The following is a 52,557-nucleotide window of genomic DNA, read 5'->3' on the forward strand; positions in this document are numbered from 1 at the left end:
GCGTCCGGTCCCAGCAGCGCCATCAGCGCTTCCTGAAAGTCTCCGGTCGAAACGCCGCGCAGGTAAAGCACCGGCAGAAGCGCATCGAGGCTCCTCGAGCGTCGGGCCCAGCGAGGCAGAATGTTCGAGGTAAAGCGGATCTTCCTGTCAGTCGGCACCTCGGCGCGGTCACGGACCTTGTGTCGCTTCACGGCGAGCGGCCCGATCCCGGTCTGGATCATCCGCTCCGGCCCGGTCCCGTGATGGACGAGGCGCTGACGGCCATCGGGCAGAAGATCATCGTTGAATTGGGCGACAAAGTTTGCAGCCTCGGCCTTCAGCGCGGCGGCCAGCATCTGGCGTGCGCCCTCACGGGCAATCTCGGTCAGCGGGTCAAGGATCGAACCAGGCTGGTGAAGCGGGGTGATCGTGGTATCGTCATTCATGGCGTATCGCTCCTTCGGGAGGTTCTGGCAGGCTTCGACACCCGCCACGATACGCCGCCTTCTCAGGCCCCATCACCCATTTTCAGCCATAGCCCGGTCGACGCGCGCTGAAGCCGTTGCTGATAACTCTTCGTAGCAATTATCGAAAGCCTTCGACAGCCTGTAGGTGAATAATTGCCAATCTGCGAGCCAGAGCACGGCGGGTATTTGCCCGATATCTGTAACAGTTTTGCCGATCCGGAACTGCCGCCTTACCGCCGATTGACTCTCCTTCTGATTGAACTTTGAAGCCCCTCGAGGTTGCGACCTCTTCAACGGACAGTGTGAGCGCGTCCCGTTGATACGATGCATAGAACGAGGGAAGACTTTCACAATGGCATTGAATTTGCCGGCTGCTCCTCAGGGCAAGCAAACTCTGACCGTCGAGTACGGCGACGCGACCCTGAAAACCTACACCTACCGTCCCGATGGCGAAATCAAGGGTATTCTGCTGGACCTCCATGGTGCGAGCCGGAACGCCGAAGGGGCTCGCGATGCTGCCATCGACATGGCGGATGACTACGGGCTTTATGTTGTCTCGCCGCTTTTCGACGAGGCGAACTTTTCCAGCGCAGATTACCAGCGTGGCGGTCTCACCGATAGCCGCGGCAACCTGCTGCCCGAAGATGAATGGACGATCTCGCTTGCGGATGACATCGCCGAGTGGGCGCATGCCAAGGTCGGCAACCCGTCCGGGATCGAGACGATCGCCTTTGGTCACTCTGGTGGCGGCCAGTTCATGAGCCGGCTTGCGGCCTACGGCCCGGATGAGATGTTCGACAAGATCATCGTCGCCAATCCCTCGACCCACGTGCGCGCGAGCCTGGACGAGGAAGTCGGCTACGGCTTCGATGGCTTTGGCACCGACTCCGAGGCAGAGGCGGCGCTGAGGGACTACCTCGCGGATCCGGTTACGATCTACCTGGGCTCCGAGGACAACGATCCTGATGCCGCGGACCTTGCCACGGGCTCGGCTGCGATGCGCCAGGGAGACACCCGCCTGGAGCGTGGAGAGTTTGTCTACGAGGAAGCAAAAGACCTCGCAGAGGAGAACGGCTGGGAGTTCAACTGGGAGCTCGTCGTTGCCGACGGTGTGTCGCATTCGGCCCGCCAGCTCTTCAACGCACAAAAATGGCAGGAAGCGTTCGACGGCTGGGCAGGCCAGGGCAGCAGCTCCGGGTCACAGTCCCAATCGCAGCCGGATCCGAACGACACTCCGACATCCCAGCCTCACTCGGGCGGCACGACCCATGACTTCAACTCGGTCGATGAATGGGACGGTGCGGTGATCAGTGACTATGAGGATGGCGATGTGTTCGACTTCCGCGACATCGACGCCCAGTCCGTCGAACAGGGTGACCAGGACTTCGATCTCTTGGGCTTTGTCGGCTCCGACGCCTTCACGCAGGACGGAGCCGAGATCCGGCTGCGCCATGCTGATGGTGACACTTACGTCTACCTGAACACGGACGATGATACCGGCTATGAGGCGAAGGGTGTGATCGAAGGCACCCAAGACCTGACCGCCGACAACTTCCTGCTGTAAGGATCGTTTGAACGACACGGCGGGGCTTCCGGGCCCCGCCGATCAGGGAGCAGGGCGCGTGGATGTGGTGCTGTAGACGCCCCCCCCCGCAATATGGAAGGACTGCCGTAGCAGCCCAAGACCGCCAGACAAGCGGCCTGTGCCTCGGGGGAAAATACGAGACAGGGGCTGTCTAGCGGCCTCGGCAAAAAAGATGCGTGGTTCTTGTCGATCCCTCGTGGCCGTGAGCATCACCGTGCGGATGGTCGAGACCGACCGCGAGGCGATCTTTTCCTAGGCTTCCAGAACACCCAATATAGCTGGAGGGGCTTGTAGGCGCAGAGTAGAATTGTCGCGAACTGGCAAAGTTGATTTGTCGCCCTTGCCCTGCTGCCGGAGCCTTGCGCCCAGGATGTGACACAAGGGTATCGGCATCGGACTTCTCCTGATGAGCGAACGCGAGCTTCAGCGAAGCGACATTTTAACTTGGTGACAACAGCGGTTGTGGAGCCCCGTACTAATCCCGTTGCGTGCCCATTTGATTTTCTGCTTGGTGCTTGCCGGCCGAAGGTGGTCATCGCCCACGATTAGATCAGTTCCCGTCCTGAGTTGCCGGCATAACCTTCAGGGTCAACTCGGCTGGATTTTACGTCTGCGTTACGCCTCCGTCGGGTTTCCATATCGCCGCTTTACGCCTTGGACCCCCATTCTCGTGCCATCTGAGCAAAGGGGGCATGAATGCTGTCCGACATTCTTTTCATTCTGGGTGGGCTTGCGGCGTTTCTGCTGGCTGGCCTTTCCGTGCGCGGCGGCGATCGGCTGTGAGGGCATGATGACAATCGAACTCGTGCTGGGCGGCGGCCTTGCGGTTGTGCTGCTGGTCTATTTCCTGATCGCGCTTCTGGCGCCGGAAAGGTTCTGAAATGGCTGGCGATCTGACGTTTTTCGCGCTGTTCCTGGCGGGACTGACTCTTATGGGGGCAATTCTTGGCCCCTGGATGGCCCGAGTATTCACCGGGCGGGTCAGCTTTCTTGCACCGGTCGAACACGCCCTTTACCGCGCGGCGGGCATATCGCCGGTGGGGCAGCGGTGGACGGCCTACGCGACTGCGGTGCTGGTGTTCAACGCCGCAGGCTTTGTGCTTCTTTACCTTATTCTGCGCCTGCAGGGCATCCTGCCCTTCAATCCGCAGGGCTTCGGTGCGATGGAGTCCAGCCAGGCCTTCAACACCGCCATCAGCTTCGTGACCAACACCAACTGGCAAAGCTATGGCGGGGAAACCACCCTCAGCCATTTCAGCCAGATGGCAGGGCTCACGGTGCAGAACTTTCTGTCGGCTGGAACCGGGATCGCGGTCGCTGTCGCAGTCGTACGCGGGCTTGCCGCGCGTTCTGCCGCGGACATCGGCAACTTCTGGGTCGATCTGACGCGGACGGTCCTCTACCTGTTGCTGCCAGGTGCCATCATCATTGCATTGCTGATGGTCTGGCAGGGGGTCCCGCAGACCTTGGCTGCGAACATGACCGCCACGACGCTGGAGGGTGGCCAGCAGGTCATTGCGCAAGGCCCGGTGGCGTCCCAGGTGGCGATCAAGATGCTGGGCACCAACGGCGGCGGCTTTTTCAACGTCAATGCCGCCCATCCCTACGAGAACCCGACGGCCCTGGCGAACCTGATCCAGATCTATGCGATCCTGGTGATCCCGGCGGCCTTCCCCTTCTTCTTCGGGCGCATGGTTGGCGACCGCCGTCAAGGCTGGGCGATCTTCGCGGCCATGAGCGCGCTGTTCGTGGCGGTGCTGCTCTGGGCCTATCTTGCCGAAGCGGCGGGCAATCCTCTGCATGCGAGCCTGGTCGAACCTGGCACCAGCATGGAAGGCAAGGAAACCCGTTTCGGCCTGGCGCAGACCGTGCTGTTTGCCGTGGCGACCACCGTGGCCTCCTGCGGCGCGGTCAACGCCATGCACGACAGCTTCTCCGCGCTTGGCGGCATGATCCCGCTGCTCAACATGCTGCTGGGCGAGATCATCTATGGCGGCGTCGGGGCGGGCTTCTATGGCATGGTGCTGTATGTCGTGCTGACGGTGTTCCTGGCCGGCCTGATGGTGGGGCGCACCCCCGAATGGCTGGGCAAGAAGATCGAAGCCAGGGAGATGAAGCTGGCCGCGCTGACGCTGCTGGTCATGCCGCTGGGCGTGCTGGTCCTGGCATCGGCATCCATCCTGACGGGCAACGCGGCCGGCTCGGTCCAGGATCAAGGGCCGCACGGGCTGACCGAACTGGTCTATGCCTACACCTCGGGAACGGCAAACAACGGCTCGGCCTTTGCGGGCTTCGGCGCCAACACCACCTGGCACAACACCATGATCGGCATAGCGATGATGCTGGGCCGCTGGGGATACGTCATTCCTGTCCTTGCCATTGCCGGCAGCCTTGCCGCCAAGGCCCGTGCCCCTGAGACGGCGGGCACCTTCCCCACGCACGGCCGGGCCTTCACCGTGCTGCTGGTGGTGACGATCCTCATCGTCGGCGCGCTGACCTTCCTTCCCGTCCTGGCTCTGGGTCCGATTGCCGAGCATGTCTCGGTCGCGGACGGCCAGGCTTTCTGAGGACCATCATGTCAAAACATCCACGATCCGAGATCGGCCTTCTCGCGCCCGAGATCCTCCGCCCGGCTGCCCATGCGGCCTTCGCCAAGCTTGATCCGCGCAGCCTGGCCCGCAATCCGGTCATCTTCGCCACGGCCCTCGTGGCGGCGGTGACATCCGTGCTGGTTGCGCTCCAATGGGGTCAGGCGGGCAGCGGGCTGTCGCTGCAGATTGCGCTGTGGCTTTGGGCCACCGTGCTGTTTGCCAACTTCGCCGAGGCCGTCGCCGAAGGCCGAGGTAAGGCCCGGGCCGATGCCTTTAGGGCGACCCGCACCCAGGCCCAGGCCAAGGCGCTGCTGGATCCGGCGCGCCGCGATTTGTTCGAATGGCAGGATGTCGACCTGCTTGAGGTCGGCGACACGCTTCTTGTCGAGGCGGGCGACATCGTGCCCACTGATGGTGAGGTGATCGATGGCCTGGCCTCGGTCGACGAAAGCGCCATCACGGGCGAGTCCGCGCCGGTGATCCGGGAGTCGGGCGGCGACAGGTCGTCGGTGACGGGCGGCACCAGGCTGGTCAGCGACTGGTTGGTGGTCCGCGTCACTGCCAGGCCCGGCGACACGTTCCTGGACCGCATGATCGCCCTGGTCGAAGGGGCCAAGCGCGCCAAGACTCCCAACGAGATTGCGCTGAACATCCTGCTGGCCGGGCTGTCGCTGGTCTTCCTGCTGGTCGTGGCGACGCTGCCGGTGTTCGCGGGATGGTCGTCGGGCACGGAAATCCCGGTTGTCTATCTGGCGGCGCTGTTCGTGACGCTGATCCCGACCACCATTGGGGGGCTGCTGTCGGCCATCGGCATTGCCGGCATGGACCGGTTGGTCAAGGCCAACGTCATCGCCAAGTCCGGCCGCGCGGTGGAAGCGGCAGGCGACATCGACGTCCTGCTGCTGGACAAGACCGGCACCATCACCTTCGGCAACCGCATGGCCGACGAATTCGTGCCGGTGCCGGGCGTGAGCGAGCGCGAGGTGGCCGAGGCCGCTTGGCTGGCCTCGCTTGCCGACGACACCCCTGAGGGCAAGTCGACTGTCGCCTTGGCGGTCCAGCAGCACGGCTTTGCCGAAGAAGGGCGTAGACAAGGCGCCGAGTTCGTGGCTTTCACGGCCCAAACGCGGATGTCGGGCGTCGATCTGGCGGACGGCACCTCGGTCCGCAAGGGTGCGGCGGACGCCATGACCCGTGCCTTTCCGCAAGGGGACGCCACCGCAGCCGAACCGATCGTCCGCCGCATTGCCATGGGCGGTGGCACGCCCCTCCTGGTGTCGCGGGGCGGACGGATGCTGGGGGCGATCCATCTGAAGGACATCGTCAAGCCCGGCATCCGCGAACGCTTCGCCGAATTGCGCCGCATGGGCATCCGCACGGTGATGATCACCGGGGACAATCCCCTCACCGCCGCCGCCATCGCGGCCGAGGCCGGGGTGGACGATTTCCTGGCCGAAGCCACGCCCGAGCGGAAGCTTGACTATATCCGCGCGGAACAGGCGCAGGGGCGGTTGGTCGCGATGTGCGGCGATGGATCGAACGACGCCCCGGCGCTTGCCCAGGCAGACGTAGGGGTGGCGATGAACTCGGGCACGCCCGCGGCCAAGGAGGCCGGCAACCTGGTCGACCTGGACAGCGACCCGACCAAGCTGATCGAGATCGTGATGGTCGGCAAGCAGATGCTGATCAGCCGCGGCGCCCTGACCACGTTCAGCATCGCCAATGACGTGGCCAAGTATTTTGCCATCCTGCCCGCGCTGTTCGTCGCGGCCTATCCGGGGCTGGCCGTGCTGGATGTGATGGGGCTTGGCACGCCGCAATCGGCCATCCTGTCGGCCATCATCTTCAACGCCCTGGTGATCGTGGCGCTGATCCCCCTGGCCCTGAAGGGCGTCAGCTACCGCCCCTCCTCGGCGGGGGCGCTGCTGTCGCGCAACCTTGTCGTCTACGGTCTGGGCGGCCTGATCGCCCCGTTCGTCGGCATCAAGCTGATCGACATCCTTGTCGATCTGGCCCATCTGGCATGAGGAAAGATCATGATTTCGCAACTCCGACCGGCACTGGTGATGCTTGGTGCCTTCACGGTCCTGCTGGGGCTTGGCTATCCGCTGGCAATGACGGGGATCGCCCAAGTGACGATGCCGCGGCAGGCCGGCGGCTCTCTGGTCGAGCGGGACGGCGCCATCGTCGGATCGGTCCTGATCGGCCAGGCCTTCACCCGTCCCGAATACCTGCACTCGCGGCCTTCGGCGACCGATCCGGCTTATAACGCGGGCTCGTCCACCGGCTCGAACCTGGGGCCGTCCTCGGCCGCGCTGCTGGCGCAGGTCCGGGAACGCGCCGCAGCGCAAGGTCCGGGGCCGGTTCCATCCGAGATGGCGACCGCCTCGGCCTCGGGGCTTGATCCGCATATTACGCTGGACGCGGCCCTGCGGCAGGTGGATCGCATCGCCGCGGCCAGGGGCGTCCCCCCGGCAGCCGTCGAGGACGCGATCCGCGGGGCGACGACCGGGCCAGCCTTCGGCCTTCTGGGCGAGCCGATCGTGAACGTCCTTGCCGCGAACCTCGCGCTTGACGCGCAGGAAGGCTAGAACGGCGCCCATGACCGACGACGCGCGCCCCGATCCCGAACAGTTCCTGGCCGAGGCCCATGCCGAGGCCGGAAGCGCGGCGGCAGGGCGCGGACGGCTGAAGATCTTTCTTGGCGCCTCGCCCGGCGTCGGCAAGACCTATGCCATGCTGGAGGAGGCTGCCGCCCGTGCCAGGGCCGGGACCGATGTCGTGGTGGCGCTGGCCGAGACCCATGGCCGGCAGGAAACCGCGGCGCTTCTGGCGCAGCTCGACCAGATCCCCCGCCGCGTCATCACCTACCGCGACCGCCAGCTGACCGAGATGGACCTTGACGCGCTGCTTGCGCGCCGCCCGCAGCTTGCGCTGATCGACGAGCTTGCCCATACCAACGTGCCCGGCGCCCGCCATCCGAAACGCTGGCAGGATGTCGAGGAAGTCCTGGCAGCCGGCATCGATGTCTACTCGACGTTGAACATCCAGCACATCGAAAGCCTGAACGACCTGGTGGCCCGCATCACCGGCGTCCGCGTGCAGGAAACCGTGCCCGACATGGTGCTGCAGATGGCTGACGAGATCAAGCTGATCGACCTGCCGCCCAAGGACCTGATCCAGCGGATGCGCGAGGGCAAGGTCTACATGCCCGCCGAGGCGGGCAGGGCGCTTGGCAACTTCTTTTCCAGGGCCAACCTGACGGCCTTGCGCGAACTGGCGCTGCGCACGGCGGCCAGCCGCGTGGATGCCGAGATGCTGGCCCTGAACCGGGGCAGCGGGCGGGCGGCATCGCAGGACCGGCTGATGGTCTGCCTGGACGACCCCGCGACCGCCAAGGGGCTGGTGCGCGCCGGCCGCCGCATGACCGACCGTGCCCGCATTCCCTGGGTGGTGGCCACGGTCGTGACACCGGCGGTCGAGGCGCGGGGCCCTTCGGCGGCGGGGGCCATGACCGACGCCTTGCAACTGGCCGAACGGCTGGGCGCCGCCACCCGCACCCTGCGGGCCGAGGGCGACGTGGCCGGTGCCTTTCTGGATGCCGCGCGGCAGCTGAACGTGACGCGGCTGATCCTGGGCCGCAGCGCGCCGGGCGGCTGGCTGGCCCGTCTGGCGGCCCTTGTCCATCCGCCGCTGACCCAGCAACTGCTGGCCGCCGCCAAGGGGTTCGAGGTCACCGTCCTGGACCCCGCCACCGATCGCCCCGCAACCCCCGGCGCGGCCCCCGCCCGCCCGCCACAACGGCAGGCGCACGACCGCGCCTGGTTCCGCGTTCTTGCGGAATCGGCCGTGGCCACCGCAGGGGCCACGCTGATCGCCTGGCCCTTGTGGCACATCCTGCCAGTTGCCTCGCTGGCTGTCGTCTATCTGGTCGGCGTGCTGGCCGTGGCGATGCGGCTGGGGACCGCCGGGGCGATCGCGGCCAGTATCCTCGGCTTCCTGGCCTACAACTACTTCTTCACCGAGCCCTTCTTCTCGCTGCGGGTGGCGGCCGATGAGTCGGTCGTGGCGCTGCTGGTCTTCACCGTTTCGGCCCTGTTCACCGGCAGCCTGGCAGGCCGGCTCAAGCGGCAAGTCGAGTTCATGCGCGCGACCCAGGTGCGGACCGAAACCCTTTACGACTTTGCCCGCAGGATCGCCTCGGCGACGACGACGGATGATGTGCTGTGGGCGGCGGCCGCCCATATCGCGCATACGCTGGAATGCCATTCGCTGATCCTGATGCCCAGGATGGACGGCGTGCTTGACCAGGTGCAGGGCTTTCCGGCGATCGAGGAAGATCTTGATCCCCATTCGCAGGCCGCGGCGCTGTGGGCCTATCAGAAGAACCAGCCTGCCGGGCGGGACACCGACACGCTGCCCGCGGCGGACTGGATGTTTCTTCCGCTGGCGACCCAAGGGGCGCCGATGGGTTCGATCGGGCTGCGCTTTCTGGATCCCGCCCGGCGGCTCGACCCCGAAACCCGCCGCCTGCTGGCCGCGGTCGAGGACCAGATCGCGGTGGCGGTCGAACGCATCGCCGTCGAAAGCGACCTTGAACGCGCAAGGCTGGTGTCCGAGACCGAGAAGCTGCGCGCGGCCTTGCTGAACAGCGTCAGCCATGACCTGCGCACGCCCTTGGTCACCGTGATCGGGGCGCTGTCGGCCGTCGCCGAGGGCGGCCTGACACCCGCGCAGAACCGCGACCTGGTGGCCGAGGCCCTGGACGAGGCGCGCCGGCTTGACCGCTTTGTCGGCAACCTGCTTGGCATGACCCGGCTTGGACATGGCGCGCTTGTGCCCCGACGCGACACGGTCGCGGTGGCCGAGCTGATCGGCCGGGCGCGTGCCGATCTGGCCCGCGTCCTTGCCCCCTTCCGCGTCGAGGTCGCGGTTGCGCCGGGCACGCCCCCCGTCCTGGCCGACCCGGTGCTGATGGGCCAGGCGCTTGCCAACCTGCTTGAGAACGCGACGAAATACGCGCCCGAGGGCAGCACCATCCGCATCGCGGCCCAGACGGTCGCGGGTGGCGTCGCGCTGATCGTCAGCGACGAAGGTCCGGGCATCCCCGACGCGGAACGCGGTCAGGTGTTCGACATCTTTCACCGCGCCGTGCAGGGCGACGGGCAACCCGCGGGCACCGGGCTTGGCCTTGCCATCGTCAAGGGCATGGTCGAGGCCAACGAAGGCAGCGTCGCCGCCATTGATCCGCCGGAAGGGCGCGGCGCGGCGATCCGCATGATCCTGCCCGCCGCAGCACCCGAGGACACCGATGCCTGACGCACCTTCGCCGCTCCGCCTGTTGGTGATCGAGGACGAGGCCCCGATCCGTCGCTTCCTGCGGATCGTGCTGGAAGGCGCGGGCCACGTCATGGACGAGGCCGCGCGCGGCCGCGAGGGGATCGAGCGCGCCGCGACCGGGGCGCCGTCGGCGGTGGTGCTGGATCTCGGTCTTCCCGACATGGACGGCAAGGCCGTGATCGCCGCCATCCGCGAATGGTCCGACGTGCCGATCGTGGTTGTCTCGGTCCGTTCGGCCGAAGCGGACATCGTTGCGGCGCTTGACGCGGGTGCCGACGATTACGTCACCAAGCCCTTCGCCCCGGCCGAGCTGCTTGCCCGCCTGCGCGCCCTTGTCCGCCGCCGGAGCGCCGGAGGGTCCCCGCTTGTCGTGACCAATGGCGATCTCGGCATCGACCTGGCTGCCCGGACGGTGACGATGGCCGGCCTGCCCGTGCGCCTGACTCGCAAGGAATTCGACGTGCTGGCACTGCTGGCGCGCAACGCGGGGCGGCTGCTGACGCATCGGGAATTGCTGCAGACCATCTGGGGACCGGCGCATCTGGGCGACAGTCACTACCTGCGCATTGCCGTGGGGCATCTGCGCGAAAAACTGGGCGATGACGCGGCGGCCCCGCGGATGATCTTCACCGAGCCCGGCATAGGCTACCGCTTTGCCTCTGCCGAGTGAAACCACTCGGATGCTTGTGGCAGCGGAGCCGGTCAGCCTCATGAACGAACCCCTGGAGGGTGTGGTCAGACGCGAGGGAGCAGCGCAATCCCACCTTGGAATCCGGGGTCAATTGACGGAATGTCAGAGAATGTAGAATAGGCCCAGGCTCACTCCAAAGAGGCCGCTAGCAATGAATACCAATCCCGGCGATGACGAGAGTACCGTGCTGGAGAGACAGTCAGCACCCGAGCTCGCAGCGGCTGCCGCTCACCTATCGGACCTGCCGACGCCCGGACAGCATGCCACAGGCAGTCTGGCCGGCTTGACCCTGGGGGCCATCGGTGTCGTTTACGGCGACATCGGCACATCGCCGATCTACGCCATGCGCGAGTCCCTGCACGCCGCTTCGCATGACGGGCTCACGCCCGACGACGTGATCGGGGTGATCTCGCTTCTGATCTGGACGCTGATCTTCATCGTGAGCTTCAAATACGTGCTGCTGATCATGCGCGCGGACAATCGCGGCGAAGGGGGCACGCTCAGCCTGGTGACCCTTGTCCAGCAGGCCCTGGGTAGCCGTCCGATATGGCTTCTGGCTCTCGGCATGATTGGCATTTCCCTTTTCTTCGGCGACGCCATCATCACGCCGGCCATGTCGGTGCTTTCTGCCGTCGAAGGCCTCAGCCTCGTGACGCCAGCCTTCGGACCCTATGTTGTGCCGCTGACGCTGGTCATCATCGCGGGGCTCTTCCTGGTGCAGCGGTGGGGCACCGGCGCCGTCTCCGTCTTTTTCGGGCCGGTCATGATCGCGTGGTTTCTCACCATGGCAGTCATGGGACTGCTGCACATCGGAGACGACTGGTCGATCTTGCGTGCCTTGAGCCCGACCTACGCGGCAGGGTTCGTCGTCACCCACGGCTTTGCCTCCCTTATCGTGCTGGGCTCGGTCTTTCTGGCCGTGACCGGAGGTGAGGCGCTTTATGCCGACATGGGGCATTTCGGCAGACGCCCCATCCGTCTCGCCTGGGTCGGATTGGTGTGGCCCGCGCTGACCTTGAGCTATCTTGGGCAAGGGGCCATGGTCCTCGCCCATCCCGACAGGGCAGCAAACCCCTTCTTCCTCATGGCACCAAACTGGGCACTGCTGCCTTTGGTCATCCTGGCCACCATGGCTACGGTCATCGCCAGCCAGGCGGTAATCTCGGGAGCCTTCTCAATGATGAAGCAGGCGGTCCGCACCGGCCTTCTGCCCAGGCTCGAAATCCTCCACACCTCGGAGGATCAGGAGGGCCAGATTTACCTGCCACGGGTCAATGCCATCCTCGCGGTCGGGGTCTTCATCCTTGTTCTCGTCTTTGGCTCATCCTCGAACCTTGCCGCCGCTTACGGGATTGCGGTGACCGGGGACATGGTCATCACCACGTGCCTCGCGTCCGTCGTGTTCCTCAAGGTCTGGCGCTGGCCGCTGCCCTTGGTGGCGGTGGTGGTCCTGCCGCTCCTGCTGCTGGAACTGCTGTTCCTAGGGTCAAACGCCATCAAGATCCCGCACGGGGGATGGGTGCCCATCCTGATGGCGGCCGTGATGATCCTGCTCATGTGGACCTGGGTGCGCGGGACCCGCCAAGTTCAGGACCAAGCCCGGCGGGGCGCCACCTCGATCGAGGCGCTGATCGAGATGCTGAGCAAATCTGAGCGGTTGTTGAACGTGAGCGGAACGGCAGTCTTCCTGACGGCTGAACCCGACATCGCGCCGGCAGCGCTTCTGCACAACATCAAGCACAACCAGGTCCTGCACGAGCACAACATCATCGTTTGCGTGACCATGGCCACTCGACCCTATGTGCCCGACACAGATCGGGTCACTGTCATGCCGATCTCGGACCGCTTTACACGGGTCGACATGTGCTTTGGCTATATGGAGGAGACAAACCTGCCCCGGGCTCTTGCTCTTGCAAAGAAAAAGGGCATCAAGTTTGAAATCATGGCAACCTCCTTCTTCCTGACGCAGCGCTTCTTCCGGCGATCGAAGGGCAAAGGCTTGCCGACATGGCAGGAAACGCTTTTTCTCTCGCTTTCGAAATCCGCCGCCAACGCGACCGACTTCTACCACCTGCCAAGCAGCCGGGTGATCGTGCTGGGCCAGCAACTGCAGATCTGACAAGACGACTGCAACCAAACAACTCAGTATGAGAGATGGTGTCCGCTAACGATGGTGGACACTCTGGCGCGATCATAGCCCTTCGGACGAAAGCGGCTTTGGGCGGCCCAGTGAAGCGGTAGATCTGCCTTCGAACGACGGATCTGGGAGTTTCGGTTGCCTAGGTGGCCCGCCTGTTCGTCGCGGAAGCAAGTCATTGTCAGAGCAGACGCTGCCAGCTTCAACTTGAAAAGCCAGTCCGCCATACTGTCGATGAGACTGAAACATTCATCTAGGCGTTTCCAGGACCCTCGGAGTAGAATTTTGTTCGAACAAGTGGTCGAATAGAGAAGGTGCGCTATGTCTTCTTATCCGAGGAAAGTGCTAGGGGAGCGTGACGGCTTGGGAGGTTACGCCCCGACGATGCTAAGCGTGTTGCGGATCATGTCGGGCTTGCTGTTTCTCGCTCACGGCACTCAGAAGTTCCTTGGCTTTCCTGGAGGGGACTATGCCGGGTCTGGATGGTCTTTCGCTCAACTGGGCGCTTATGCGGGTGTCGTCGAGTTGGTCACAGGCGCGCTGATCACCCTGGGGCTCTTCACCAGACCGGCAGCGTTTCTGGCGTCGGGGACCATGGCTTTTGCCTACTTTCTCGGGCATGCCTCCCAAAGCTTCTGGCCTGTCAACAACGGAGGCGATGCGGCTATCCTGTATTGCTTTGTGTTCCTTTACCTCGTCTTTGCTGGTCCAGGGCCCCTAAGCCTAGATGCAAGCCGAGGCAGGTAAGCCATGATCTTCAGGAGTGCCTTTAGACCAAAGTAGGTCTGAGCAGACCGCGGCGTCTGTGCATGGAGCCTTGCTGCCCGGGGTCAAGGATGATGAAGAAGGATCTTCGACTGCAGCAAAGGATCCATAAAACCCGTTAGGTGTCGGGGCGGCTGTAAGCGCAGAGTAGAATTGTCGCGAACTGGCAAAGTTGATTTGTCGCCCTTGCCCTGCTGCCGGAGCCTTGCGCGCAGGATGTGACACAAGGGCATTGGCATGGGACTTCTCCTGATGAGCGAACGCGAGCTTCAGCGGATCGAGGTTTTGGCGCAGGTTCTGGACGGCAGCTTGCGGTCAGCGACAGCTGCCAGTCTGCTTGGCCTCAGTCAGCGGCAGGTGCAACGCTTGCTCGGCAAGATCCGGGACGAAGGCGCCATGGCGGTGCGCCACAAGCTGCGCGGCCGACCCTCGAACAACCGCATCAGCGCTCTCAAGCGCGATTACATCCTGTCCCTGATCCGCAGCGATTATCCCGACTTCGGTCCGACCCTGGCGGCCGAGAAGCTGGCCGAGCGGCATGGCATCCGCATCTCGTCCGAGAGCCTGCGGCAATGGATGATGACGGCCGGGCTTTGGCACAGCCGTGCACAGCGGCACCGCCTTCACCAGCCCCGGCTGCGCCGGCAGGCTTTTGGCGAGTTGATCCAGATCGACGGCTCGGATCATCGCTGGTTTGAAGATCGCGGCCCCGTCTGCACGCTGCTGGTGTTCATCGATGATGCCACCGGCAAGCTGATGCAGATGCGCTTCGTCCCCTCGGAGACCACCGAAGCCTATTTCATGGTCGTGGAAGACTATCTGAGGGATTACGGCCGCCCGGTCGCGTTCTACTCCGACAAGCACAGCATCTTTCGCATCAACCGTCCCGAGGTTCGCAATGGGCATGCCATGACGCAGTTCGGCCGCGCCCTAGCGGAACTGAACATCGAGATCCTGTGTGCCAATTCCTCCCAGGCCAAGGGTCGCGTGGAGCGCGCCAACCGCACCCTGCAGGACCGCTTGGTCAAGGAACTGCGGCTGGCCGGCATCAGCGACATGGTGGCGGGCAATGCCTTTCTGCCGGGCTTCATGGCGCGCCACAACGAGCGCTTTGCCTGTCTTCCTGCCGGGTCTGATGATCTGCACCGGCCGCTGAATGTGCCGGCATCGCGGCTCCGCGAGATCCTCTGCATCCGCGATCAGCGCCGGCTCAGCGGCAACCTGGTGGTCCATTACGAGCGCAGGAAGTTCATTCTGAATGACAGCGCGCACGCCCGCAGCGCCATCGGTCAGTATGTCGAGACATACGCCCATGCGGATCGGCCGCTCGAGATCCGCTGGAAGGGCATGTTACTGCCCTACAGGGTGTTTGACCCCAGCCAGCAGCGGGTGACCCACGCCAGCATCACCGAGAACAAGCGGCTGGCCGAGGTGCTGTCCTACATCATGGTCCAGCAGCAGACCAACCCGCCGCAGGTCGGCCCTGTGGGCAAGCAGCGAGACTACTACACGCCGACCGGCAAGAGCGGTCGTGGTCGAACGAGCTGGCTCGACAAACGCGCCGAACGACGCGCGGCAGAAGCGCAGGCTGCGCAGCTCCTGCAACCACCTGCACAATGACGATGGGCTCGAATAGCCCTCAGCCACGATAGCCGAAACCTGCAAACAGCGCGCTGCCGCCGGCCCCGTCCCTACGGCCCTTGTGCTGGAGAGCGGGCCGGGGCCGGCTTATCGGTCCAAGCCCCATGCGACATTTCTAAATGGTCCAGGAGGCGACATTTTAACTTGGTGACAACAGCGGCACTCGCAGGTGTGTTTCATTTCAAAATGTGACAAACCACGATTTGCTGGCTTTTTGCAGTCCGCGGAACCGTGTTTTGGCATCTCACCTGACCCTTCCTGAGCGTCGCATTGTTGCGCCCATGCTTCAGCGCAAGATCAGCGTGGCGCAGATCGCCGTCGAACTCGGCCAACATCGCTCCACCATCCATCCGGAGATCCGGGGCAACGTCTGGCATGACGACGAAGTGCCGATGGGGCTGGTTACTGGCAACATGAATGCGCCTTGCCTCGCGTGTCCGTCTGACCACATCTACACCTAATTTCGCCACCGTTCTGTTGATTGACGCTCTGCGCGAAAGTATCCGCTGTTCTGATCGACCTGACATCAGACGTACTTGTCGGCGGTTGCGTCGGTCTCCACGGACATCCCGCCGCTAGATGAGTGATTTTGTCCGTGCAAAGGCACATCCAATGAAAAAACTGCTGGCAACCCTGGCCCTCACTGTCCTTCCGGCCAGTGTATCCGCCGCAACACTGAATGGCGGCGAGTGGCTTCGCTACACAGTCACCGGCGAGGACTCCACCTCGATCACCTTCAGCCTTCCCACTGAAGGGCTCTCGTCATATCGGAACTTTGGCGGCTACGTGAAGTGGTCCGAGTTCGAGAACGGCTGGATGACTGCCAACAACTATGCCCAGAACTTCGAGATGGGTCACAGTGGGGGCTCATGGAACCTCGTTTTCGATCCTTGGGGCCAAAGCGTCACGCAGTCCTCGCTCCTGCTGGATTTCGGCAAGGTCGTTGAGACTGCCTACGTCTGGGTGCGTTCCACTTACGGCTCCGGCAACGTCGAATATCTGCAGCTGACGGCTGATCCGAGCGGACCTGAAACCATCGACCGCGACGACGGGCAGGGCGAACCTGTGAACCCTGCAGTCGTCCCGCTGCCTGGTGCCGTCGTGCTGCTTTTGTCAGGCATGGCCGGACTTGTCTTGATGCGTCGCCGCCAGCGTCTGGCAGCTTGATCAAGATCGGATGCCCAAGGGATCGCAGCATGCCAGGTAGCGGCTAAATATCTTACTTACAAAGAGACTGCGCGCCGTTGGACCAGCCGACTGCTTCACGTCACGCACCCCGCGTCCCAGGTTCTGCCCTTCACGAACGGGAAGGTATCGTGAATGAAGTCGTCAGGACAGGGACAGTTATGCCGTAGAAAGAGAAGCCTCCGGCAATCAACGGGGGCCTTATTTTCTGAAAGCTGCGCCGGCAGGTGCCGGCGCTGGCATGCCGTCAGGCCTCGGCGGTGTCGCGCTGCAGCAGGGCAAGCTCGTCCTTGATCTCGAGCTTTTCCTTCTTGATGGCGGCGATCTCCTCGGCGCTTGCCGAGGGGCGCTTCAGAAGCTCCGCGAGCTGATCCTCGAGCGCCGCGTGACGCCCGTTCAGCGCTTCGATCCGGCCGGTGATGTCGCCCATGTCGTAACCTCCATTTGTCAGTTCCATACTCGACTTATGCACGACAGATGCCAATTCCAGGGCAGCGGACCGCTTATGGTCCACGTGTCCATGAAAGGCACGCTGCATGGCGAAGAACTTTGTTTAGCCTGATGCTAGTGTTCCACACCTGACGGAGGATTCCATAGCGCAGCCGGACGTGTCAGTGTCGGGGCATGAGACGCAATGACATCTGCCTGTACCTGAGCCCTGACGACCGAGCCAAACTCCAATCCCTGCTCGCTGACCGGAACACCCCGCGCAAGCTCGTCTGGCGAGCGCAGATCGTGCTGGCGACGGCGGACGGTCACGGCACGGGCGAGATCATGCGGCGCGCGGACACGTCGAAGCCCACCGTCTGGCGCTGGCAGGAGCGGTACTTCGACGAAGGCGTGGACGGCCTGAAGCGCGACAAGACCCGGCCGTCGCGCGTGCCGCCGCTGCCGCGGAAGACGCGCCTGAAGGTGATCGCCAAGACGGTGCAGGAGAGCCCGCCCAATGCTACGCACTGGACCCGCAGCCTGATGGCCGAGGTGGTCGGGATCTCGCCGTCGAGCGTGGGGAGGATCTGGGCCGAGGCGGGGCTGAAGCCGCATCTGACGAAGTCCTTCAAGGTCTCGAACGACCCGTTGTTCGAGGAGAAGGTCACCGACATCGTCGGGCTCTACCTCGACCCGCCGGAGCGGGCGGTGGTGCTCTGCGTCGACGAGAAGTCGCAGATCCAGGCGCTCGATCGGACCCAGCCGGGGCTGCCGCTCAAGAAGGGTCGGGCGGCCACGATGACCCATGATTACAAGCGACACGGCACGACCACGCTGTTCGCGGCGCTCGACGTGAAGTCGGGCCAGGTGATCGCAGAATGCCAGCCCCGCCACCGGGCGAAGGAGTTCCTGAAATTCCTGCGCCGCATCGACCGGGACGTGCCGAAGTCGCGCGCGGTGCACCTCGTGCTGGACAACTACGCGACCCACAAGACCCCGGAGGTGACGGCCTGGCTTTCGAGGCACCCGCGCTTCCACCTGCATTTCACGCCGACCAGCGCGTCGTGGCTGAACATGGTCGAACGGTTCTTCGCCGAGATCACGACGCGGCGCATCCGGCGCGGCAGTTACGCCAGCGTCGGCGACCTCGAAGCTGCCATCTACGACTACCTCCTCCAGCACAACGCCAGCCCAAAGCCCTTCACCTGGACCAAATCGGCCCAAGAAATCCTCGCCCGAGAGAGCCGCGCGTTGAACGCCCTCGATGAAATTCGGGGAAACCGGTAGCAAGTGTCAGACTCGGAACACTAGGCGCGCCACAGAAGCCCGGGGAACTGGGGGCGATCCCCAGCCAGTCTGCGAGGCCGCCCTGTATGAAGCCATCCGGGCCGAACGTGCGGCAGAGGCTCTGGACGTGTCGAGAGGTCACGACGGGATCTGGATCAGCGGGGAGTAGCCGGGCTTTGCAGGGAGGCACCCCCTAGTCAGGAGGTTACCTCAGTATCCTCGGCCCAGGCCACGGACAGGTTCAGGCTCTTCTCCAATAGCTCTGCGTCGACCGAAAACGTCACCCTCCCGAGCCCGTCCATATTGGCCGAGGATATTTCGACCGGTGCGGGCGAGGGTCTTCGCGTCCAGAATGTGCCCGCTGTATTCTGGCATTCTGGTGTCGTAGTGATTGGAAAACGATCAGGGTTGGATGATGCGAACTCCTTTTGCTGCTCTTTTTGCTCTTGCCGTCACCACCGCATGCGCGGTCGGCTCCGGCGCCGTGGTCAAGGGAGCCGGGCCTGATGATCTCTTGAAGCTGCGCGAAGGTCCGGGCTTGGACCACAACATCATCATCGGGCTGCCCGATGGAACACGCCTGATCCGCCGGAACTGCGTGACGAATGACGGCAAGGTCTGGTGCAGGGTCTCGCTCGCCGAGAAGCCAAGTGTATCGGGTTATGTATCAGCGGACTATCTGGCGCATCGCTGACCGGGCGCTACTCGGCTCACGCTCAGTGGAAGTTTCGCCCCTTCACCCGGATCGCATCCAGATGCAGGTCTGGGATGAAGATGTCGCGCGGCTGGGGAGCCTGGGGCGGGTTTCCTTCCCGTTGCGCGGGCGGCCCCTCATCACCCCGTCCTTGCGGGAGAGGAAACGCCGCCCCGTGTGTTTCGACGCTGGCGAGTTCCCGCGATAGATCCTCGATCCGATGCACCACAAAATGGACCACCTCGCCCTCGCGCTGGATGCGGCCTTGCACGCCGATCATGCTGGCACCAAGCACGATGCGCCGGTGCGCCTCGAAGACCTTTGCCCAGACCACGAGGTTGGCGACGCCTGTCTCGTCCTCCAGCGTGATGAACATCACCCCCTTGGCTGACCCCGGCCGCTGACGCACCAGAACCAGGCCTGCGGTCGCGCACCAGCGGCGATCCCGGCTGGCCATGGCCTCGGCGCAGGTGATGATCTTCCGCTCCTTCAGATTTTCCCGCAAGAACGAGACCGGGTGCCGGCGCAAGCTGAGGCCGGTATGGCCGTAGTCCTCGACCACCTCGCGACCCCGCGTCATCAGCCGGAGTGCAACGGTTGGTTCCTGAGCTTCCGCTTCGGCATCGTCGTTTAACTCCCCTGAGGCCTTCGTCTCTAGGTCCGTATCTGCCTCGGCCTCCTCCTGTCTCTTCCGCTCCGACGCTTCCTGTGCCGCGGCAAAAAGCGGCAGTTCCTCCGGCCCAAGCCCCTTGATGGCCCAAAGCGCCTCACGGCGGCTGAGCCCGAGCGAGGGCCGGAACCCGTCGGCCTCAGCAATGCGGGTGAGGCTAGCCATCGGCACACGAACCCGGCGCCACAGATCCTCGACCGAGGCAAAGGGCTGATCGCCCCGCGCCGCGACAATGGCTGCGGCATGGCTGTTGGCCAGTCCCTTGGTCATCCTCAGGCCGAGACGCACTGCAAAGCGGCTGCCCTCGTCCTCGGGCCGTCCGGTGGGCTCCAGCGTGCAGTCCCAGCGGGAAGCGTTGACGCAGATGGGCCGGATCTCGACGCCGTGCTCCTGCGCGTCCCTGACGATTTGCGCGGGGGCATAGAAGCCCATCGGCTGGCTGTTCAGGAGCGCCGCACAGAAGGCGTCGGGGTGCCAGCACTTCAGCCAGGCCGACGCATAGGCGACGAGCGCGAAGCTGGCCGCATGGCTTTCGGGAAAGCCGTAGGAGCCGAAGCCTTCAAGCTGGCGGAAAGTGCGCTCGGCGAAGTGGGGATCGTAGCCACGTTGGACCATGCCCGAGACCAGCTTGTCCTTGAAGGCAGACACCCCGCCGGTGAACTTGAAGGTGGCCATGGACTTCCGGAGCATGTCGGCCTCGCCGGGGGTGAAGCCCGCGCATTCGATGGCGACCCGCATGGCCTGTTCCTGAAAGAGCGAAACGCCCAGGGTCTTGCCCAGCACCTTCTCGAGTTCGGGGGTGGGATACTCCACCGGCTCCAGGCCCTCGCGCCGTCGCAGATAGGGATGGACCATGTCGCCCTGGATCGGGCCGGGACGGACGATCGCCACCTGCACCACCAGGTCATAGTAGGTCCGCGGCTTCATGCGGGGCAGCATGGCCATCTGCGCCCGGCTCTCGATCTGGAAGGTGCCCAAGGTATCGGCCTTCCTGATCATCGCATAGGTGCGCGGGTCCTCGGGCGGGATGGTGGCGAGGTCATAGCGGACACCCTTGTGCGCCTCGATGAGTGCCAATCCCTTGGCCATGCAGGTGAGCATGCCGAGTGCCAGCACATCGACCTTCATGAAGCGCAGCGCATCGATGTCGTCCTTGTCCCATTCGATGATCTGCCGGTCCTCCATGGCGGCGGGCTCGATGGGCACCAGATCGTCCAGCCGATCCTGGGTCAGGACAAACCCGCCCGGATGCTGCGACAGGTGCCGGGGAAAGCCCATGAGCTGGCGGGCCAACTCCAGCGTCAGCCGCAAGCGCCGATCGGAGGGATCGAGGTTCAGCTCCCTGATCTGCGCCTCGCTGACGCCCTCCTCGGACCAGGCCCAGATCTGGCCGGAGAGGGTCTGGATCAGGTCCTCGGGCAGACCCATGGCCTTGCCGACGTCACGCAGCGCCCCCTTGGCGCGGTAACGGATCACCGTGGCACAGAGGGCGGCGCGATCACGGCCGTAGGTGTCATAGACCCACTGGATCACCTCCTCGCGGCGCTCGTGCTCGAAGTCGACGTCGATGTCCGGCGGCTCATGGCGTTCCTCGGACACGAAGCGCTCGAAGAGAAGATCATTGCGGCCCGGATCGATGGCGGTGATGCCCAGCACATAGCAGACGGCGGAGTTCGCTGCCGAGCCGCGGCCTTGGCAGAGAATGCCGCGGGAGCGGGCAAAGCGGACAATGCTGTGGACGGTCAGGAAGTAGGGGGCATAGGCAAGCTTGCCGATCAGGCGCAGTTCGTGAGCCAGCGACGCCTTTACCTCATCCGGCACGCCTTCGGGATAACGCTCCGCCGCGCCCTCCCAGGTCAGCCGCTCCAAGGTCTCCTGCGGGGTGAGGGTCGGATCGTCCCGCTCCTCGGGATACTGGTAGCGCAGCTCATCGAGCGAGAAGCGGCATCGGTCCACGATCTCCCTTGTCCGCGCCAGAGCCTCCGGGTAGCGCGAGAAGAGCCGGTGCATCTCGGCGGGCGGCTTCAGATACCGGTCCGCATGGCGCTCGCGGCGAAAGCCGAGGACCTCGACTGTCACATTGTGGCGGATGGCGGTGACCACGTCTTGCAGGATGCGGCGGGAGGGTTCGTGATAGAGCACGTCATTGGTGACGACCGTCGGCACCCGCAGCTGCGCAGCCATTGTCGACAGCTCATGCAGCCGCAGCTGGTCATTGGGACGGCGGCGCAGGGTGAGGGCCAGATAGGCGCGGTCACCGAAGACATCGCGCAGCCGGCGCAGGCGCAGCGCACAGGTGTCATCGGCCAGATCCGGCACCAGCACCGCGATGAGGCCCTCGGCATGCTCGGCGACATCGGACCACTCAAGATGGCACTTGCCCTTGCCGGCGCGGGACTTGCCAAGGGTGAGCAAGCGGCAGAGACGGCCATAACCCGCCCGGTCCATGGGATAGACCAGCAGCGCCATGCCGCAGGCGAGATCAAGCCTGCAGCCGACCACTAGCCGCACACCCGTAGCCTTGGCGGCCTCCCAGGCCCGGACAATGCCAGAAAGCGTGTTGCGGTCGGTCACGGCCAGAGCCTCGATCCCCATCATCGCCGCCGTGGCGAACAACTCCTCGGCCGAGGAAGCACCGCGCAGGAAAGAGAAGGGCGAGGTCACCTGCAACTCGGCATAGCGCGGCCCGGTCATCCGATGACACCGTTCATCCGAACACCCCGTGCAGGAACCAGCGGTGGCTGCCGGTCTCGCTGTTCTCGCCGTCGCCGGCGCGAAACACCCAGTAGCGCTCGCCGGCCTCATCCTCGATGCGGAAGTAGTCGCGCACCGCAATCATCTCGGCATCACGCTTCCACCATTCGCCGAAGACCCGCTCGGGTCCATCGGCACGGGCGACCTTGCGGCGGATGCCGCGCCAGGCGATCCAGACAGGCGGATGGTCCGGCAGCAGCGCCAGGGTCTCGATCAGCTCCGGCCGGGGCAGCAGACGCGTGGGTCGCGGCCAGTGATCGGGCCAGCCGGCGCCCACAGGATCGGACAAGGGCGCGACGCGGATGACGGAGCGCTCTGGCACATCGCTGGCGACGGGCGCCATGCGGTAGACGCCGCGGGCGCCGACGCGGTTGGCCAGCACATCGACCAGACCGGAGAGATCCGGGGCAGGGGCCTCCAGGAGCGAGCTGGCCACCTGCCGGGATTCCAAAGGTTCCGCCATGACCGCCGTCAGCGACAGGATCTCGATGCCGAAGCCCGGCGAGATGGTCTCGATCTTCTCGCAGAGAAGCCGGGTCAGCAGCTGCGGATCGCGCTGCGGCTTGGCCAACCCCACCCGCACCGTCTGCACATGGGCATCGACCCGCCAGCAGAGCAGATCAAGCCTGCGGGCCCCGAGGCCGCGCTCCTCCAGGGCCGCGCAAAGCTGCACCACCAGCTTGCCGATGTAGCGGGCGATGGTCTCGGCGGCGGCAATGGGTTCAGCGAAGGCGCGACGAACCTCCACAAGCTCCGACGGGCGCAGCGGCTCGATCGGCTCCGACGCATGACCCAGGGCCTGATCCAGCCTGCGGCAGAGGTCGGGGCCGAAGCGTCGGGTCAGCGGCGCACGGGGTTGATGGAGAAGATCGCCGATGCAGACAAAGCCCAGGGTGCGGAGGCTCGCGAGCGTCGCGGGCGGCAGCCGCAGGGCCGAGAGGGGCAGGGGGCTCAGCAGTGCCTCGGCCGTGCCCGGCTCCGCCACATGCATTGGCGCTGCGACATGGCGGGCCAAGGCATGAGCGGCGCCCCAGGTGTCGGCAATGGCGGCTCGTGCCGTGACGCCCGACATGACCAGCCGACCGATCAGGGTCTCCAGGAGGGCGTCCTCGCCGCCATGCAGGTGATCGGCACCGGTGGAGTCGATCACCATCCCATCGGGCGGATCGACCGCCACGATCGGCGAGACCCGCTGCAGGACCCAGAGCGCCAGCCGTTCCAGCGACGCTGCATCGGCCTGGGGATTATGGGGCAATACCTGCAGCCCCGGCACCATCGCCTGCGCCTTGCTCACCGGCATGCCGACCGAGAGTCCCAGCTCCTGGGCCACAGCACAAGCCGCTGTCACCAACCTGCGGCTGCCGACGCGGCCAGCGAGCACCAGCGGCCGCGCGTCCGAGCCAGATATTCCCTCAGGCGCCGACCGCCTGAGCCGGTCGATCGGCCAAAGCGGCAGGGTGACCGAGATGACCCGTGCCATCACACGCCTCCAGTTCGATATCGAGACTTTCCCCCGCCCGTGCCCGGATCAGCTCGATGAGCCAGCGGGCCCGGCCGAGACCGGGAACGGGCAAGGGAGCGGACGGCAGGACCGAGATGCGCCAGCGGGTCATGGCCGCAGTCGGCAGCCCGAAGTCATAGGCCTCCTGCTGACGCCGCCAGCGGCGCAGCGCGATGCCGGTGGTGCCCGAACCCTTCGCCGCCAGATGCAGCCGGCGCGAAGCGGTCATCGAAAGGCGCGCCACATCGGCCACGACCGCGCCAAGACCGCCATGGCGCAAGCCTTCCTCCATGCAGGCCAGCACCGAGACATCATCTCCGGCCTCGACATAGATCACCCGGTCGGGACCCAGGCCCGCCTGCTCCAGCCCTGGCGCAAAGAGATCAGCCTGCGTCACGCACCAGAGCACCTGTCCCGGAAGACGGGCGGCAATGCCCGCTGCAAAGCAGGAAGCCGCCGCCCCGTCCACCGCACCGTTGCCGCCGCCCGCCACCTCATGCAGGCAGCCGAGCGCCAGACCGCCACCGGGCAGGCGGCGGTCCAGTTCCGGCACACCGAAGGGTAGCGCACCACGCGCCGCTGCACTCTCGCCCTCCATGGCTGCGATCTGCTCGCGCAGGGCAGCGATGGCTGGGTTGAAGGACCGGGCAGGCATGAGAAAGGACGCTCCAGTGAAGCAATGGCAGACGAACAGGCATTGTTCCTGTTTTGTTCCCTAAAGCACCGGGGTGTCAACAGGATGCCGCAGAATGATCTGGGGATATTTCGCGGGTTCTGCCGCGTTATACTGTCGTGATCAGCAGAGCCGACGATGTGCAACCTCTACAACCTGACCACCAACCAGCAGGCGATCCGCGATCTGGCGCAGGCAATGACGGACAGCCTCGGCAACCTCGAGCCGCACCTCGATGTCTATCCCGATCGTCCCGCGCCGGTGGTGCGCAACACCGCTGAGGGGCGTGAACTGTCCCGGCTGACATGGGGCATGCCCACCCCGCCGCAGTTCCTGAAGGCAAAGGATGCGCCCGATACCGGTGTCACCAACATCCGCAACACCTGGAGTCCGCATTGGCGCCGCTGGCTGGGCGTCGAGAACCGCTGCCTGGTGCCGGCCACCGCCTTCTCGGAATACGGGCAGAAGCCAGACCGGCAACAAAGCGCTAGCCGCTGCACTGGTTCGCCTTGGACGCGAGCCGGCCGCTGTTCTTCTTCGCGGGCATCTTGACGTCGTGGCGAGGGGTCCGCGGCTCGATGAAGACCCCGCGCCCGGGCGAGCATCAGTTCTTCGCCTTTCTGACCTGCGAGCCGAATAGGGTGGTGGGCAAGGTTCATCCCAAGGCCATGCCGGTAATCCTGACAACCGAGGACGAGATGGAGATGTGGATGACGGCAGAGTGGTCGCAGGCCCAGGCGCTGCAGCGGCCGCTGGCCGATGAGGAGCTGATCGTGCTACCAGAAAAAGCTCCTAACGAACCGCAGGGACGGCTTCTTTGAGATGGGGCAGGGCAGGGGGGTGCGGATCGCCACCTACAACATCAATGGCATCAATGGTCGGCTGGAGACGCTGCTGTCCTGGCTGGCTGAGACGCAGCCAGATATCGTCTGCCTGCAGGAGCTGAAGGCGCCGCAGGCGAAGTTCCCGGAACGGCAGCTGGCCGATGCCGGCTATGGCTCCGTTTGGCACGGCCAGAGCCGCTGGAACGGCGTGGCGATCCTGTCGCGCGGCAGCGAGCCGGTGCTGACGCGCCGCGGCTTGCCCCGGGACCCCGATCCGAGCCAGAGCCGCTATATCGAGGCGGCGGTGAATGGCCTGCTAGTGGGCTGCCTTTATTCCCCCAATGGCAATCCTGCACCGGGTCCGAAATGGGACTATAAGCTCGGATGGCTAAAGCAGCTCACCGCCCATGCAAAACAGCTGCTCGCACTGAACGTGCCGGTGATCCTTGCCGGAGACTACAACATCACTCCGACCGAGCGCGATGTCTATAACCCCGATCGCTGGCGCGATGACGCCCTGTTTCTGCCAGACGTCCGAAAGGCTTATGCGTCCCTTCTGAAACAGGGTTGGTGTGATGCCATTGCGGAGATCCATCCCGGCATGCCCGTTTATACCTTCTGGGATTATCTGCGGCAGGCCTGGGAGCGGAATGCCGGACTGAGGCTTGATCACCTGCTGCTCTCTCCCGGTTTGGCAGCAAGGCTCAAAGACGCCGGTGTTGATCAGGTTATGCGCGGCCGGCCGAAAGCCAGCGATCATGCGCCGGTTTGGATTGTGCTCGACATGAAGTGATCCGATTTCTCTCTGAAGATCAAACCTGCCCTGCAGATTGGAGGCTTTCCTATCGGGGATTGTTTCTGTATTGCGACAGGCAATTAAGGAGACCGTCATGGACATCACTTACAACGAGCTGTCGCTTGAGCAGCTGAAAGAGATCAACAAGAAATCCGCAGCCGCCATTGCTGATTTCGAAAACCGTCGGAAAAAAGATGCCATCCAGAAGGCGACCGAGATCGCCAAGGCTGCGGGCTTTGCCTCGCTTGAAGACATGCTGGCCGCTCAGCCCGCCAAGCAAAAGGTCGAGCCGAAATACCGCCATCCCGAAAACCCAGACCTGACCTGGAGCGGTCGCGGCCGAAAGCCCGGCTGGATTGCCGAAGCCCTGGAAGCCGGAAAGTCGCTCGACGATTTCGCAATCTAAGGACACTGATAACCCCCGCAATCGGGGGTTATTTTTTGGCTAAGGCGCGCGCCTTAGCCTGCATCCGGTTTATGGATTCAGCCACACCTGTTGTTGCTTGGGAGACCGTTGGATGGGAGACAAATGCTTGGGACCCACGAGCAATCGCACTTTCACCTCGATAGGTTTGCTTCGCCGCTTGAGTTGTAGTCTTTATCGCTGAGGCCGCGTTTCTAGCGCCCCCCACATACGACCCGACACTTCTTCCGGCCATGAGACCAACAGCCGCCAAGCCCATCATCTGCATGTTTCCAGACACGGAACTGACAAGAGAGGGAAGAAGGGCCATGCAGAGCAGGATCAGGATCATCAGGACAATGAACGGTACAAAGGCCCCGATGCTGGCGAAGTTGGAGGTTCCGATGCGGTCCACTAGGTCGGTCCCCATGGAGATCATGATCGAGAAGATCGAGGCGATGAACAGGGGGTAAAGAGACCAACTGACGCAGGCCGACACCCACCGCTCGAAGAAGCCCTTTGTGGCTTCAAACAAGGTCAGGGCAATGACAATCGGCGCGAGACCCAGAAGCACGGTGATGACCACCTTCGGGAAGAGAATCAGCACGGCCGCTACTGCCGATATGGTGCCAATCAGCAGGAGGCAGATCCCGGAGACAATGGCGGTCACAAACCACCCACCCATTTCCGCAGCGATGTTCGTGGCCGCAACCGTGAACTTGTCCATCATGTCGTCGATGGCGGTGGCGAAGCCATCGGCGATCGTCGGCCCGCTCAGGCCGTCTCCGCTCGATGCCAGAATGCCGCCAGCCGTGGCCTCGATGGCTTTCTGGATGCCGCCCGCTACAGCCCAGAACTGGTTCCAGTTCCAGGCAAAGATACCGATCAGGGCCAGCTTGATCATCAGGCTCAAAGCGTGGCCCCAGGTCATGGGAAGCAGTTGCAGCATCATGTTGATGCCGACCAGGGCGACAGCCAGAACCGCCATATACCCGACGAGCGTGCCGGAGGCTTCCACCAGTCCCAGGAATGTCGATCTGGCGGCATTGGTCAGGAAGGACTCGGCTGAACCCACGATCAGTTGGACAGCGGACATGTCAGCGCCCTCGCCATGCTTTGCAAATATCCAGCGACTGTTTCAGGGTGTCGCCTGCCTCCCGGCCAACCTGACTCGCAATTTTGAATACTCCATCGCGGTCCTTGCCAGCCGTCAGCTCCTCATACTGCCGTTCGGCTTCGTCCCATGACGGAAACTCAACCTCGCAGGGGCAGGAGTTTGTCTCGATGATCGCCTGCTGGCGGCCGATGTTGTAGAGATCCTTCAAGAGCAAAGATCGCCGCGCCTCGGCGGGTGGCAGATCATCCGCCCATTTCGGCAGCGCAGGCATGACGCAGCCATGCCGCGACCTCTTTTCGCCGGTTTGAGGTTCGGACAGGTCCGGCATCGTGAAGTCCAAGACGTCGCGTTCAGCCTGGGCCGCTTCCGCCATTTTCCCTGTATCCGGGAACGGCGACGGATCAGCGCGAAGCACGTTGGTCATCACCACCGCCCCGGCGATCATGCCAACGGCTGCCGACGCTGCACCAAGCAGCATCGCGTTGCGGTCGAACATGGGGTGCCTCTCCTTCGTCGGAATTGTCAGGGATGTGAAATTCGAGAACGCCGCGATCACCCCCGGCGCGGCCGGTCTGGATCACCACGTCGATGGAACTGCCGATGTAGCGCAGCGTGTCCGTGTAGGTTAGCGGCAGGTCCGCCTTCAGCGCCATGATGGCGAGCTTTGCCAAGGCGAGCTTCGGCGTTTCGGCATGGATCGTCGTCATCGAACCGCCATGGCCGGTGTTGATGGCCTCGATAAAGGTCATGGCTTCCTTGCCGCGCACCTCGCCCACGACCAGCCGGTCAGGCCGCATGCGAAGGCAGGAGGTGAGAAGAACATCCGGCGAGCGGGTCCAGCTGTCGCGGTCCGCAATCAGCGTCACGACATTGGGCTGCGCAGGCACCAGCTCTGCCGCGTCCTCAATGGTGATCAGCCGCTCACTGTTGGGGACATAGGAGAGCATCTTGCGGGCAAAGACGGTCTTTCCGCTGTCTGTCGCCCCCGCGATCAGGGCATTCATCTTGTGCCTGACGATGAAGGCCATGGCCGCGTCGATCTGGCCGGAGGCCGCAAGCGTCTTCAGTTCGCGCTTCATGTCGGCGCGGGCCGCGTCCACCAAATATTCCCGGCCATGGAGGTATTTGACCGTGATCTGGTCGAGGGGCAGGGTGGAAAAGAAGCGCAGCGAGATCGCCGCGCCCGTCGAGACGGCCGGGGCCGTGACCACCTGGGCGCGGATGGGCCGCCCCTTGTAGATCACGGAGGTGGAAATGATCGGGGCCTCCTTGCCGATGGTCAGCCGCCCGGCACTGGCGATGCGACGGCCAAGATCGTCTATCTCCATCGCGCTCATGGGCGCGCGTTCGACCGGCTGCATGGCCGCATCGCCGTGCTGGAGGGACCAGATGCGCCCGTCCGGGTTGATGGCGATTTCCACAAGGGCAGGGCTGTGGATGACAGCTCCAATCGCCGCCAGAGCTTCGTCGAGATAGCTGCCGTGGCTCATGTCATCCATGCTCAGAATATCTCCAAATCGCGGTCCACCATCACTGTGACGCGGGTGCCTTGGGCCACAGTGATCGTCGGCGGGATCGAGATGTATTTCCCGATGGCCGCGTCCGTTGCGCCGCCGAGAGCATCCGCCACGCCCGTCGCAGCATCCGAGCCGCCTGTCGAGATCGTCACGCCACCGCCGCTGTCTTCATCTTCCAGAAGCGAAGGAATGGCAGAGATCGTGGAAATCAGCGCCGCCGCCCCGAACCGTTTGAAGAAGTGGCTGTTGACCTTGCCGGTCGTGCCCGAGCGGCCAAGCGCGTCACCGCCGAAGGAACTGATCTGCACCGACTGATTGTCGGGCATGATGATGCGTTCCCACGCGACCAGAAGCCGGTTCTGCCCGGTGTCCACATCCGCCGAATAGCTGCCGATCAGCTTCGAGCCACGCGGAATGAGGATGCGCGCCCCGTCATAGCTGACCACATCGATTGTCACCACGCCCCGGATCGGTCCTTCAAGGGTCGAGTCGATGGCGGTTTCCAGAACCGCCTGGATCATCGTGCCTTGCGTGACGGTGTTGGCCGGGTTGACGATGATTTCCGCGCGCTGCACGGGCACCGGGCGTCCGGCATTGCGCACAAAGGCAGCGTCATCGCTGAGTTTCGCTGCCTGCTGCGCGGCGGCCGCATCACCCAAGCCTGCGGCCTCCGCAAAGACCCCTCCGGGACCATCGCCGCCGCCGATCGCGATCATCGAGGATTGCAGGCGCTGCTGTTCCAGTTGCGCGGCTTCTTCCGCGGCCTGCCGCCGCTGCGCCAAAAGATCATCGTCGCTGCCCGGCACGAAGCCCCCACCTCCGCCTTGCAGGCGCAGCATGTCCATTTCATTGTTCAGGCCAGCAATCTGCAAATCGCGGTCGCTCAGCATGTTCTGAAGCTCGCGCTCGCGATTTTCCGCTTGCTGGCGAAGTTCCTCCAACTCGCCCTGCAGGGTGGCAAGGGCCTCGTTCTCGCCGTCCGATGCCGGGCTTTCAGCCTCGGGTGCGGGCTTGGACAAGGCATCGACTTGCGCCTGAAGGCTTCGGATCAACTCGATGATTTCCGAATTGTCGGGGGCCGGAACCGGGTCCGGCACAGCCTCCACCACGGCTGCGGGTTCAGGCGCGGGTTCCTCGCGCTGCGGCCGGTCCATGTCCCCAAAGCCGCTGCCTTCCGGCTGGAACTCCTGGGCCTGTCTCACGGGAAGAACCGTCTCGCCTTCCGGTTGGCTATAAACATAGACCGCACCGGCCAGAACGGCTGCGCCGCCGAGAGCCAGGGCCAGCTTGGCCGCACCGGGCTTGGCTGCCCGTCCGGTTCCATCCGTTCCGGCCTCCTGATCGTTCAGGGAGGCGAGCCGCTGACGAAGATCGTTGTTTGCCCCATCGCTCATTTCACCAACCTTACGGCTTTCATCATCCCCACGGTGGACTCGACCTTGCCCAAGCGCAGCACCCAGAAGGGGCTTGTGCCCGTCACCCGCACCACGCCGTCAGGCATGGTCTGCGAGTTGACCGTGACCTCCTGTCCGGCCGTGACCTTGAAGATCGCGGGCAGCTCGCCGTTGCGGCGGAATTTGAAGTAGGTGAAGGCCCCATCATCCCAGACCTGCGTGGGCGTCGTGCCGTTCACCACGTTTCCACCATAGTCATGATTGGCAGGCCCACGGGCGATCTGCCGGTTGGCAGGCGTCGTACCCCCCGAGCCGCGCGGATAGGTAAAGCGGACCACCGAAAACTGCGCGGAGGACGACTCCGAGACCTCGAAGTAATATTGCCGCTTGTTGGTATAGACGTTGATGTTGGTGGCAGCGCCGCTGGTCGTGGGCTTCATCACGAAGGCGCTGCCGCCCGGCACCGCGTCAAAGTTGAAGCTGACGGTATCGCCCGCAATGACAGAGGTGATCTGTTCATCCGGGCCAAACTCCACGGACGTGACCCGGCCCATCTGCGTCTGGATGCGGTAAACCTGTCCATCGACCCATTGGGCATAGCGGACACGGGCATCGAGATTTCCGGCGCGGGGCGTGACTTCAGCCCAAGCTGCGGAGACACCCATGCTGGCAGCAGCCAGGGCTGCAACAAAACCAAGAGCGCGTTTCATTGGACCTCCAACCGGTCAGACGTGATGGCATATTCGTAGACACTGAAGCCAAAGGGGTTCGTCCAAACCTCATCGAGAGGCCGGGCCTCGGTGGTCTCGTAGCGGAACGCCAGGGTGGCGCTGAACAGGCCCTCGGTGATGCCCCCATCATCGGCCAGGCGCTTGCGCAGCCGGACCTGGGCGCGATCCTCGGTGATCAGCGTGACCGACAGGATCTCCACATCCATCCGGGCGCGGGGTCCGTATTTCCGTTCGGGATAGTCCGGGTTTTCCGAGGACCAGAGGCTGCGCATCGAGGCAAGTGCCGCGCCGGATGAACGGTCGATGACTGAGCGGACCCGCACATCATTGTCGAGTTGATTGAAGGTCTCGCGGTCGCGCACATAGGAATGGACAAGCGACTGAACGACCGCATCCCGGTGATCGAGGGATATGGCTTGCAGGTTCGCGGTCGGCAGCGCCATGCCGCTCGATGGATCAAACGGCACGAGGACCGGGGCAGGGGTTTCATGACTGGCCGCGACCACGGCTGCCATGAGGCAACCAAGGGCGCCAAAGCCCCAACCGGCTATGCCGAACTTCTGCCAGAACGCGCCACGGCGGCGTTCCCCATAGATCAGTTCTTCCTCCGTTTCGCTGACCATCTTCGGAGCGACGGATGCGGCTTTCGCCTCCATGTTTTTCTTGAGATCGAACATCGGGCCTTACCTCAGGTCCGGGATTTGGAAGTCGAGCATTTCCTGTTCCTGCGCCCAGGCACTCGCCTGCGACACATCCGACATGCCCATCCCATAGCTCTGCATGGCGAGAAGCTGGTTGTTCAGGATCAGCTCCTTGACCGCCTCGCCCATCATTCGGGTGTTGAGATCGATCGCCTCCTTGATGCCGGTCTGTTCCGGGATCTCGGCCACAAGCGTATCGAGGCGCTGAAGACTGACAAAGGTTTCGCGCTGCGCGGTATCGGCGGTCGCCGCCACCAAGGCCCCTGTCGTGGCCTGTGTCGCCGCCCGCTTTTCCGCCACGCTGCCGCTCTTGCCCATGGTCTCGACGCGGGCAGGATCGAGGCCCGCCTTGGTCATGGTCGATTTGGCATTGGTCTGGATCGCCGTGCGATAGCCCGAGGACACGCCCGACCAATCGCCCGCGCTTGCCGATCCAGCGGCTTGCAGGATGCTGGTCATCTTGGGGTCAAGAACCGTGTCGAGGCCGCCGCCCATCAAAAGGCCCTGAATATCGGCCTTGCCGGTCAGGACGGCATAGATGCCCTCCAGCTCCGCCGTCTGCCTTTGCAATTCGGCCAGTTGATCGACAAGGTGATCCAGCATGTCGGATTGGATGCCGAAGTCTTCGAGCATCCGCTTGATCTGCGTGATCTGCTGGGTGATCGACTGCGTGTCGATGGTCGGCACGCCCTGGGCAAAACCGGATGACGTGACCGCCAGCGTCGAGGTCACGCACAAACCTGCACCGAGAAATAGACTGGTGATGGTGTTTCGCATCACAACCTCCCTTGGAAATCCATAAATCTGCGTTCCTGGGCAAAGGCCGCTGCCGCAGCCACCGCCTCGGCCGAAAGCGGCTTGGAACGGGTCGCGATCAGCCGGGTCCGAATGACCAGAAGCCGGGCAAACTCCGCCCGCACAAAGCTGTTCAGAGCCATCGCCTCGGCCGCGTTTTCCGTCTTGTCGAGCCGCGACATGGCCTCTTCGAGCCGGGCCATCGCCAACCCCATGTCCTGCCCGGCCTCGTCGGCATATTGCGCGACGGCACCGCCGATCATCGCCTTCTCGGCATTCGCCAGATAGGAGGCCTCGATGGAGCCGATCTGGTCTGCCGCCCCGAGCTTTGCCATGTATTCGCGGTATTTGGCGGGAATGACTTGGACGTATTTCCGGGTTTCCGCGAAGGGCGGCACGCCACCATGCTTGCGGACATTGCCCGCCCCCGCGTTGTAGGCGGCCAGTGCCAGGATCATGTCGCCGTCAAAGGCATTGAGTTGCTGCGCCAGATAGCGCGCGCCGCCCTCTGCCTGAATGTAGGGATCGGAGCGATAGGTGGACCGGATGCCCAGGTCGCCGGCGGTGTCGGGCATGATCTGGGTCAGGCCATAAGCCCCGACCGGCGACTCCGCATGAGGGTTGAAGCGGCTTTCCTGCCAGATCATCGCCTGCACCCAACACCGCCACTGGATCAGCGACAGGCCCGCTTTCTGAAGATGATGCGTGTCCCTGGCCGCGCGGATGATGATCTGCTCGACGTTTTCCCGACCCTCGCCAAAAAGCTGCTCCGCCGCCGCGCTGTTGTCCGTGGCATAGACCGCCTGCTTTCCATCCCCGGCCGCTTCAAGGTCCGCGATCATGGCAGCGGCCCCTGCGCCGCCACCCGGCAGGATCATTCCGCCCGACACATCACCCAGGGTCTCAACCTGCTGGCGATCTGCCTCAAGCCTCTTGCGCGCTTCCTCCGCCTTCTGCCGTTGCAGCGCCAGGTCAGCTTCCATCTGCGCGGTAATCTCGGCTTCCTTGGCATTCTTGACCGGATCAAAGACCGGAACACCCTGCGCCAGCGACGTGCTGGACAGCATCAGCGCCACCAGCGGCACCGCTGCCGCCAACGGCCAAGTAAACAGCCGGTCAGGGCTGCGCATAAGGACCGTCCTCGACCGCGTTTTCATAAAAGCCGACCTTGCGAACGGCATCCTGCCGCGCCTCGCCCCACAGTTCAGGCAGGGGCCGCAGATCGCAGGTCAGATCGCCCCGCGCGGTGAAGCATTTACTCTTGATGGGCTGTGACTGCGTGCCTGCGCAGGCCGACAGGGCAAGGGAGGCAAAGAGCGCCAGGAGGACAGGGTTACGCATCATCAAATCCTTTCCAGAAATCAGGCCGTGTCCGGTAATCCGCCCCCACCAGGGCCTCACCCGCCTTCATGCCGCCGAGGATGGTCAGGAGCGGGCCGAGGGCTGACAAATCGGTGTCGATCACATGCGAGCCGTCATCGGACCGCAGCAGGGCCACGCGCGAGCCGGGGTTCACCCCCATGAGGATTTCCAGCTCTTTTTGGTTGAGATTGAGGCCGTCATAATCGCTGATGCTGGCTTCCTTGTTCGGGAGCAGCATCTTCGTGGGCAGAGCCTGCAGCAGCGTGCGTCCATGCGCCGAGGCGTTCAGCTGGTGCGCAAACTGCGTCATCATCACGACCACGGTGTTTTGCTTGCGCGCCGTGACGAGCCAGTTCTCGATCCGGCCCGCGAAATAGCTGTTGTCGAGCGCCTTCCACGCTTCATCGATGACGATGATGGTCGGGCGCTTGTCCTCGATCTTCCGCTCGATGCGGCGGAAGATATAGGACAGGACCGCCATGCGGGCCTTCTGATTGTCGGTATCGAGAATATCGGTCAGATCAAACCCGACAAACTGGCCGTCGAGGGAGAAGCTGTCCTCGACCTCGTGGCCGAAGATCCAGCCGAAGCGGTGGCCCGCTGTCCATTCATTCAGCCGATCGGCAAGCGCGCCCCCGTCATGGGTTGAGCCCACCAATTGCGCAAACTCGGACCAGGTCCGCAGACGCGGATTGCGCGCAGCCGCATTCTGGCGCACGGCATGGCGCACGGCGCGCGACTGTTCGGGCTGGAGCGGGCCGTGGCCGCTTTCCATCAGGTGAATAAGCCAGTCGCTCAGCCATTCCTGTCCAACCGTGTCGGTTTCCGTCCAGAGCGGATTGAGGCCCGTGCGCTCGCCTGCCTTCAGCTCGGAATAGGTGCCGCCAAGCGCGCGGACCGCCATTTCCATGCCGCGGCGATAATCGAAGACAAAGACCCGAGCGCCGACCCGCTGCGCCTGTGCTGCCAGAAATGCGGCCTGCACCGATTTGCCCGACCCCATGCGGCCAAGGATAAGCGTATGGCCGTTGGAGGGTTCTTTCTGCGGATCGCCTTCCTCGTGGAAGTTGAAGCGGTAGGCGCTGCGCGTGATGGTCGGAAACCAGGTGATGGTGGTGCCCCAAGGCACCCGTGAGCCGGGCTTGCCCATAGCGGCGCGATGCAGCGCGGCCATGTCGGCAAACTGTTCGTTGGTGATCGCGCCTTCCCGGATGCGGAAGGCCCGGTTGCAGGGATGCTGGCCAAAATAGACCGTCCGCGCGGTATAGCCTTGAGAGATCAGCTTCACGCCCGCCGTGACGGCGATGTTGCGGATCATCGAACTGATGCGGCCAAGCTCTTCTTCGCTGTCTGCATAAACCGCGACCGCCATCTGATGCTGCCCGAAGGTGATCTCCCCCGAGGCCAGCCGGTTCTGACCATTCTGCAGGGCAAGAATCAGGTTTTCGGCCTTGTCGTTGATCGCGTCACGGCGGCGCAATTCGCGGGCGACCCGCTCTTCCATGACGCTGTTGTTGACCGGCACGAAGTAGTTGGAGACCACCATATCAACCGGCAGGTCCAATTCATCGAACATGGTGACGAAGGACTCGCGGGGATATTCCTTGATCGAGTAGATGGTGCCGACCCGATCCGGCAGGCTGCCGCCGCTCAGGTAGATCTTGTCGCCCTTGAAGGTGACCCGGGTGTTCGAGACGGTTTCCGCAACGGTGCGATCAAGGGCCGTGTGGAAGGTCGGAACCTCGATGCCCGTGTTAATGCTTTCCAGAAAGCCAAGCAGCTCACCGCTCTCAGCCGTCAGCACACGCGGCTCCATTCCAGACAGGGCCGAGCAGAGAAACGAGACAACCTCGCTCAGTCGGGACACCTGGGCGCTGATCTGGCCCCCCAGCAGCGCGCGTGATTTCTGGATGCTGAACGGGATCTTCGAGAGCACGTCCGGCCGCTTGATGACCGTGATCGTGATTGTGTGTTCGCGCAGGTTCGCGCGGCCCATGTAGCCTTGCCAACGCCGGTCGATCTGCGCCGCCATGCTGTCGCCGTTCACAGGCGGCAGGCTGGTGTCGATGCGGCGGGATACCTTGTGGACCGTGTAGGCAAACTTGTCGCCGGTCTGGGCGATAATGCTGGCAAAAATGTCCTTGGCGCGATCCAGCAGCTCATCGGCCACGGTCAGACTGTTCAACCCGCTGACCCGGATGCACTGGAAGAACTCGTTGCCCTTGGTGCGGATGGTTCGATCATTTACCAGAGAGACATAGGGCAGCATGGAGGCCACCGATTGTTCCTTGCGCACCCATGAAGGCAGCACGTCGAAGGCGGCTGGCCCGAGCCGAGGGTTATGGTTCATAGCTGTCAGCACCCCAGAGGTCTTTGTTTCTGGTCCGGCGGGTCTGACGGCTGACAACAGTGACCACATCGAAGAAATGAGGGTCCCATTCCGCAGCCAACCAGAAGGCCGGATAGGCAAGGGCCGAGAAGAGAAGCGTCCAGAAACTCTCGGCCCACACAAAGGCTAGGACGGACCCTGCCATCCAGATTACGGCATAGAACATCGGCAGGCCCATGAGACGAGGCGGGCGGATGAGACCGAGGAAAAGCAGGGACCGTCTGACCATGGGATCAGGCGCCCCACATGGCGTTCACGATGGTTGCCGCGCCGGCGACGATGGCGATACCCGCCACGACATAGACGACCGTGCGGAAATCCACATAGCCCATGAGCCAGGCAGCACCAATGCCGATCACGGCAAGCGTTGCCATGGCCTTCCCGAGCGGCCCGGTCAGGGTGTTGGCGATGCCGGTCAGAATATTGGTGATCGGGCTCAGGTTGATCGTGCCTGCCGCCAGAGCGGGCGAGGTGGTCAGCATAAAGAGACTGAGCGCCAGCAGAGCACACAGCGCCAAGTTAAGCGCTGAAATTGGCAAAGTATCATTCATAGGGAGTCTCCGTTCAGTCGGGAAAAAACGGCCATGACCTTGCGGACGTGACCGATGGTCTCAAGGTAGGGAGGGATACCGCCGTGGCGCGAAACAGCCTCTGGACCGGCGTTGTAGCCAGCCAGAGCCAGCTCTTTCGTCCCGAAGCGGTCGAGAAGAAAAAGCAGGTAGCGGGCAGAACCATCGAGGTTCTGGTACATATCGTAGGGATTCACGCCGAGCGTTGCGGCCGTGGCCGGCATGAGTTGGCCCAAACCGATGGCGCCGACATGGCTCCGGGCGTCCGGTCGATAGCCACTCTCGATCTCGATGTTGGCGCGAAAGAAGTGATGCCACTCGGTAAGAGACATGCCCGACCTGCGAAGGGCCAGATGACCACCGTACCGCATGGCGGTGCGCTCTATCGCGTCCAGGACTTCCGGACGGGCGACAGGGCCGCGAGGCGCTGTCAGGGTTGACGTATGCCGACCCAGAAGCGTCAACGCGTTGTCAGGAAGGGCAGGGGTAGGCTCGAGCTCCGGCAGAACAGGCTGGCCGTTGCTGCCGAAGTGCCTGGCAAACCCGGAGGCCTGCTGCTGAAACTGGAAAGTCCCGTCCGAGCCGGGCACAAGAACCAGCCCTTGTGCAGTCGAGCGCTCGGGAGAAAGGGCTGCTGCTGCGACAACAGCAGCCGACAGGATCAGGCGCCGGAGCGCCTCATTGTCAGAGCAGTTGTGGTTCCAGAACCAGGCTCGTGCCCGGTTCTGTTGGGAAGGCCACATACGTGAAGCCGAAGCTTGTGACCATGCTGACAAGCCCGCTGATCGTCTTGATCTCGCGATAGCTGACATCATCCATCGGACGAGAACCCTCAGCGCGTCGGCTGAGCTTGGCTTTTTCTCGCGCGGTAATGAGCGGCGCCCAGTCGTTCGTGCTGGGGTCAACCGCCACCAGATACCAGCTTCCGTGCCACTGGTATCCTTTGAGTTCCGGTTTCTTCTGGCAGACGACATGCAGCTGCCAGCCGGATTCCAGCAATTCTTGTAGGCCTGCGCTTGTAACCACATGCTTTGGACGTGTTTGCGTGATGCTCACAGCCAGGCCGTCTCCATGAAAGCAGGCCCGGCATGTCTGTGATGCCAGGTCTACAAAACTATAGTTTTTCCTGCAAGCTATAAATTCGTTTAGCAGGCTCTTGTTGTAATCTGTCTTTGGCTTGAGCGAGGGGCATTTTCAAGCAAGCAGATCTGAAGCCCTAACGGCAGAACAGCCGTAGGCTCCAAGGCCTGGTGACGATGGAAGCGTCCTATCGCCGGTAGAGGGCTGCCACACCGCTGGCATGAAGCCCTTGAGTTTTCGCGCTCCGCACGCATGGAGCGCCTGCGTGGAGCTCAACCTTCATCATGCTGTCGTTGTACGAAAAGGGGCCGAAATCCCAGAGCATTACCCTCCAGGAAGTTTTGGGGTACCGCACCCTCTGCATCGAGAGATGGATGAACCGCTGACACCATCGTCTTGAGCCTTATCCGCGCACCGGACATTCAATGACCTGAAAGCGGCCATCGGCGTTTCCCGTCACCGGACCCAGACAAGAGGCCGGCCAGTTCCAGGATCGTGCCATGCGCAGAAACGCAGGCGACCCTAGAAACAAGATGGATGATGCATGGTGCTCGCGCAGGAAGTCGTTTGCGGTTTCCAGGATCTTGCGTGTGATCGCCTTCGGACCGTTGACGACCATACGGGTGAGTTCCCAGACCCGATCGCTTTCGGGAGGCATCTCAAAGCAAAGGTCGTTCGGAAGGCCAGGCAGAAGTCCCAGATACGCATCCCGGATCATGTACGAATAGCGCAGGCATCCGCCCGTGCTACGTTGATCAGTTCGGCGGAGCCTGGCGCCCCCTACGACCTCATCACCTTGGCAAGCAACGATATAGGTCGTGTAAAAGGAGTCGTATTGCTCGAACTCCAGCTCGTCGGCGTGGAAAAGCGGCCAATCGAGACGGTCAACAAACACTTCCTTGCGCAGCTTCAGGTAAGCCGCCACCAGATGCCAGCGCTTCATGTCCTGAGGATATCGAATGACATGCACGGTCACAGGGGCCGTAGAGCTGTAAACCGCGTCAGTGCGCTCGTCCTGGATCATCATCATCGCTATCACCATGCATAATCGTCGTCGAACCGATGAAGAGACGCATCCCCGCTGAGGTCTTTCCCCAGACACCCTTGTTGCAGATCTGAAGGGTGACAGGCTGCCCCTCAGAAATGGCGGAGCACATGCTGAGCAGATTTTCTGCCATGTCTTGGGTGAACTCGGCTTCTGCCAGGACTTGGACTTTGCTTGGAGCAACGCGCGGGGAGAGGTTCTTCATCAATAGTCTGCTTCCTTTAAACGGGCCTCCTATAAACCGCAGGTTGCAGCCTTGACAGTCTTTGACCAAAAGGACAGACAAATCAGACAAGATGCTGATTTTGCTTGACTGAGACTACTATGATTGAACTTGTGATCCCGAATCACGAAGAGGAACTTGCCCGTCTCGCGGAGATTGGAACATCTGGCTTCGTCATCGGCTTCGGCCTGCGCTTCGGACAGCCGGACTTTTTCTACAACGGCTACCCAGTAGACTGGACAGCCCATTATGAAGAAGAGAACTACTTCTTCGGGGATCCGGTCGCGGCTTGGACAATCGCCCGGACAGGAGTGATCCGTTGGTCGGAGATCAAGTTTCCAGACATGCGGAGTATTATGCCGGAAGCTGCCAGCTTTGGCCTCGTGTACGGAGCAACAGCCGTCACGAAGCTGGAACGCAAACGCTCCTTCATGTCTCTGTCGCGAAGCGACCGTGAACTGAACGATGCGGAACTGGACTACGTTCACGGTCGGATCCAGCTTTGGGCTAAATCCTTCGAGCGCGCCCAGGTGTCGCTCAATGAGGGCGAGTTGCAGGTCTTGAGGATGCTGAAGGACGGTCATACCCAGGCTGAGGCTGCAGCAGCCCTCGAGATCCCTGTCTCAACCTTGAAGTACCGCCTTCAAGGCGCCCAGAAGAAGCTCAAGGCGAGCGGCACGAAGAATACGATCGCGGTCGCCGTTCGGCAGAACTTGATCTGATGTCAAGAAAAATCCTAAAGTTGGCTAATCAGTCTGTCTGAACAGCCAGTTTTTGGCCTTTGCCTTTATTCTTCAAGCAATTGCGGGCAGAGGGAACCGGAATGTCCAGACGGTTCGATCATGCCTGCACCCACTGCCCTGAACAGCCTGCTCCACAAGGATGCCATTATGAGAGCCGCAACCGCGCGACAGGACGTCAGCATCGATGGGCGGGAAGGTTGTGTCTATGAATGGAATACCGGAACGATGAGCGTCGTGTTTCCGCCGGAAGGATGGTCTTTCGATCCTACCCGCTCGAAGCGCATCGCGGCACCGTACAAAAGTGCAGTCGATATAGACGGTTGATCAGGCGTCGCCGCTTCCGTATGCTTCTATAGAATTTCGATTGGCTGTAGAATCGTATGAAGATGAGCCTCACAAGAATCGCGCTCGCAGCCAGCGTTTCTACAATGGCAGCAGTTGTGCCAGCGGCACCCGCTGCTGCTTATCCGATCGACTGTGCCATCCTGCTCTGTTTGGCCGGCGGCTTTCCCGCATCAGTCGAGTGCAGCGCGGCAAAGGCCGAATTGCTCCGCCGCATCACCCCTTGGCCCATCGAGCCGCCCTTGCAGCTTTGGCGTTGCCCGATGGGTGGCGGCGGTGTGAGTCTTCCAAGTGGCGGGGGATCTGACAGTCTGGCTCCGGAAGTCGCAAAGTATCGAGATGCAATCGAACTCTGGTCGCTTTCAAAGCACGTGACGAGCGGCAGCGGAGGACGAGACCTCTACGTCAACGTGGGTCGTTATGGATATGCCCCATCTGGTGACTTCGTTCAGTTTCGGACCAGCGAAGATGATGTGCCCGATTGGCTTGATGAGGAAGTCAGGCGACAGACCGGCAGCACACTGATGAATCACTATGGGCCCGGCTTCAGAAGCATCGTGCTGCGCATGCAGGACTACACGGGAGCCTATTCCACAGAATGGGTGTCCTACTGATGCCCCTGATGTCACGATCCATACACAAAGAATTGCCGCTAAGCCCCTGCTGGCGTAGGCTGTTCGGCAAAATGCCCCAAAGGGGAGGGACGAGCAGAATCAGATAGACCACCAGCCCAAAAGGAAACCCCCCGCGCGGGGGTCCGCACGAGGGGGCTTGGGTTGATAACACAGGTTTGGCGACCTGAATTAGCGGATCATTTCACCTGCTATAGTTAGCTTCCCACTCCCGAAAATCAAGAGCAAAAAGCGCATCTGTGCGAACGGATTACGCTTGCCCGCGGACACCGCGCTTCTTGTAATCGAGGAGCAGCACATGACGACCGATATAGCCGCGGCAAGCGGCGATTTTTTCCAACGCTTGGGCAGCGTTATTGCCCAAGCACGGACAGGCATGCGGTCAAGGAACCGCACACCCGTACGCAACAACTCGCATCGGGCAGGAACCTGCGAGGCGACTTTCTGGCGCAGCACATCGCGCCAAGAGGTTCAGAAGATCATCAAAGCCGCGCAGCGATACGAGCTGCATGGTCGCAAACCCGGCAGGCGAAACGGACCTTTGGGCAGCATCGCATTGGAGGTCTTGGCCCTCTTCGGCAATCTGGTCAGCTTCAAGACCGGCCGCTTGGATCCTTCTCTTGAGTGGATCACCGCCAAACTGAAACGGTCCCGGGATGCCATTGTTCGTGCGCTGAAGGCTTTGCGCGATCATGGCTTCCTTGACTGGCTGCGCCGGTTCGAACCGACCCCTTATGAAGGTCGTGGACCGCAGGTCCGGCAGGTCAGTAACGCTTATCGTCTCTCCGCGCCCAAGCGTGCCTTGGCGCTTCTCGGTCGCTGGTCAGGTCGTCCTGCATTGCCGGATGATGACGAAGTTGCCCGCGAAGGCAGGGCAGCTATGGAAGCCGAGCATGTAGCAACGCTGGATCTTCGCGCGTTCGCCAGTTTCCAGTGCGGTGACTCACCGCTTGGTCAGGCTCTGGCGCAGATGGGCAAAGCAATAGATTTACGCGAGTCTGCCAAGCGGACTGAATCCCCATCTACCTCTATTCTTATGTATAAAGGCACGCTGGACACCGTGCGGCAATAGCACTTCGGTCCTCACACTCAGCTCATGCGGCAACGATGCATGGCTATGAAAATAGCCTATGGCAACCGGACGGCGCCTCAAGATCGTTTCGCATGTGAACTATCAACAAGAGGATAGCGCAACCAGACAATTAGAGCGAGAGATCCGAGGTAACTCGCAGTGTTCTTGATTTGCTCTCCAACTTCGTGCTGACGTGTTGAGGTTCCACATCAGTAGTAGTTGGCCCATACTCTTGCCACACGTCCCAAAGTGGGCGGCAGGTATGTCTTCGGCCAGTCGAGTCGGCTTGGCTCCAAATTCCATGAAAGCAGGGGCGATCATCGTCCCATCCGACATGGTCTATAGCCGGATACCAGCAGACCCCGTTTACAGGAATGCCTGCCCGCCGCGCCGAGATGACCTCATCGAGGACGTGGCGGGCCATTTTGGCTCTGTCTTGACGCTCCGCACTCGTCTCGGCCACAAAGAGTGGGCGGCCATAGCGGACGTGTACATCCTCGAGCAGAAGCGCCAGGGGCCGTCGGCTCGCATCCTCGGGAGCGAGGGCGATACTCGAGCCCGCGGCCCCACAGTCGTACCACTGGTTGAACTGGTAGTAGCAGGCCCCAATGACGTCAAGGATGGGGCGCTCCCCGCCGCCAGCTTCGGCGAGTTGGTCGCGGAAGTCGTACTGCCCGTCATGGAGCAGTCTGGCCGCCTCAGACCTGTCAGGGCGATCCGGATGAGCTAGGACTTGAATTAATGGGTCCGTTACCACGATGCGGGCTTTCGGGTCGACCTGGCGCACCGCCGCGGCGCCAGCTACAAAGGCGCGCAGGAGTTGTGCCTTGAGTTCGTTGCCGCGCCCTACAGCATAAGGGAAGATATGCCCAACCTCTCCAGCCGCCCAGGACAGGTAAGAAGGCTCGTTGATAGGGACGACGTAGATTGGATCTCTGCCCTCCTCTCTCAGCAGCCGCGCGAAGGCTCCGGACAGCCCTGCAAATCGATCAATAAAGGCTGGTGCGAAGACGTCTAGGTCGTCCGGCCACCCAAAGTGGCACAGGTCCCAGATCACCTGCACGCCGGCGGCTCGCGCCGCCTGGACCATGGGCAAAACGCTGCCGAAGTCGTACTGATAGGGGGACCGCTCGATGAGGTGCCAGCGGATACCGTCGCGCACGGTGGTCATGCCCGCCTCGCGCGAACGGACGTAGTCGGCCAGAACGAAGCGGTCGTGCGCCGTTGCGGCCGTAAGGTCCAGTCGGCGCCCATGCGGTGGCTTGTGGCTCGCGCACTCGAAGCCAGCCATGAGGAAGCTCTTGAAAAGGGGCTCAGGCATTCCCGGTCCTCGGCATGTCCAAAGTGTCTTCCCATAGTGCCTCAGAGCCTGTTCGCTGCAACGATAGGACAAGGCGCACCTCTGCAGGCAGGGTCGCCACGTTAACCAGGCTCGCGAGTCGAAAGCCTAGGTCGAAGTGGGCGAGTGTTCGGTCGGCGCCGATCGCGTCCACGCTGATGCTCATTTCGGTCTTGGCTTTGAGATCGGCCGTCTCAAGGTCGTCCTGAAAACCGCCGCCAAGCAGTTCGTCTACTTGTTGACCCTGTGCGATGAGCCTGTAGCCGGAAGCAGGCCTGCCGAGCTTGACCCTAGGGTCGATGGAGGAGGCCCACTCCCAGACGTTGCCAATTAGATCGCTCACGCCTGCCAAGTTGGCCCGCTGGCCGTTCCTGTCGACAGGGGCCGGTGCCGCGCTGCGGTGGTGGATGGCGACGCCAGGTAGGAGCAAAGCGAGCGGCGGCTCCTCTGCCAAATTCCCGCGCCCGAACTCTCGGCCGAGCACCGCAACCTGCCACAGCCGTGGCGAGGGCACGAGCGCCATAGGTGGTCCGCCGAGCTTGGCGTTCAGCCAGTTCCTGTAGGCAAGAACGTCTACGAGGCTCACGCAGGTGACTGGCTGCTCGGGGTCGTTGAACCCCACTGTTCGCCACGGGTAGAACTCGCGCCAATCGTGGAAATTGAAACGATTACCTACGCCCGGAAAGTATTTGCCTGCGGGCTCGGGATGGTCCGTCTCTGTTACGAAGCGCTTGTACTGAGCGTTGGTGACTGGATGCTGGCCGATACAAAGCGCCAATCCGTTTCGCGGCCTCAGTGGCAGGAGCATCATAGTTGACCCGTCCCGCCAAGGAATGCCGTGCGGAGTCCACCGCGGGACCTCGGGGGTGAGGAAGAGGCGGCCGCCCTTAGTCTGGCCGAAGCTGTGAGGAAGGGGAACCAGCCTCTGCTTCCCCTCTTTTAGGTAGCGACCCAGCCCTTCCCAACTCAGCTTGATCCAATGCGTTAGGTCCTCAAACGACAGCCGCTTGTCCTTATCTTGGTCAGCTTGGTCGAAGTCGTCCTTCAGAGCGCGCCGCAGTGCGTCTCCTAGGAACGATCCCCCAAGTTCGGGGAACTCGTTGATTCGCTCCAGGCGGTCGCCGGCCATCAGCATGAGGTAATTGTCGGGACAGGGTTTGGTCGCCTCCTCAACAGGCATGCCCTCACCCCTAGCGCCATGTGCGCCCGCCCCGGCATGACAGCAGTCAAGAACAACAAGCTTGCTCGCAGCCTTGCACCGATCAACGTAGTACAGAACCTGACTTACCCCGACCGAAGCCTCGCGCTCGTCTTTGACTTTTTCTTGCCAAACGAGTTGCAGCTTTCCCTGTTCTAGAACCCCGTGCCCGGAGAAATAAAAGAGGAAGGTATCGTCCGGCGCACAAGCAAGAGTCGCTTTCTCAAGCTCATAGAGCTTTACATGCTTAGCCTGGGCAGGCTTGGGCGATATGACCTCGTAGTTGCACCGTGGCGATCGCAGGATCTCGGTTAGGCGAGCGGCGTCGTCTCGGGCGTACTTGAGCTTGCCTCGACCGGGTAAGCCATTGCACCCATAGACGAAGGCCCGGTGGGTCATGGCGGCGTGTTCGAGGCCGGCGCCTTGCTGCCGGAGGACAGCTTGACCTTGAGCCCCATTAACTCCCACTCGACGCCCGACGTGTGGTCGCGGGGAACCGGTGCCGCCGCCTCCCTTCGGCTCCAAGTGTTGTAAAGGGGTTGTCCGTCATCGCCCTTAATTGGCTTGCCGTCTGCGTCCAGCTGGAGGCTTGTCGTGACTTCAATTGTTTCTGCCCCCTTGCTCGCGGCCAAAGCATTGATAATTTGAACAATGCCTTGGCTGACCGCCACGAATGCGGCTGCGGATGCGAGGATGACAAGAACGAGGTCCTTCTCCCCGCTCTTGGTGGGGTCCGCCCTAAAAGTGCCTTCTACCTCAATGAAAGTACCTTCCACCTTGAGGCGCTTCTTCTGCAACTCCCGGACCAAATCGATCCCGTTGTCGGCGAGCAGCTTCTCGACCTCTGGGTCGGGGAGGATGAAAATGCTGTCCATGGCAATCTTAAAGAAGCCTCTCACATCATGAGGGTGAACCTCTGCCACTTGCCTGTCAATCGTTAGCACAGGCTGCACTAGCTATCTGATTGTCTGGAAGGGGATGGTCCAGCGATACACACCCTGCTGCCTGACTTCCGTGCCACGAACCTAGCCCTGCTTCCGGAAATCAGCGTGGCCTGAGTCTCAGTTGACCGGTCCGATTTGTTTGTCAGTCAGGGGACGGCTAGTGTTACAGACTGGCTCATGATGCCCGAGGTAGTATCGACACGAAGAGCCCACCAAAGACACTCGTGCTGACTGCAGCGAATGCAAGTGCAGTGTGTGCAATCGCCCCTTTGCTGCCGGTCGGCCTGTTGCGCGCGGGTCACCGAAGCGGCCATTCATCCTTGCCGCAGCGAAATGAGCAGAGCGATGTCTTCGAGGCGGACATCCCTGCCACTCGCTGCAATTATTCCAGTGCCCCTCATTGCAGTCAGTCCTCCGAATGCACCCATCCGCGGAGTTCAGGTGGTCGTACCACGGAAGGTCGTAACCAGGAGGTCCAATCAAACTCTGTCTCTTGGACTGGTCAAGCGAGTGGCGGTATGCAGCACTAATGCGTCGATCTGGCAGTACGCGGTGTGCCACGCTAAACAATCGATCAGGGCGGCAGCAGAACAAGTCCAAATAGCGCGGCAGGGAAAGAGATGGCACTCAAGACCACACTCCTTGGACACTTAGTGCGGGAACCGCTTGTTCATTTCACCCTCCTCGCCGCCTTGCTTTTCGTCCTGCTTTCCGGACCAGACGCACCAGAAGCAGTCCCCGATGACAACCGGATCATGATTTCGGCAGCCGAGGTTGATCGTCTGGCGGTTGCCTGGACGCAGCGCTGGCAGCGGCCTCCGAACGAGGACGAACTCGCCGGGATGGTGCGCGAAGCGGTCCGGGAACAGGTACTGTATCGCGAAGCGATGGCGCTGGGGCTTGACCGGGACGACGTGGTGATCCGACGCCACCTACGGCAGAAGTACGAGTTCGTCACCCAGGATCTGGCCTATGACAGGGACCCGGACGAGACGACGCTGCGGGCCTATTATGATGCTCAACCCGACCGTTACGCACAGTCAGCCCAAGTGTCCTTCAGCCACATCCTGTTCAGCACGGATCGACGTGGTGCGGCCGCCGAGGCTGACGCGGCACAGGCGCTGGCGGATCTGCAATCGGCAACTGGGCCAGAGGCTGCGGACCTGCTTGGGGATGCGACGTCCTTGTCGCCGGGTTTCGAGAAGATCAGTGCTGTCGAGGTCGAGGCCATGTTCGGCCCGGACTTTGCAGCCTCGCTTCTGCGACAGGAGGCGGGGCGCTGGTCCGACCCCATCCCCTCGGGCTATGGGCTGCATCTGGTCTGGGTTTCCGAAAGGATTTCCGGTGGACCCATCGCGTTTGAAACGGTGCGGCAGCGCGTGAAGGACGACTGGGTCTATAAACAGCGCGTAGCGGCCAATGAGGCGATCTTTCTCAAGCTGCTGGACCGCTACGAGGTGGTAATCGAGCCCCCTGCGTCGGCAGGCCAGGATGTCGGTGACGGTTCATGATGCGTTGGCTGCTTCTCGCGATCTTCGCGATCTTCAGCCTTGCGCGCCCCTCCGCGGCCCATGAATCTCGCCCGGCCTTCCTTGATGTCCGCGAGTTTGCGGCCGGCCAGTATGAAGTTGTCTGGAAGCGACCGATGCGCGGGGAATATGTCATCGGCTTTACCGTAGGCTGGCCGAAGGTGTGCGCGCCAAGAGTCACGAACGAAAGCCAGGTGCCGGGCGCGTCGATCACCCGGATGCTGCTGGACTGCGGTGAGATGGGGTTGGTCGGCGGCACGATCACGATCGGCCGGCTGCCCGAAACCAGCGCCGAAGTCCTGGTGCGGATCGAGTTTGCCGATGGCACCAACCAGACCCAGCTTCTGCGCCCGGCCTCGCCCTTCATGACCGTCGAAGGCCCGCGCAGCGCCTTTGCCGTGGGAACGCAATACCTGCTTCTGGGCTTCGACCACATCCTTGCCGGGATCGACCATCTTGTCTTTGTCCTTGGCCTGACGCTGATCGTCGGCGGCGGTTGGAGGCTGGTGAAGACCATCACTGCCTTTACGGTCGCCCACAGCATCACCCTTGCGCTTTCGACCCTTGGTCTCGTGCGGGTGTCGCAAGCCCCGGTCGAGGCCTCCATCGCGCTCAGCATCGTGTTGCTGGCCCGCGAGCTTCTCCTGTTGCGGCAAGGGCAGCCGGGGCTGACCTCACGCGCACCGTGGCTTGTTGCTTTCATGTTCGGACTCTTGCACGGGCTGGGGTTCGCCGGTGCGCTGCGCGAGATTGGCCTGCCGCCCGGGGACATTCCCCTGGCCCTTCTGGCCTTCAACCTGGGCGTCGAGGCGGGGCAACTGGCCTTTGTCGCCGCCGTCCTTGTGGTGATGGCCTTGGGCAAGCGCATCTGTTCCAACACCTTGCCAAACTGGCTGGGGCAAGTGCCGGCCTATGCCATCGGCACCGTTGCCGCGTTCTGGACACTGGAACGAATCTTTGCCGCGTGATTACACTTAGCAAAGCCCCGAAAGGAGACGATCATGACGTCGAGGACACTCCGCACTTTCGTGCTTGCCACACTTACCCTCGGCCCGGCGACTCTGCCTGCTTTTGCGCAGGGGGATATCGTTGATACGCACAGTCATGATCCGGCCGGGCTGGACGTCCAGAACAAGAAGCCCCCGTATTCCCCGAACGCCGGGCGCAACTTCCCTGATCGGCCCCTGTTCGGCGAAACGCACCTGCATACCACCCTGTCGTTTGATGCCGGCACCTTCGGGGCCATCCTGGGCCCGCGCGACGCCTATCGCTATGCCAAGGGGCAGGAAATCGTCTCGAACACTGGCCAACCGGTCCGCATATCCCGACCGCTGGATTTCACCGTGGTCACAGACCATTCCGACAACATGGGCTTCTTCGCTGAATTTGCGGCCGGAAACCCCGACATCCTTGCCAACCCGACGGCCAAGGGCTGGTACGATCTGTTCAAGGCCGGTGAAGGTGCCAAAGCGGCGGTCCAGATCATTACCGCCTTCTCGAACGGGACCTTCCCGCCGGAAATCCTGTCGCAACCCGGCACCAAGCTTTATCGCGACACCTGGAAGGATATCATTGCTGCCGCCGAGGAAGCGAATGAGCCCGGTCGGTTCAGCGCGATCATCGGCTACGAGTGGACCTCGCAGGTCGGCACCGGCGACAACCTGCATCGCAACGTAGTCTACCGTGATGGTGGCGATCTCGCGGTGCAAATGGACCCGATGGTGACGCTGGCGCCCTTTGGCAGCCAGGACCCGGTCGATCTGTGGAAATGGATGGGCGCTTACGAAGACAAGACCGGAGGCGACGTTCTGGCCATCGCGCACAACGGCAACCTCTCCAACGGTCTGATGTTCCCGACCATCGAGCAGTTCGGCAAGCCGATCGATGCCGAATACGTCACCCAGCGTGCGAAATGGGAAAAGATCTATGAGGTGACCCAGACCAAGGGGACGGGCGAGGCGCATCCGAACCTGTCGCCGAACGACGAATTCGCCGACTTCGAGATCTGGGACAAGGCCAACCTCGTCGCAACGACGGCAAAGACACCTGATATGCTCCAGTTCGAGTATGCCCGGACTGCGCTGCTGAACGGCATGAAGCTTGAAGCCCAGTTTGGCACCAACCCCTACAAGTTCGGGATGGTCGGATCGACGGATTCCCATCTTGGCTTCTCGTCCTTTGAAGAAGACAACTTCTTTGGCAAGACTGTGTCGATGGAACCGAACGCCGAGCGGATGGAGACACCATTCGTGAAAACCTCCATTGCCACCATCAAGGAATGGGAGGTTGGCGCCTCCGGTTTGGCCGTTGTCTGGGCGACCGAAAACACTCGTGCGTCTATCTTTGACGCAATGGAGCGCAAGGAAACCTACGCAACCACGGGCACCCGCATCACGGTGCGGTTCTTTGGCGGTTGGGACTTTGTCGAGGAAGATGCCAACACCCGGCGCCCGGCGCAGGTGGGCTACACCAAGGGCGTGCCGATGGGCGGCGATCTGGTGAACGCGCCTGAGGGCAAGGCCCCAAGCTTCCTCGTCGCCGCGCTGAAAGACCCAATCGGTGCCAATCTGGACCGCGTTCAGATCGTCAAGGGCTGGATTGACGCCGATGGCAACGCGCAGGAGAAGATCTACGATGTTGTCTGGGGTGACGCCGACACCCGCCAGCCTGGCGCTGAGGGCAAGCTTCCTTCGGTGGGGACCACGGTGAACGTGACTGATGCAAGCTTTACCAACACAATCGGCGATCCCGAACTGATCACCGTCTGGACCGACCCCGAGTTCGACCCTGCGCTGAAGGCGTTCTACTATGCCCGTGTCCTCGAAATCCCGACACCGCGCTGGACCGCCTTTGACGCCAAGTACTTCGGCCTGACCCCGGCTGAAGACGTCCGCATGACCATCACCGAGCGGGCCTACACATCGCCGATCTGGTACACGCCGGCTGGGTGACAGTGACGGAACGCAAGTGACAAGCCATGTCCGCGCTCCGCGCACAGCGGAGCGTAAGGTCTGGCAGAGTCGGAAAGGCGACAAACGCTGGTGGCATGACAGGACAAGGTCGCACTTTGTTGGCCCAGTTGGCCAGCGCCTTATGTCCCGACACTTCGACTCCTAGGTCGCCGACTTCTAGGTTCGTGCCGCGGTGCCAAAGGCTTCACTCCACTCGACATCCTCTTCACAAAAGTCCCTGGCTAGGTACGTCCGGTAGTTGGTGGGTTCAGGTTTCAGCCTGCGCGTTCACCACGATCCTCCGTGATCGATCGTCCACTTTTGCCAGATGCTGCGGAAATCATGCTGCGTTACCGTCAGGCCACTTTCCGCCCTTTGGGGCGATTTCCACTATAGCAAAGGCAATGAAGCTGCACCTGCAACGAATGACCGAAAGGTCTGCATTGCGACCGCTGGCCTCACTGGCTTTCCGTGCCCGTTTCAGCACCTCCAGCCTCCAACGCCCGATAAATCGTCATCCGGGACACGCCGAGGTCTCGCGCGATCCGTGCCTTGGCTACGCCATCCGAGGCCAGCTTTCGGATCCTTGCATCGTCCACCCGCTTTTCCCGCCCCTTGTAAACGCCCTTGCCCTTCGCTGCCTCGATACCGGCGCGCTGACGATCCCGGATGAACTTCAGCTCCATGTCGGCCACCATGCCGAGAACGGTGATGACCATCCGTCCCATGTCCCCGGCCGTGGTCACTTCGGGTTCGAGAACGCGGAGCGAGGCTCCCTTGGCATCCAGCTCATGCACCAGGTTCAGCACGTCGCGTGTGGACCGGCCGAGACGGTCGAGACGATGCACGACCAGTTCGTCACCCCCGCGCAGAAATTCCAGAACCGTTGCCAACTCGTTGCGACCGTCGCGGGATGCCCCGGAGACGGTTTCCGCGCGAATGATCTCGCAGCCTGCCGCCTCCAGTCTGGCTTTCTGGATGTCGAGATCCTGGCTCGACGTGCTGACGCGGGCATATCCGATCCGGGGCATGGGCAATCTGTCACATTAGGGTGATTGAGGTCCTGATACTGTCGCAAAGGCATCTTTGCCACTCATTTGTGACACTCTGGGCCGTCACATTCGGCTGTCACTTGCAGGTGTGCTCAAACGTGATATAGAGACTGATCCAAAGCTCACAGGCGGCAGGACATCGCAGTTGCCGCCTATCCTACCCTCTCTGCGGCGAGTTCTCAGGCAGGCATGTCCAGGTAGAAACCGAAGAGGTTATTCTGGACGCCTGATTTCCTGACACAGTTCTTGGACAAAAAACAAGTCTAGGCAGGGCCTGCCACCTGTCGGCAGCCGTGCCTGGCAGAGGAACGTTTGGGAAACAAATGAGGGTCGTGCGAAGGCGATGCAGATCCGGCCCACTGCGGACGGTCGAACTAGACTTTTGGCGAGGCCTGCATCCCCCTGCGCGCACCACGGTGATCCGACCACGGATTCCATGAACATCCGACCGGCCATTCCAGACCATCCGACCACCCGCTCCAGCCGCATCCGACCAGGCTGATCTGAGCGGGCTCCGTCACACGGAGCGGGTCTGAGGCAGACCACCTGCGCTACCCAGAAGCTGTTGCAACAGCGGAAGAAGGGGCGCGATGAGGAGACTGCCGATGAGGAAGATCGAGGACGTGCTGCGCCTGCATGCGCAGGGAATGTCGACCCGGCGGATCGCACTTGCCACCGGCGTCGGCAAGACAACGGTCATCGAGTATCTGCGCCGCGCCGCGGTGGCTGGCTTGTCCTGGCCGTTGCCCGAGGGCCTGGACGAGGAGGCACTGGAACGGCGGGTGTTCCCGCCTCCGCCCCCCTTGCATGGCCGCCAACTCGCCGCTGCAGACTGGGCGATGGTTCATCGCGAACTGAAGCGGTCGGGCGTCACGCTGGCGCTGCTTTGGGACGAGTATCGGGGCCAGCACCCCGACGGCTATGGCTACTCGGCCTTTTGCGAGCATTACCGCCGCTGGGTCGGGCGCCTTTCGCCGGTGATGCGCCAGCGCCATGTCGCAGGCGAGCGGATGTTCGTCGACTACTCGGGCACCCGGATGACGGTGATCGACCCGGTGACCGGCGCGGTCCGTCCGGCGGAGATCTTCATCGCCGTCATGGGCGCCTCGAACATGACTTACGCCGAGGCGACCTGGAGCCAGGCGCTGCCGGATTGGATCGGCGCTCATACCCGCGCCTTCGCTGCACTTGGCGCGGTGCCGGCGCTGGTGGTCTCCGACAACTTGAAGTCCGGCGTGATCCGGGCCTGCTTCTACGAGCCCGAGATCAACCGCAGCTACGCCGAGATGGCGGCGCACTATGGCACCGCCATCCTTCCGGCGCGGCCCTACAAACCGCGCGACAAAGCCAAGGTCGAAGGGGCGGTTCTTCTTGCTCAGCGCTGGATCATCGCGCGACTGCGCAATCGCCAGTTCTTCAC

The 52,557-nt window shown here is 62.7% G+C and carries 50 protein-coding genes and 1 pseudogene; 26 read left to right on the forward strand and 25 right to left on the reverse strand.

Annotation, left to right across the window (positions count from 1 at the left end):
- The coding region (locus tag OU682_RS14920) for a transposase (RefSeq protein WP_442952611.1) at positions 1 to 425 on the reverse strand (425 nt) is incomplete at its 3' end.
- Between the two features lie 373 nt (positions 426 to 798).
- Between OU682_RS14920 and OU682_RS14925 the strand changes: the two genes are divergently transcribed.
- The 12 genes from OU682_RS14925 (at position 799) to OU682_RS14980 (ending at position 16,363) form a co-directional block, all read left to right on the forward strand.
- A complete protein-coding gene (locus OU682_RS14925; protein ID WP_268942964.1) occupies positions 799 to 2,010 on the forward strand; it encodes an alpha/beta fold hydrolase in 1,212 nt (403 codons plus the stop codon).
- 811 nt (positions 2,011 to 2,821) lie between these two features.
- Entirely contained in the window at positions 2,822 to 2,911 is a 90-nt protein-coding gene (locus tag OU682_RS14930) for a potassium-transporting ATPase subunit F (protein ID WP_268941061.1), read from the forward strand.
- A gap of 1 nt (position 2,912) precedes the next feature.
- Positions 2,913 to 4,598 (forward strand): potassium-transporting ATPase subunit KdpA, encoded by a 1,686-nt coding sequence (gene kdpA, locus OU682_RS14935; RefSeq protein ID WP_268942965.1) that lies wholly within the window; start codon positions 2,913 to 2,915, stop codon positions 4,596 to 4,598.
- A gap of 8 nt (positions 4,599 to 4,606) precedes the next feature.
- Complete coding sequence (kdpB, locus tag OU682_RS14940) at positions 4,607 to 6,649, forward strand: potassium-transporting ATPase subunit KdpB (RefSeq protein WP_268942966.1); 2,043 nt, start codon at positions 4,607 to 4,609, stop codon at positions 6,647 to 6,649.
- A 9-nt stretch (positions 6,650 to 6,658) separates the two neighbouring features.
- Positions 6,659 to 7,213 (forward strand): potassium-transporting ATPase subunit KdpC, encoded by a 555-nt coding sequence (gene kdpC / locus OU682_RS14945; protein WP_268942967.1) that lies wholly within the window; start codon positions 6,659 to 6,661, stop codon positions 7,211 to 7,213.
- Between the two features lie 10 nt (positions 7,214 to 7,223).
- Entirely contained in the window at positions 7,224 to 9,941 is a 2,718-nt protein-coding gene (locus OU682_RS14950; protein ID WP_268942968.1) for a DUF4118 domain-containing protein, read from the forward strand.
- Positions 9,934 to 10,632 carry a response regulator gene (locus tag OU682_RS14955; RefSeq protein ID WP_268942969.1) on the forward strand — a complete coding sequence of 233 codons (699 nt, stop codon included), beginning with the start codon at positions 9,934 to 9,936 and terminating at the stop codon, positions 10,630 to 10,632. The genes OU682_RS14950 and OU682_RS14955 overlap by 8 nt, the downstream gene beginning before the upstream one ends.
- Positions 10,633 to 10,804: 172 nt before the next feature.
- Positions 10,805 to 12,772 (forward strand): potassium transporter Kup, encoded by a 1,968-nt coding sequence (locus tag OU682_RS14960; RefSeq protein ID WP_268942970.1) that lies wholly within the window; start codon positions 10,805 to 10,807, stop codon positions 12,770 to 12,772.
- Between the two features lie 402 nt (positions 12,773 to 13,174).
- Complete coding sequence (locus OU682_RS14965; protein ID WP_371832255.1) at positions 13,175 to 13,537, forward strand: DoxX family protein; 363 nt, start codon at positions 13,175 to 13,177, stop codon at positions 13,535 to 13,537.
- A gap of 255 nt (positions 13,538 to 13,792) precedes the next feature.
- Complete coding sequence (locus OU682_RS14970; protein ID WP_268942972.1) at positions 13,793 to 15,175, forward strand: ISNCY family transposase; 1,383 nt, start codon at positions 13,793 to 13,795, stop codon at positions 15,173 to 15,175.
- 209 nt (positions 15,176 to 15,384) lie between these two features.
- On the forward strand, positions 15,385 to 15,657 hold the full coding sequence (locus OU682_RS14975) for a helix-turn-helix domain-containing protein (RefSeq protein WP_268942974.1): 273 nt from the start codon (positions 15,385 to 15,387) through the stop codon (positions 15,655 to 15,657).
- Between the two features lie 151 nt (positions 15,658 to 15,808).
- A complete protein-coding gene (locus OU682_RS14980; protein ID WP_268942976.1) occupies positions 15,809 to 16,363 on the forward strand; it encodes a VPLPA-CTERM sorting domain-containing protein in 555 nt (184 codons plus the stop codon).
- Positions 16,364 to 16,628: 265 nt separating this feature from the next.
- Here the strand turns inward: OU682_RS14980 and OU682_RS14985 are convergent, their stop codons facing one another.
- Positions 16,629 to 16,811, reverse strand: coding sequence for a YdcH family protein (locus tag OU682_RS14985; protein ID WP_268942977.1), 183 nt, complete (start codon positions 16,809 to 16,811; stop codon positions 16,629 to 16,631).
- Positions 16,812 to 17,005: 194 nt separating this feature from the next.
- Here OU682_RS14985 and OU682_RS14990 point away from each other — a divergent pair, with 194 nt between their 5' ends.
- Positions 17,006 to 18,097 (forward strand): IS630 family transposase, encoded by a 1,092-nt coding sequence (locus OU682_RS14990; protein WP_268942978.1) that lies wholly within the window; start codon positions 17,006 to 17,008, stop codon positions 18,095 to 18,097.
- A 412-nt stretch (positions 18,098 to 18,509) separates the two neighbouring features.
- Positions 18,510 to 18,791 carry an SH3 domain-containing protein gene (locus OU682_RS14995; protein WP_371832257.1) on the forward strand — a complete coding sequence of 94 codons (282 nt, stop codon included), beginning with the start codon at positions 18,510 to 18,512 and terminating at the stop codon, positions 18,789 to 18,791.
- A gap of 22 nt (positions 18,792 to 18,813) precedes the next feature.
- On the opposite strand, the gene OU682_RS15000 is transcribed toward OU682_RS14995, so the two are convergent.
- From OU682_RS15000 to OU682_RS15010, 3 genes are read right to left on the reverse strand one after another with little or no spacing between them, the layout of a single operon-like run.
- Complete coding sequence (locus tag OU682_RS15000; protein ID WP_268942979.1) at positions 18,814 to 22,155, reverse strand: error-prone DNA polymerase; 3,342 nt, start codon at positions 22,153 to 22,155, stop codon at positions 18,814 to 18,816.
- A 13-nt stretch (positions 22,156 to 22,168) separates the two neighbouring features.
- Complete coding sequence (locus tag OU682_RS15005; protein WP_268942980.1) at positions 22,169 to 23,695, reverse strand: Y-family DNA polymerase; 1,527 nt, start codon at positions 23,693 to 23,695, stop codon at positions 22,169 to 22,171.
- Positions 23,628 to 24,371, reverse strand: coding sequence for an ImuA family protein (locus OU682_RS15010; protein ID WP_268942981.1), 744 nt, complete (start codon positions 24,369 to 24,371; stop codon positions 23,628 to 23,630). The genes OU682_RS15005 and OU682_RS15010 overlap by 68 nt, the downstream gene beginning before the upstream one ends.
- Positions 24,372 to 24,527: 156 nt before the next feature.
- Here OU682_RS15010 and OU682_RS15015 point away from each other — a divergent pair, with 156 nt between their 5' ends.
- Genes OU682_RS15015 through OU682_RS15030 form a run of 4 tightly spaced genes read left to right on the forward strand, consistent with a single transcriptional unit; the run spans position 24,528 to position 26,415 of the window.
- The gene (locus OU682_RS15015) at positions 24,528 to 24,941 is read left to right on the forward strand and encodes an SOS response-associated peptidase family protein (RefSeq protein ID WP_268942982.1); all 414 of its coding nucleotides are present in this window, start codon (positions 24,528 to 24,530) and stop codon (positions 24,939 to 24,941) included.
- Complete coding sequence (locus OU682_RS15020; RefSeq protein WP_268943008.1) at positions 24,938 to 25,210, forward strand: SOS response-associated peptidase family protein; 273 nt, start codon at positions 24,938 to 24,940, stop codon at positions 25,208 to 25,210. The genes OU682_RS15015 and OU682_RS15020 overlap by 4 nt, the downstream gene beginning before the upstream one ends.
- 19 nt (positions 25,211 to 25,229) lie before the next feature.
- Entirely contained in the window at positions 25,230 to 26,006 is a 777-nt protein-coding gene (locus OU682_RS15025; RefSeq protein ID WP_268942983.1) for an exodeoxyribonuclease III, read from the forward strand.
- Between the two features lie 37 nt (positions 26,007 to 26,043).
- The gene (locus OU682_RS15030) at positions 26,044 to 26,415 is read left to right on the forward strand and encodes an H-NS histone family protein (protein WP_329609813.1); all 372 of its coding nucleotides are present in this window, start codon (positions 26,044 to 26,046) and stop codon (positions 26,413 to 26,415) included.
- Positions 26,416 to 26,443: 28 nt separating this feature from the next.
- Here OU682_RS15030 and OU682_RS15035 read toward each other — a convergent pair whose 3' ends face one another.
- The 16 genes from OU682_RS15035 to OU682_RS15110 all read right to left on the reverse strand — a co-directional run bounded on the left by OU682_RS15035 (position 26,444) and on the right by OU682_RS15110 (position 39,317).
- Complete coding sequence (locus tag OU682_RS15035; RefSeq protein WP_268942984.1) at positions 26,444 to 27,508, reverse strand: TrbL/VirB6 family protein; 1,065 nt, start codon at positions 27,506 to 27,508, stop codon at positions 26,444 to 26,446.
- A 1-nt stretch (position 27,509) separates the two neighbouring features.
- Positions 27,510 to 28,025 carry a hypothetical protein gene (locus OU682_RS15040; RefSeq protein ID WP_268942985.1) on the reverse strand — a complete coding sequence of 172 codons (516 nt, stop codon included), beginning with the start codon at positions 28,023 to 28,025 and terminating at the stop codon, positions 27,510 to 27,512.
- Entirely contained in the window at positions 27,931 to 29,019 is a 1,089-nt protein-coding gene (locus OU682_RS15045) for an ATPase, T2SS/T4P/T4SS family (protein WP_268942986.1), read from the reverse strand. The genes OU682_RS15040 and OU682_RS15045 overlap by 95 nt, the downstream gene beginning before the upstream one ends.
- Positions 29,020 to 29,030: 11 nt before the next feature.
- Entirely contained in the window at positions 29,031 to 30,440 is a 1,410-nt protein-coding gene (locus OU682_RS15050; RefSeq protein WP_268942987.1) for a TraB/TrbI/VirB10 family type IV secretion system protein, read from the reverse strand.
- Complete coding sequence (locus OU682_RS15055) at positions 30,437 to 31,150, reverse strand: TrbG/VirB9 family P-type conjugative transfer protein (RefSeq protein ID WP_221831515.1); 714 nt, start codon at positions 31,148 to 31,150, stop codon at positions 30,437 to 30,439. Before OU682_RS15055 ends, OU682_RS15050 begins: the two co-directional genes overlap by 4 nt.
- On the reverse strand, positions 31,147 to 31,794 hold the full coding sequence (locus tag OU682_RS15060; protein WP_130992265.1) for a VirB8 family type IV secretion system protein: 648 nt from the start codon (positions 31,792 to 31,794) through the stop codon (positions 31,147 to 31,149). Before OU682_RS15060 ends, OU682_RS15055 begins: the two co-directional genes overlap by 4 nt.
- A 60-nt stretch (positions 31,795 to 31,854) precedes the next feature.
- Positions 31,855 to 32,649, reverse strand: coding sequence for a type IV secretion system protein (locus tag OU682_RS15065; protein WP_268942988.1), 795 nt, complete (start codon positions 32,647 to 32,649; stop codon positions 31,855 to 31,857).
- On the reverse strand, positions 32,649 to 33,797 hold the full coding sequence (locus OU682_RS15070; RefSeq protein ID WP_268942989.1) for a lytic transglycosylase domain-containing protein: 1,149 nt from the start codon (positions 33,795 to 33,797) through the stop codon (positions 32,649 to 32,651). The genes OU682_RS15065 and OU682_RS15070 overlap by 1 nt, the downstream gene beginning before the upstream one ends.
- The gene (locus OU682_RS15075) at positions 33,784 to 34,008 is read right to left on the reverse strand and encodes a hypothetical protein (RefSeq protein WP_268942990.1); all 225 of its coding nucleotides are present in this window, start codon (positions 34,006 to 34,008) and stop codon (positions 33,784 to 33,786) included. Before OU682_RS15075 ends, OU682_RS15070 begins: the two co-directional genes overlap by 14 nt.
- The gene (locus tag OU682_RS15080) at positions 34,001 to 36,379 is read right to left on the reverse strand and encodes a VirB4 family type IV secretion system protein (RefSeq protein WP_371832256.1); all 2,379 of its coding nucleotides are present in this window, start codon (positions 36,377 to 36,379) and stop codon (positions 34,001 to 34,003) included. The genes OU682_RS15075 and OU682_RS15080 overlap by 8 nt, the downstream gene beginning before the upstream one ends.
- The gene (locus OU682_RS15085) at positions 36,369 to 36,647 is read right to left on the reverse strand and encodes a VirB3 family type IV secretion system protein (protein WP_268942991.1); all 279 of its coding nucleotides are present in this window, start codon (positions 36,645 to 36,647) and stop codon (positions 36,369 to 36,371) included. Before OU682_RS15085 ends, OU682_RS15080 begins: the two co-directional genes overlap by 11 nt.
- 4 nt (positions 36,648 to 36,651) lie before the next feature.
- Entirely contained in the window at positions 36,652 to 36,969 is a 318-nt protein-coding gene (locus tag OU682_RS15090) for a TrbC/VirB2 family protein (protein WP_268942992.1), read from the reverse strand.
- The gene (locus OU682_RS15095; protein ID WP_268943011.1) at positions 36,966 to 37,586 is read right to left on the reverse strand and encodes a lytic transglycosylase domain-containing protein; all 621 of its coding nucleotides are present in this window, start codon (positions 37,584 to 37,586) and stop codon (positions 36,966 to 36,968) included. Before OU682_RS15095 ends, OU682_RS15090 begins: the two co-directional genes overlap by 4 nt.
- 85 nt (positions 37,587 to 37,671) lie before the next feature.
- Entirely contained in the window at positions 37,672 to 38,043 is a 372-nt protein-coding gene (locus tag OU682_RS15100; protein ID WP_268942993.1) for a hypothetical protein, read from the reverse strand.
- Between the two features lie 427 nt (positions 38,044 to 38,470).
- Positions 38,471 to 39,097, reverse strand: coding sequence for an acyl-homoserine-lactone synthase (locus OU682_RS15105; RefSeq protein ID WP_268942994.1), 627 nt, complete (start codon positions 39,095 to 39,097; stop codon positions 38,471 to 38,473).
- Complete coding sequence (locus tag OU682_RS15110; RefSeq protein WP_268942995.1) at positions 39,069 to 39,317, reverse strand: hypothetical protein; 249 nt, start codon at positions 39,315 to 39,317, stop codon at positions 39,069 to 39,071. Before OU682_RS15110 ends, OU682_RS15105 begins: the two co-directional genes overlap by 29 nt.
- A 119-nt stretch (positions 39,318 to 39,436) precedes the next feature.
- Between OU682_RS15110 and OU682_RS15115 the strand changes: the two genes are divergently transcribed.
- The 4 genes from OU682_RS15115 to OU682_RS15130 all read left to right on the forward strand — a co-directional run bounded on the left by OU682_RS15115 (position 39,437) and on the right by OU682_RS15130 (position 42,124).
- Positions 39,437 to 40,057 (forward strand): helix-turn-helix transcriptional regulator, encoded by a 621-nt coding sequence (locus OU682_RS15115; RefSeq protein ID WP_268942996.1) that lies wholly within the window; start codon positions 39,437 to 39,439, stop codon positions 40,055 to 40,057.
- 168 nt (positions 40,058 to 40,225) lie between these two features.
- Positions 40,226 to 40,402 (forward strand): hypothetical protein, encoded by a 177-nt coding sequence (locus tag OU682_RS15120; RefSeq protein ID WP_268942997.1) that lies wholly within the window; start codon positions 40,226 to 40,228, stop codon positions 40,400 to 40,402.
- A gap of 62 nt (positions 40,403 to 40,464) precedes the next feature.
- A complete protein-coding gene (locus OU682_RS15125; protein WP_371832258.1) occupies positions 40,465 to 41,034 on the forward strand; it encodes a hypothetical protein in 570 nt (189 codons plus the stop codon).
- A gap of 316 nt (positions 41,035 to 41,350) precedes the next feature.
- Entirely contained in the window at positions 41,351 to 42,124 is a 774-nt protein-coding gene (locus OU682_RS15130; protein ID WP_268942998.1) for a helix-turn-helix domain-containing protein, read from the forward strand.
- A 130-nt stretch (positions 42,125 to 42,254) separates the two neighbouring features.
- Here OU682_RS15130 and OU682_RS15135 read toward each other — a convergent pair whose 3' ends face one another.
- The 3 genes and pseudogenes from OU682_RS15135 to OU682_RS15145 all read right to left on the reverse strand — a co-directional run bounded on the left by OU682_RS15135 (position 42,255) and on the right by OU682_RS15145 (position 45,536).
- Positions 42,255 to 43,445, reverse strand: coding sequence for a glycoside hydrolase family protein (locus tag OU682_RS15135; protein WP_268942999.1), 1,191 nt, complete (start codon positions 43,443 to 43,445; stop codon positions 42,255 to 42,257).
- A 205-nt stretch (positions 43,446 to 43,650) separates the two neighbouring features.
- Positions 43,651 to 45,060, reverse strand: a pseudogene (locus OU682_RS15140) (SUMF1/EgtB/PvdO family nonheme iron enzyme); the annotation flags it as partial.
- Complete coding sequence (locus OU682_RS15145) at positions 45,057 to 45,536, reverse strand: hypothetical protein (protein WP_268943001.1); 480 nt, start codon at positions 45,534 to 45,536, stop codon at positions 45,057 to 45,059. The gene OU682_RS15145 and the pseudogene OU682_RS15140, both read right to left, overlap by 4 nt.
- 689 nt (positions 45,537 to 46,225) lie before the next feature.
- On the opposite strand from OU682_RS15145, the gene OU682_RS15150 reads away from it, so the two are divergent.
- Genes OU682_RS15150 through OU682_RS15160 form a run of 3 tightly spaced genes read left to right on the forward strand, consistent with a single transcriptional unit; the run spans position 46,226 to position 50,085 of the window.
- The gene (locus OU682_RS15150) at positions 46,226 to 47,116 is read left to right on the forward strand and encodes a peptidylprolyl isomerase (RefSeq protein ID WP_268943002.1); all 891 of its coding nucleotides are present in this window, start codon (positions 46,226 to 46,228) and stop codon (positions 47,114 to 47,116) included.
- On the forward strand, positions 47,113 to 48,102 hold the full coding sequence (locus tag OU682_RS15155) for a HupE/UreJ family protein (RefSeq protein WP_268943003.1): 990 nt from the start codon (positions 47,113 to 47,115) through the stop codon (positions 48,100 to 48,102). The genes OU682_RS15150 and OU682_RS15155 overlap by 4 nt, the downstream gene beginning before the upstream one ends.
- Positions 48,103 to 48,135: 33 nt before the next feature.
- Positions 48,136 to 50,085: a DUF3604 domain-containing protein gene (locus OU682_RS15160; protein WP_268943004.1), complete on the forward strand. Its 1,950-nt coding sequence runs from the start codon at positions 48,136 to 48,138 to the stop codon at positions 50,083 to 50,085.
- Between the two features lie 458 nt (positions 50,086 to 50,543).
- On the opposite strand, the gene OU682_RS15165 is transcribed toward OU682_RS15160, so the two are convergent.
- Positions 50,544 to 51,116, reverse strand: a complete 573-nt coding sequence (locus OU682_RS15165; protein WP_268943005.1) for a recombinase family protein — start codon at positions 51,114 to 51,116, stop codon at positions 50,544 to 50,546.
- Between the two features lie 626 nt (positions 51,117 to 51,742).
- Between OU682_RS15165 and istA the strand changes: the two genes are divergently transcribed.
- Positions 51,743 to 52,557: IS21 family transposase (gene istA, locus OU682_RS15170; RefSeq protein ID WP_268943006.1), on the forward strand; the 815-nt coding region annotated here is incomplete at its 3' end.

Origin of the sequence: Paracoccus benzoatiresistens, assembly GCF_026913015.1 — a bacterium.
GTDB lineage: Bacteria > Pseudomonadota > Alphaproteobacteria > Rhodobacterales > Rhodobacteraceae > Paracoccus > Paracoccus benzoatiresistens.

Bases quoted from the DNA above. Each gene is read 5' to 3' on its own strand.
- OU682_RS15105 (WP_268942994.1), bottom strand. From the start codon at position 39,097: ATGATGATGATCCAGGACGAGCGCACTGACGCGGTTTACAGCTCTACG.
- OU682_RS15135 (WP_268942999.1), bottom strand. From the start codon at position 43,445: ATGCCTGAGCCCCTTTTCAAGAGCTTCCTCATGGCTGGCTTCGAGTGC.
- OU682_RS14950 (WP_268942968.1), top strand. From the start codon at position 7,224: ATGACCGACGACGCGCGCCCCGATCCCGAACAGTTCCTGGCCGAGGCC.
- OU682_RS15160 (WP_268943004.1), top strand. From the start codon at position 48,136: ATGACGTCGAGGACACTCCGCACTTTCGTGCTTGCCACACTTACCCTC.
- OU682_RS15110 (WP_268942995.1), bottom strand. From the start codon at position 39,317: ATGAAGAACCTCTCCCCGCGCGTTGCTCCAAGCAAAGTCCAAGTCCTG.
- OU682_RS15005 (WP_268942980.1), bottom strand. From the start codon at position 23,695: ATGGCACGGGTCATCTCGGTCACCCTGCCGCTTTGGCCGATCGACCGG.
- OU682_RS14995 (WP_371832257.1), top strand. From the start codon at position 18,510: ATGATGCGAACTCCTTTTGCTGCTCTTTTTGCTCTTGCCGTCACCACC.
- OU682_RS15070 (WP_268942989.1), bottom strand. From the start codon at position 33,797: ATGCGCAGCCCTGACCGGCTGTTTACTTGGCCGTTGGCGGCAGCGGTG.
- kdpB (WP_268942966.1), top strand. From the start codon at position 4,607: ATGTCAAAACATCCACGATCCGAGATCGGCCTTCTCGCGCCCGAGATC.
- OU682_RS15055 (WP_221831515.1), bottom strand. From the start codon at position 31,150: ATGAAACGCGCTCTTGGTTTTGTTGCAGCCCTGGCTGCTGCCAGCATG.
- OU682_RS15090 (WP_268942992.1), bottom strand. From the start codon at position 36,969: ATGAATGATACTTTGCCAATTTCAGCGCTTAACTTGGCGCTGTGTGCT.
- OU682_RS14930 (WP_268941061.1), top strand. From the start codon at position 2,822: ATGACAATCGAACTCGTGCTGGGCGGCGGCCTTGCGGTTGTGCTGCTG.
- OU682_RS14965 (WP_371832255.1), top strand. From the start codon at position 13,175: ATGCTAAGCGTGTTGCGGATCATGTCGGGCTTGCTGTTTCTCGCTCAC.
- OU682_RS14985 (WP_268942977.1), bottom strand. From the start codon at position 16,811: ATGGGCGACATCACCGGCCGGATCGAAGCGCTGAACGGGCGTCACGCG.
- OU682_RS15075 (WP_268942990.1), bottom strand. From the start codon at position 34,008: ATGCGTAACCCTGTCCTCCTGGCGCTCTTTGCCTCCCTTGCCCTGTCG.
- OU682_RS15080 (WP_371832256.1), bottom strand. From the start codon at position 36,379: ATGAACCATAACCCTCGGCTCGGGCCAGCCGCCTTCGACGTGCTGCCT.
- OU682_RS15035 (WP_268942984.1), bottom strand. From the start codon at position 27,508: ATGTCCGCTGTCCAACTGATCGTGGGTTCAGCCGAGTCCTTCCTGACC.
- kdpA (WP_268942965.1), top strand. From the start codon at position 2,913: ATGGCTGGCGATCTGACGTTTTTCGCGCTGTTCCTGGCGGGACTGACT.
- OU682_RS15045 (WP_268942986.1), bottom strand. From the start codon at position 29,019: ATGAGCCACGGCAGCTATCTCGACGAAGCTCTGGCGGCGATTGGAGCT.
- OU682_RS15145 (WP_268943001.1), bottom strand. From the start codon at position 45,536: ATGGACAGCATTTTCATCCTCCCCGACCCAGAGGTCGAGAAGCTGCTC.
- OU682_RS15155 (WP_268943003.1), top strand. From the start codon at position 47,113: ATGATGCGTTGGCTGCTTCTCGCGATCTTCGCGATCTTCAGCCTTGCG.
- kdpC (WP_268942967.1), top strand. From the start codon at position 6,659: ATGATTTCGCAACTCCGACCGGCACTGGTGATGCTTGGTGCCTTCACG.
- OU682_RS15010 (WP_268942981.1), bottom strand. From the start codon at position 24,371: ATGCCTGCCCGGTCCTTCAACCCAGCCATCGCTGCCCTGCGCGAGCAG.
- OU682_RS14990 (WP_268942978.1), top strand. From the start codon at position 17,006: ATGAGACGCAATGACATCTGCCTGTACCTGAGCCCTGACGACCGAGCC.
- OU682_RS15040 (WP_268942985.1), bottom strand. From the start codon at position 28,025: ATGTTCGACCGCAACGCGATGCTGCTTGGTGCAGCGTCGGCAGCCGTT.
- OU682_RS15115 (WP_268942996.1), top strand. From the start codon at position 39,437: ATGATTGAACTTGTGATCCCGAATCACGAAGAGGAACTTGCCCGTCTC.
- OU682_RS15130 (WP_268942998.1), top strand. From the start codon at position 41,351: ATGACGACCGATATAGCCGCGGCAAGCGGCGATTTTTTCCAACGCTTG.
- OU682_RS14980 (WP_268942976.1), top strand. From the start codon at position 15,809: ATGAAAAAACTGCTGGCAACCCTGGCCCTCACTGTCCTTCCGGCCAGT.
- OU682_RS15060 (WP_130992265.1), bottom strand. From the start codon at position 31,794: ATGGTCAGCGAAACGGAGGAAGAACTGATCTATGGGGAACGCCGCCGT.
- OU682_RS15015 (WP_268942982.1), top strand. From the start codon at position 24,528: ATGTGCAACCTCTACAACCTGACCACCAACCAGCAGGCGATCCGCGAT.
- OU682_RS15120 (WP_268942997.1), top strand. From the start codon at position 40,226: ATGAGAGCCGCAACCGCGCGACAGGACGTCAGCATCGATGGGCGGGAA.
- OU682_RS15085 (WP_268942991.1), bottom strand. From the start codon at position 36,647: ATGGTCAGACGGTCCCTGCTTTTCCTCGGTCTCATCCGCCCGCCTCGT.
- OU682_RS15125 (WP_371832258.1), top strand. From the start codon at position 40,465: ATGAGCCTCACAAGAATCGCGCTCGCAGCCAGCGTTTCTACAATGGCA.
- OU682_RS15165 (WP_268943005.1), bottom strand. From the start codon at position 51,116: ATGCCCCGGATCGGATATGCCCGCGTCAGCACGTCGAGCCAGGATCTC.
- OU682_RS15000 (WP_268942979.1), bottom strand. From the start codon at position 22,155: ATGACCGGGCCGCGCTATGCCGAGTTGCAGGTGACCTCGCCCTTCTCT.
- OU682_RS14960 (WP_268942970.1), top strand. From the start codon at position 10,805: ATGAATACCAATCCCGGCGATGACGAGAGTACCGTGCTGGAGAGACAG.
- OU682_RS14970 (WP_268942972.1), top strand. From the start codon at position 13,793: ATGGGACTTCTCCTGATGAGCGAACGCGAGCTTCAGCGGATCGAGGTT.
- OU682_RS15050 (WP_268942987.1), bottom strand. From the start codon at position 30,440: ATGAGCGATGGGGCAAACAACGATCTTCGTCAGCGGCTCGCCTCCCTG.
- OU682_RS15065 (WP_268942988.1), bottom strand. From the start codon at position 32,649: ATGCGAAACACCATCACCAGTCTATTTCTCGGTGCAGGTTTGTGCGTG.
- OU682_RS14955 (WP_268942969.1), top strand. From the start codon at position 9,934: ATGCCTGACGCACCTTCGCCGCTCCGCCTGTTGGTGATCGAGGACGAG.
- OU682_RS15150 (WP_268943002.1), top strand. From the start codon at position 46,226: ATGGCACTCAAGACCACACTCCTTGGACACTTAGTGCGGGAACCGCTT.
- OU682_RS14925 (WP_268942964.1), top strand. From the start codon at position 799: ATGGCATTGAATTTGCCGGCTGCTCCTCAGGGCAAGCAAACTCTGACC.